At 49.8% G+C, this 40879-nt stretch carries 28 protein-coding genes and 7 pseudogenes; 23 read left to right on the top strand and 12 right to left on the bottom strand.

What is annotated here, in order from left to right; translation table 11 throughout:
- Positions 1 to 532 precede the first annotated feature (532 nt).
- The 9 genes from DZ54_RS0113345 to DZ54_RS25560 all read left to right on the top strand — a co-directional run bounded on the left by DZ54_RS0113345 (position 533) and on the right by DZ54_RS25560 (position 11459).
- The gene (locus DZ54_RS0113345; RefSeq protein WP_025674605.1) at positions 533 to 1327 is read left to right on the top strand and encodes an arylamine N-acetyltransferase family protein; all 795 of its coding nucleotides are present in this window, start codon (positions 533 to 535) and stop codon (positions 1325 to 1327) included.
- The gene (locus DZ54_RS0113340; protein ID WP_025674603.1) at positions 1324 to 1749 is read left to right on the top strand and encodes an N-acetyltransferase; all 426 of its coding nucleotides are present in this window, start codon (positions 1324 to 1326) and stop codon (positions 1747 to 1749) included. Before DZ54_RS0113345 ends, DZ54_RS0113340 begins: the two co-directional genes overlap by 4 nt.
- A 410-nt stretch (positions 1750 to 2159) precedes the next feature.
- On the top strand, positions 2160 to 2819 hold the full coding sequence (locus tag DZ54_RS0113330) for an NADPH-dependent FMN reductase (RefSeq protein ID WP_025674602.1): 660 nt from the start codon (positions 2160 to 2162) through the stop codon (positions 2817 to 2819).
- Positions 2820 to 2894: 75 nt separating this feature from the next.
- A complete protein-coding gene (locus tag DZ54_RS27540) occupies positions 2895 to 3098 on the top strand; it encodes a GNAT family N-acetyltransferase (protein ID WP_025674600.1) in 204 nt (67 codons plus the stop codon).
- Positions 3099 to 3441: 343 nt separating this feature from the next.
- Positions 3442 to 3756, top strand: coding sequence for a response regulator (locus DZ54_RS21750; protein ID WP_240474010.1), 315 nt, complete (start codon positions 3442 to 3444; stop codon positions 3754 to 3756).
- Positions 3749 to 5398 (top strand): diguanylate cyclase, encoded by a 1650-nt coding sequence (locus DZ54_RS0113315; protein ID WP_025674598.1) that lies wholly within the window; start codon positions 3749 to 3751, stop codon positions 5396 to 5398. Before DZ54_RS21750 ends, DZ54_RS0113315 begins: the two co-directional genes overlap by 8 nt.
- Before the next feature lie 24 nt (positions 5399 to 5422).
- Complete coding sequence (locus tag DZ54_RS0113310; RefSeq protein ID WP_025674597.1) at positions 5423 to 8281, top strand: PAS domain-containing protein; 2859 nt, start codon at positions 5423 to 5425, stop codon at positions 8279 to 8281.
- Positions 8278 to 10788, top strand: coding sequence for a HAMP domain-containing sensor histidine kinase (locus DZ54_RS21745; protein ID WP_205619405.1), 2511 nt, complete (start codon positions 8278 to 8280; stop codon positions 10786 to 10788). The genes DZ54_RS0113310 and DZ54_RS21745 overlap by 4 nt, the downstream gene beginning before the upstream one ends.
- A gap of 5 nt (positions 10789 to 10793) precedes the next feature.
- Positions 10794 to 11459 (top strand): response regulator, encoded by a 666-nt coding sequence (locus tag DZ54_RS25560; protein WP_205619404.1) that lies wholly within the window; start codon positions 10794 to 10796, stop codon positions 11457 to 11459.
- Between the two features lie 161 nt (positions 11460 to 11620).
- Here DZ54_RS25560 and DZ54_RS0113300 read toward each other — a convergent pair whose 3' ends face one another.
- A complete protein-coding gene (locus DZ54_RS0113300; RefSeq protein ID WP_025674596.1) occupies positions 11621 to 11887 on the bottom strand; it encodes a GrxA family glutaredoxin in 267 nt (88 codons plus the stop codon).
- Between the two features lie 248 nt (positions 11888 to 12135).
- Here DZ54_RS0113300 and nfsA point away from each other — a divergent pair, with 248 nt between their 5' ends.
- Both nfsA and DZ54_RS0113290 read left to right on the top strand, forming a co-directional pair.
- Positions 12136 to 12858: an oxygen-insensitive NADPH nitroreductase gene (nfsA, locus tag DZ54_RS0113295; protein WP_025674594.1), complete on the top strand. Its 723-nt coding sequence runs from the start codon at positions 12136 to 12138 to the stop codon at positions 12856 to 12858.
- Positions 12859 to 13113: 255 nt separating this feature from the next.
- The gene (locus DZ54_RS0113290; protein WP_025674592.1) at positions 13114 to 13716 is read left to right on the top strand and encodes an acetate uptake transporter; all 603 of its coding nucleotides are present in this window, start codon (positions 13114 to 13116) and stop codon (positions 13714 to 13716) included.
- A gap of 134 nt (positions 13717 to 13850) precedes the next feature.
- Here the strand turns inward: DZ54_RS0113290 and DZ54_RS21740 are convergent.
- The 5 genes and pseudogenes from DZ54_RS21740 to DZ54_RS26850 all read right to left on the bottom strand — a co-directional run bounded on the left by DZ54_RS21740 (position 13851) and on the right by DZ54_RS26850 (position 19165).
- A pseudogene (locus tag DZ54_RS21740) lies at positions 13851 to 15234 on the bottom strand (L-serine ammonia-lyase).
- A 225-nt stretch (positions 15235 to 15459) separates the two neighbouring features.
- Positions 15460 to 16727, bottom strand: a pseudogene (locus DZ54_RS21735) (serine/threonine transporter).
- 203 nt (positions 16728 to 16930) lie between these two features.
- The gene (locus DZ54_RS21730; RefSeq protein WP_025674591.1) at positions 16931 to 17752 is read right to left on the bottom strand and encodes an NUDIX hydrolase; all 822 of its coding nucleotides are present in this window, start codon (positions 17750 to 17752) and stop codon (positions 16931 to 16933) included.
- Between the two features lie 9 nt (positions 17753 to 17761).
- Positions 17762 to 18591, bottom strand: a pseudogene (gene pabB, locus DZ54_RS26855) (aminodeoxychorismate synthase component I).
- Positions 18592 to 18736: 145 nt separating this feature from the next.
- Positions 18737 to 19165: a hypothetical protein gene (locus DZ54_RS26850; protein WP_276202049.1), complete on the bottom strand. Its 429-nt coding sequence runs from the start codon at positions 19163 to 19165 to the stop codon at positions 18737 to 18739.
- A 257-nt stretch (positions 19166 to 19422) separates the two neighbouring features.
- Here DZ54_RS26850 and DZ54_RS21720 point away from each other — a divergent pair.
- Positions 19423 to 20943, top strand: a pseudogene (locus DZ54_RS21720) (fumarate hydratase).
- A 112-nt stretch (positions 20944 to 21055) separates the two neighbouring features.
- Here DZ54_RS21720 and DZ54_RS0113260 read toward each other — a convergent pair.
- Positions 21056 to 22690, bottom strand: a complete 1635-nt coding sequence (locus DZ54_RS0113260) for an ABC transporter ATP-binding protein (RefSeq protein WP_240474009.1) — start codon at positions 22688 to 22690, stop codon at positions 21056 to 21058.
- Positions 22691 to 23253: 563 nt separating this feature from the next.
- Positions 23254 to 24608: pseudogene (locus tag DZ54_RS21715) on the bottom strand (dihydroorotase).
- A gap of 201 nt (positions 24609 to 24809) precedes the next feature.
- Here DZ54_RS21715 and hinT point away from each other — a divergent pair.
- The 7 genes from hinT (at position 24810) to DZ54_RS0113220 (ending at position 31398) form a co-directional block, all read left to right on the top strand.
- The gene (hinT, locus tag DZ54_RS0113250; protein WP_025674589.1) at positions 24810 to 25160 is read left to right on the top strand and encodes a purine nucleoside phosphoramidase; all 351 of its coding nucleotides are present in this window, start codon (positions 24810 to 24812) and stop codon (positions 25158 to 25160) included.
- A 22-nt stretch (positions 25161 to 25182) separates the two neighbouring features.
- Complete coding sequence (locus DZ54_RS0113245; protein ID WP_164831597.1) at positions 25183 to 25776, top strand: hypothetical protein; 594 nt, start codon at positions 25183 to 25185, stop codon at positions 25774 to 25776.
- Positions 25763 to 26626, top strand: coding sequence for a phosphotransferase (locus DZ54_RS0113240; protein WP_025674586.1), 864 nt, complete (start codon positions 25763 to 25765; stop codon positions 26624 to 26626). The genes DZ54_RS0113245 and DZ54_RS0113240 overlap by 14 nt, the downstream gene beginning before the upstream one ends.
- A gap of 22 nt (positions 26627 to 26648) precedes the next feature.
- Positions 26649 to 27503 (top strand): DUF6279 family lipoprotein, encoded by an 855-nt coding sequence (locus DZ54_RS0113235; protein ID WP_025674585.1) that lies wholly within the window; start codon positions 26649 to 26651, stop codon positions 27501 to 27503.
- A 106-nt stretch (positions 27504 to 27609) separates the two neighbouring features.
- Complete coding sequence (gene ycfP, locus DZ54_RS0113230) at positions 27610 to 28152, top strand: alpha/beta hydrolase YcfP (RefSeq protein WP_025674583.1); 543 nt, start codon at positions 27610 to 27612, stop codon at positions 28150 to 28152.
- A gap of 349 nt (positions 28153 to 28501) precedes the next feature.
- Entirely contained in the window at positions 28502 to 29791 is a 1290-nt protein-coding gene (locus DZ54_RS0113225; RefSeq protein WP_025674581.1) for an NAD(P)/FAD-dependent oxidoreductase, read from the top strand.
- A gap of 257 nt (positions 29792 to 30048) precedes the next feature.
- Positions 30049 to 31398 carry a DEAD/DEAH box helicase gene (locus DZ54_RS0113220; RefSeq protein ID WP_025674579.1) on the top strand — a complete coding sequence of 450 codons (1350 nt, stop codon included), beginning with the start codon at positions 30049 to 30051 and terminating at the stop codon, positions 31396 to 31398.
- A gap of 120 nt (positions 31399 to 31518) precedes the next feature.
- Here the strand turns inward: DZ54_RS0113220 and DZ54_RS0113215 are convergent, their stop codons facing one another.
- The 3 genes and pseudogenes from DZ54_RS0113215 to DZ54_RS0113205 all read right to left on the bottom strand — a co-directional run bounded on the left by DZ54_RS0113215 (position 31519) and on the right by DZ54_RS0113205 (position 36515).
- Positions 31519 to 32382 carry a peptidoglycan binding protein CsiV gene (locus DZ54_RS0113215; protein WP_025674577.1) on the bottom strand — a complete coding sequence of 288 codons (864 nt, stop codon included), beginning with the start codon at positions 32380 to 32382 and terminating at the stop codon, positions 31519 to 31521.
- Positions 32383 to 32451: 69 nt separating this feature from the next.
- Positions 32452 to 35917, bottom strand: a pseudogene (mfd, locus tag DZ54_RS21710) (transcription-repair coupling factor).
- Between the two features lie 4 nt (positions 35918 to 35921).
- Complete coding sequence (locus DZ54_RS0113205; RefSeq protein ID WP_025674575.1) at positions 35922 to 36515, bottom strand: hypothetical protein; 594 nt, start codon at positions 36513 to 36515, stop codon at positions 35922 to 35924.
- Between the two features lie 194 nt (positions 36516 to 36709).
- On the opposite strand from DZ54_RS0113205, the pseudogene DZ54_RS21705 reads away from it, so the two are divergent.
- The 3 genes and pseudogenes from DZ54_RS21705 to lolE all read left to right on the top strand — a co-directional run bounded on the left by DZ54_RS21705 (position 36710) and on the right by lolE (position 39813).
- Positions 36710 to 37896 (top strand): annotated as a pseudogene (locus DZ54_RS21705) (lipoprotein-releasing ABC transporter permease subunit).
- On the top strand, positions 37889 to 38578 hold the full coding sequence (lolD, locus tag DZ54_RS0113195; RefSeq protein WP_025674574.1) for a lipoprotein-releasing ABC transporter ATP-binding protein LolD: 690 nt from the start codon (positions 37889 to 37891) through the stop codon (positions 38576 to 38578). Before DZ54_RS21705 ends, lolD begins: the two are co-directional and overlap by 8 nt.
- Positions 38572 to 39813 (top strand): lipoprotein-releasing ABC transporter permease subunit LolE, encoded by a 1242-nt coding sequence (lolE, locus tag DZ54_RS0113190; RefSeq protein WP_025674572.1) that lies wholly within the window; start codon positions 38572 to 38574, stop codon positions 39811 to 39813. Before lolD ends, lolE begins: the two co-directional genes overlap by 7 nt.
- 189 nt (positions 39814 to 40002) lie before the next feature.
- Here the strand turns inward: lolE and DZ54_RS0113185 are convergent, their stop codons facing one another.
- Positions 40003 to 40563, bottom strand: a complete 561-nt coding sequence (locus DZ54_RS0113185; RefSeq protein ID WP_025674570.1) for a DUF2062 domain-containing protein — start codon at positions 40561 to 40563, stop codon at positions 40003 to 40005.
- Positions 40564 to 40592: 29 nt separating this feature from the next.
- Here DZ54_RS0113185 and DZ54_RS21700 point away from each other — a divergent pair.
- On the top strand, positions 40593 to 40879 hold a 287-nt coding region (locus DZ54_RS21700; RefSeq protein WP_205619403.1), incomplete at its 3' end, for a hypothetical protein.

Raw genomic sequence — 40879 nt, 5'->3', positions numbered from 1 at the left:
GCTCGCCATCGATCGGCTGGTGCATCATGCGATCATTCTTCACTGTGAAGGATGAAAGCTACCGACGCAAAATGGCAATGAGAGAAGGTAGTTAGAAATCAGTATCAACCGGCCAGGATAATTGACGGAAAACCGGCCAAGATAATTGACGGAAAACCGGCCAAGATAATTGACGCTCTATAGCCTGGACTGATTACCATGATGATGGCTATTGAAGTTACTGTAACTAAGGCACTCAAATATTCCATAGTAGCTATCCGATTAATTATTTTTTGAAAGTAATGATGAGCTATCTGTTATCTGGTTATTCGTGAGGTTTTTCATCTTTGAAGTAATTTCTAGTTCCAATTCCATTTTGTTCTCCCTATTAAACTAGATGCGTACATTTCCACATCTACAACATTTTGTAAACAAAAATGAAACTTTAATACTTAAAAATAACAGGCGTTTAGCGAGGATTCTGGCTTTGCTCCGCTTTACCTCAACCTAACTTGAGGGGTTAATCTGGTGCCATTCACACAAGGAGTCGACGATGATATCAGCACCCATGATTGAACAGTATTTACATCACCTTGCGTTGAGTGAGGCGAAGGGCGTGGCACTGGCCACTGAACTTATTAAAAAGCACTTGGCGCGGTATGCGTTTTCTAGCCTTAATGCCATGGCGGGGCAGCCGCTTTCTTTGCAGACCGATGCCTTGTTTGAGCGGTTGGTGGTGAACCAACAAGGCGGTTATTGCTTTGAGCACAATAAAATCGCCTACCTCGCTTTGGAACATTTGGGGTTTGAGGTACGCAGTGTGCTGGCGCGGGTGATGCTCAATGGTAAACCCACTAATCCACGCACTCACCGCATGAATGTGCTTGAGCTCGATGGCGAGACGTATTTAGTCGATGTGGGTTTTGGCAATAAAACCCCGCGGGGCTTGCTCAATATAAACCAGAGTTCCTGCAACATCGGGCAGGATAACTATCAAATCACGCGCAATGGTGATGTGGTGACGGTGGTATTACACGAGTCCAACCAACCGCCATTGACGCTGTACGAGGTTGAGCTTTACGACGTGGTAGAAGCCGACTTTGAAGTGGCGCATTTCTATTCTCATCAACACCCCGATGCCATTTTCGTCAATAACCTTGTGGTGTCGTTGATCACTGCTTCACACCGCTATTTGATTCGCAATCAGCAGTTTTTGGTGTGGGACGCGGCAGGGCAACTGATCACTGATAAAAGCATCGATAGCGTCGATGAATTAACCCAGTTGGTTCACGAGGTATTTTTATTGCAACCGCCCAAAACGGTGTTGGAAAAGGTTTTTTATGAATAAAAAAGTACAACCCAAATGACGTAGATTCTGTGCTTGAAATCTGGCTTGAAGCGTCTGTTAAAGCACATGATTTCGTCTCGGCTGACTTCTGGGAATCTCAAGTTGAGAACATGCGTGAGATCTACATCCCAGCGTCAGAAGTGTACGTTTATGAAACTGAGTCAAAAGTCGTTGGATTTTATGCGCTGTATGAAAATAATTTGGCTGCCATCTTTGTGTCTCCTGCCTTTCAGGGCCAAGGTATTGGTAAGCACTTATTGAGTCATGCGAAGTCTCAAAGATCAGTGTTAAACTTGTCGGTATACAAGGAGAATCAGGCGAGTTATCGGTTTTACTTATCTCAAGGTTTTAGCGTGATAAGTGAACAGCAAGATGTGCATACGGGGCATCCTGAGTACACAATGAGTACGGGCATAACCTAACGTATGATAACAACGAAAAGATTAATACTTCGGCAATGGGATGACGCCGATAGACAACCCTTTGTGCAGATGGTCCGGGCGTTATTTCCCGGAGGAAGCAATCAATCCAGAGGGAATTTTTGTTTCTTCATCAACACGAAATTGAATTCTAGTGTCCATGACGTATTCCTTTGTTGGTGTGAGTACAAATGTTAGCACTCGCCTTTGAGATGGGCAACGAACAGACGAGTGTGTCGTCAATCATTAATTTTTGGCGAGGTTTTCATCCCATTACGCCGTCTCTGAGCATCGAATTTAAGATCACCACCATTTTATGAATACAGGTAATAATGGTGACTTTTTTCGGCTTTCCGGCGGCGAAATCTCAGTTGATTTCGGGCGCAGTCAACGGCCCACTTGATGGAGTTTTTATGAAATTGTTGGTTTTCCTGGGGACGGTGCGCGACAGTACGCCGCCTAAACCCGCTCGGCTTGGGGCGCGTGTAACGGACGCATTGCTGGAATGTCTGCACACGCGCTATCAAGCGCATGACATAGAGCTGATTGATGCGAAGGCTTACCCGCTTGAGCCTGTTTTTAAACCGCATTTTGCCTATCCGAAAAGTCAGGCGCCTTCAGCGCTCAGCGCGTTAGCTGAAAAAATAAAGGGTGCTGATGGGTATGTGATGATCAGTCCTGAATATAACCACACTATGAGCCCGGCGCTGGCTAACTTGTTAAACCATTTTGGTAGCTCTTTGTTTTCTTACAAACCAAGCGCCATCGTGACCTACTCTGCCGGCCAATGGGGCGGCATGCGCGCCGCTGTGGGCATGCGCACTTTTCTTTCAGAGCTCGGTTGTTTGCCGGTTTCTTCGATGATCCATGTTCCCAAGGCTCAAGAGGTCTTTACGGCGGACGGATCTATGCAGGAGGAGGAAGATAAAGACGCCTGGTTTGATTATTTTTCGCGAACACTGAACCAATTAATCTGGTGGGCCGAAGCGGCACAGGCGCATCGTGCACAAGTCGATCCGCATAAGCTGGTAAAAGATTTCAAACGCGATCCTGCTGAACGAAATGCACCTTAAGGCAACAAAGATAATAGGCTGAACAGTCACTCGATCAGCCGCGTTATTGCACGTAAGAAAGGCTTCACCTAACGTATGATAACAACGAAAAGATTGATACTTCGGCAATGGGATGACGCCGATCGACAACCCTTTGCGCAGATGAGCCGGGATAGCCGTGTTATGGCGCACTTCCCAGCGTGTCTGAGCCAGGAAGAAAGCGACAAAGTGGCAACAAAAATCCAGTCGTTAATCGCCGAGCGTGGTTGGGGATTCGGGGCCGYSGAGATCCCCGGCTAATTGAGCACCCCGATCTCGACCCTTCTGATCCGCTTAGCGAACATGTTTTATACAAAATCAGCAAAGCGCAGTGGGAAGTATTAAACTGCTAAATCGAATCATTTTTTCTCACGACACTTTAAGGAACACCACAATAGATTGGCAACATGTACTACGCTCAAAGAAAAAATCTACTAAAATTCAAAAACAAAACCTTAGTTAGTTGATAGAACTGAGCGGCTCGTCGTATTTGTTGTACACCGTTGGGCGAATGAGCAAGGAATGTATATGGCTGTTTTAAGTAAAGTTTTATATGTAGAGGACGATCCCGATATCCGTGAAATTGCTACTTTAGCACTTGAGGATGGTGGGGGGGCTCACCCTTCAAACCTGTGAATCGGGAGAGCGGGCCTTGCAGGAAGTGGAAGGGTTTAAGCCGCAGATCATACTGCTCGACGTTATGATGCCGAATATGGATGGCCCAGAAACACTCACCGCCATGCGGGAACGAGGGCTCGTTGATGACTCGATACTGATTATGTTTATGACCGCGAAAGTTCATCCGGAAGAATTGGAGCGCTATAAAGCCTTAGGGGTTAGTAATGTTATTTCTAAACCTTTCGATCCTATGACATTAGCTGATGACATTAGCGCGTTTTGGGATGAGTTCAATGGATGATAACAAAAAGACCAATGACACCGATAAGCGTCTGGAAAGGCTAAAGGAAGCGTACGCCAAACGGCTGACTTCCGAGTTTAAACGGCTTCATGACATCAATGATAAGTTGTTATCAGGCAATGATGACCAGGAAACGTTAAAAGCGTTGCATGCTGGGTTGCACACCATAGCCGGTGCGGCGGGGACATTTGGCTTTCCCAGTCTCGGCGAAGCGGCCCGTCAGTTTGAGCAACAGGTTGCCAAGCGCTTATCTCAAGCAGAACAGCCTACCAGTCTACCAACAGATTGGATGGAAGTGCTTGAGTCTGCGCACCACAAAGATAGCGAGTCAGCGACGCAAAGCACCACAACAATCCAGCAACCGGTCATGGAAGGGGCGCCCGTTATCGGGTTGGTCGAGCGCGATAATATCTTAGCTAAGTACGCCCAGTCCCAGTTTGCTCGTTTTGGTTTTCAGGTGTATTGGATAAAGGATGCGAGCCAACTAAAACAACTGACTAAACACGCACCTGACTTACTGCTTATTGACCATCATGCTATTCAGATCAACGCGTCTGATACTGACTTAGCGGCTTTGTGGCAGACCAAACTGCAGCACTTCCAATGTCCTGTCTTTTTTATTGGTGCTGAGGAAAGTTATAAAGCCAGACTGCAAACATTGCGCGCGGGAGGCGCGGGCTATTATCCCAAGCCGTTGGACATGGCCAAACTTGCCTCAAAGTTTGCATATATGCTCGGTAGCAAAGACGCGGAACCTGGTCGGGTTATGATGATTGATCAAGACCCAGCCCTCGTTTCTCAATGCCAATCTGTCTTGGAAGATGCAGACATGAAAGTCGCCATACTGGATAAGCCAGAACGACTTTTTGAGTGTATCAGCGAGTTTAATCCTGAAATCATCCTTGTCAGTGTCTGGTTACCGCAGGTGACGGGCGCTGAATTAGTGGCCTTGCTCGCGCAGACAGAGCATTGGTCACATTTGCCGATTATTTTCCTCTCTCGCGACCCTAACGCAGATTTGCGTCGCCAATCATTGTTGCTAGACGGTGATGCTATTCTTGAGGTGCCGGTGGATACGGATCTTTTGGTGCGACTGTGTCAAAGTAGAATACAACGGCTTCGGGCGTTCAACCGGACGCAACATCAAGACGGTCTTACCGGTTTATTGAAACACGCCAGCATCAAAGACGCATTACAAAAACAATGGCAGCTCACGCAGCGTCGGTCGCAAGTATTCAGCGTGGTCATGTTGGATATTGATCACTTTAAAGACGTGAACGACACTTATGGTCATGCGATTGGCGATCAGGTGATCGCGGCCATCGGTACGCTTTTACGTCAGCATTTTAGGAATACCGACAAGCTTGGCCGATACGGTGGAGAAGAGTTTGCGCTGGTATTGCCAGATTGTGAAGCACGTCAAGCCGAGCATTTGGTCAATCAGTTACGAGAAGATTTCGGAGCCATTACGTTCAAGGCGAGTGACGCCACGTTTTCTTGTACGCTTTCCGCCGGTATTGCCGATAATCAGCGCTTGCGATCCGAAACGGGTGAGTCCTTATTGGTGCAGGCTGATAAAGCCTTGTATCGCGCCAAGCATGACGGACGGAATTGTGTTGTACAAGCAGTGAACACCCCTTAATCGTGAATTATCCGGAGCCTTTGCATGCGAACGCCAGCTGTCCCTGATAACGAAATCCAGCGTCAACAGGCATTAGACGAAACAGAGCTGCTTAATAGTGGTGCCGACCCACGCTTTGATCGCATAACTCACTTGTGCCTTGACTTGTTTTCTGTGCCTATCGCGCTGGTGTCACTGGTCGATAGGGAACGGCAATACTTTAAATCTCGCCAGGGATTAGATGCCTCGGAAACCCCAAGGGATATTTCTTTTTGTGGGCATGCCATTCTCGATAGTGAGCCGCTGATTGTTGAAAACGCGTTAGAAGATACCCGTTTTTGTGACAATCCATTGGTTTGTGGTGCACCGGATATTCGATTTTATGCTGGTATACCGATCCATAACAGCGAGGGTTATCGGCTGGGCACGCTATGCCTGATTGATAACCAACCAAGGCCGTTTAGTGAAGAGAACGTAGCTCAACTAAAGAACCTCGCTAGCATGGTGGAGGATCTGATTTGGACCGATACCTATCAGCGACGTGAGTCAACAGCACTGCAACAACAATTGCAAACTAGCCACGATGAAATGACGTCGTTGATTAACAATATACCCGGCATAACGTTTCGTTGTTTGCCGGATAAAAACTGGACCATGCTCTACATCAGTAACCAAGTCGATACTATTAGTGGTTATGCCGCCGACGATCTAATTAACAGTAACCGTGTTTGTTATGCGGATCTTATTCACCCTGATGATGTTTCATTGGTTGATGAGGCCGTTGCCAACGCCATGGCCAACAATGAGGAATGGCATATTGAGTACCGTGTTCGGCATCGTACGCTGGGTTTTCGCTGGGTGGAAGAGCGAGGCAAGTGCATTAAAACAGACCCTAGGCATCCACAGGTACTTGAAGGGTTTATTATCGATATTACTCGAGAGCGCGATGCCTTGACGCAGCTGGAGCGCCATCATCAGGCGTTGATGGTGCTCACTGACATTGCCTTTTCCAGTCATAGTAGCTTGGATGAGAGAATTAATCATGCTCTGGAAGAAGCCAAGCATTATTTGCGGGCCGAACTGGCTATCGTCAGTGAAATAAAAGATGACGTGTATACGGTTAACTGGATAGCTGGGCCGCCAGACACCGCGATTGTTGCGGGGCAGCAGTTTGCATTAAAAGACACCTGGTGTCAGTTCCTGATGTCAGATAGCCCCAGTACCACCACTCAGGAACAGTTTATTGCCGATACCGAACGTCCGGAGTTCCAGCAACATCCGTGCTATCAAGCCGCACCGTTAGGCAGTTATGCTGGCGTTGTTATCGATGTCTATGACCGTCCTTGGGGCACGCTGAACGTATCGTCTTCTCGTGCGCGTTCTGATGATTATAACGATGGCGAAAAACTGTTTCTACGCCTTCTCGGCAACTGGTTATCCGATGTGTTGACCCAGAATCTGAGCCAGCAGCGGCTGACCAAGTTAGCGGCATTACTGCCGGGAACGCTGTATCAATTCCGTCTTTTTCCCGATGGTCGTATGGTGTTTCCTTATAGTTCCCCTCAAATAGAATCTTTGTACGGCATCACACCAGAACAGGCAGCAGAAGACGCCATACCCGCCTTTGAACGTATCCATCCTGGTGATATTGAGGCCATTCGCCAATCCATTGAGCATTCAGCCAACACGTTAGAATATTGGCAAGCGACCTACCAAAGCGATTGCCCTGGTAAAGGGTACCGTTGGATTTCTGGTGAGGCGAGGCCAGAAAAAATGATTGATGGCAGTATATTGTGGCACGGTTACTTACAGGATGTTCACGAACAACATCAGGCGCGCTTGGCCTTGGAGCAGAGCGAGGCAAGACTTCGTAGTCTGTTTGACTTTTCCCCCATCGGCATCGCCCTGAACGATTTTGCAACTGGGCAGTTTCTTGACCTAAACGATGCCTTGATAGCCCCCACCGGTTACACCCGCGAGGAGTTCGTTTCTCTTAGTTATTGGGATGTCACTCCCATAGAATATAAGCCAGAGGAGCAAAAAGCGCTGGCGAGTATGCAGAGCACAGGACGCTATGGTCCGTTTGAAAAAGAGTACATCCGTAAAGATGGCAGTCGTTATCCGGTCCGTCTGCAAGGCATGCTGAGTACGGAGTTGGATGGAAGAAAGGTGATCTGGTCGCTTGTCGAAGACATTACTGAGCGTAAAAAACTCGACAAAATGAAAGATGAATTTATTGCCACTGTCAGTCATGAACTGCGCACGCCATTAACGTCGATCAAAGGCGCGTTAGGGTTATTGAATGGCGGTGCAACGGGGGAATTACCGCCAAAGGCTAACAAGTTGCTCCATACTGCTGAGCGTAACGCAACACGTTTAACCTTGCTGATAAACGACTTGTTAGATATGGAAAAACTCGTGGCGGGAAAAATGCCAATTAACAAACAAAAACAAGATCTCGGCTCGCTGTTAGATGACGCGATAGAGTCTGTTAAGTCTTATCAGCATCAAAACCAGGTACAAATACACACCCCAAATGACTGGCCGACTGTGACGGTCAATATTGATGGACCAAGATTGATTCAAGCATTGACCAATCTTTTATCCAATGCGATCAAATTCTCCCCTGAAGAAGAGCAGGTGGACGTATCGGTCACTGAGTATGGAACGAAAGTTGAAGTTAGCATCCGAGATTATGGGCCGGGTGTCGCCAAGGAATTTCAAAACCGGCTTTTTCAGCGCTTTAGCCAAGCGGACAGCAGCGATAATCGCAAGGTTGCGGGGACGGGGCTAGGGCTTGCCATTACGCAGGAAATCTGCCAACAGATGGATGGCGATGTGGGTTATCGCGATGCTGAGGGCGGTGGGGCGTTATTTTTTATTCAGTTGCAGGTTGAACAATGAATGTAGTTGCTAAGCAGGCAATGGCAACGCTGTTACTGGCTGTTGTTGCCTTCGCCGGTAACATGATCAGCTTGCCGCTATTCTTTGGTGTGCATTTTATCTTTGGCTCGGTGGCTGTCATGCTGGCCGTAAATTTGCTCGGGTTAAGGTCAGCAGTGTGTGTGGCGTTGGTGGGCGGTGCCTACACTTGGGTACTTTGGGGCCACCCCTACGCGATGCTGACACTGACATTGGAAGCGTTTGCGGTCAGTTTATTATATCGCCGTGGCGTAAAAAACTTAGTACTTGCGGATCTTGCTTTTTGGTTAGTGATGGGCCCGGTGGCGCTGATACCACTCTACACAATGGTCATCGGCATGGATGGCAGCTCCTCCAGTATGATTGCCCTGAAGCAAGCCCTGAACGGTGTGTTTAACGCGCTCATTGCAGGGTTAATGGTAAAACTGCTGGTTTGGCGTTTTCAGAGTGGCGCCATAAATTGGTTGCCGCCAAAGATACGGCTCCAAGAGTTGCTTTTTGATGCGCTATTGTGCCTGACCCTTACCGCGGGCATGATACCGATTATTATTAACAACCAAAATAATATAATAAACAACGAGCAAAGGCTCGCTGACGAACTTAAGTTAGTTGTCGAAGAGGCCGTAGAGCGACTCAACCAGCAATCCGATCGTTCGCTTGATAGTCAAAAAGGAGCATTACTGCCGTCACTGTCTCAAAGTGCGTCTGGTGTGGCGATATTAAACCTTAACGGGACACCGACAGTGCAGGTAGGTGATTTACACTCTGTTTTACCAGGCGATATTCGGTCGCGGGCCAGTGCCGATAACCTGTCTATTTGGTTGCCGAAATCCGGGGATAATTTGGTTAACCGCTGGAAAGCGGGTTTTTATCAATATCTATTACCAATAGCAGACTGGCCTAACGTGTCTGCACTGCTCGTAGAGCGACCTGCGGCACCGCTGATAGAAAACATCGAAGGTGAGCGTAATCAAAGCTTTATTATGCTTTCAGGCATTGCGTTTGTCAGTATACTGGCCACCTTTTTGTTGAGCCGCATCCTGATTCAGCCTTTAACTAGATTGGATAAAGCAAGCCGTTACCTACCGGAAAAAATACGTTATCAAGTCAGTGTCGCGCTGCCTCAAAGCCGAGTGGCGGAATATGCTGTTATGTCCTCATCACTGCAAGATATGAGCTATGCGCTTAGCTATAATTTCCTTGAATTGGAAAATGCACGGGCAAACCTGAAGCAGGAGGTGCAGGATCGTACCCGTGAATTGGCAAGCACCTCCGATCTACTCAGTAATATATTGGCCGCCTCGACTGAGGTTGCGATTATCGCCACGGATATGCGAGGAGTGATTACCTTATTCAATACAGGCGCCGAGCGGCTGCTTGGTTACCATCCTGCTGAGGTCGTTGATGAACACAGCCCTGCCTTTTTCCATGTGCCTGACGAGGTGAAAGAAAGATCTCAGGCGCTATCCGATCAGTTTAATCGGACGATAACCGGGTTTGAGACCTTTGTGACGATTCCGATGTTAGAGGGCGCAGAAACACGTGAGTGGCACTATGTGAATAAACAAGGCCAGCCTATTCCTGTTACGTTGACGGTGACGGCGATATACGACGACAACCAAGTGATTACCGGTTTCCTCGGTATTGCCCAAGATATCACCGAACGAAAACGCCATGAGCAAATGAAGAATGAGTTTATTTCTACGGTCAGCCATGAATTACGTACGCCGCTCACCTCGGTGTCTGGCGCACTAAGTTTAGTATTAGGTGGACGCTTGGGTGATATCCCTGATAAAGCCCAAAAAATACTCAACACTGCGCACCGCAATAGCGAGCGGTTAGCGTTGTTGATCAACGATTTACTCGATATCGAAAAAATAGCAGCTGGTCAGTTATATTTTGATATGCAAGTTCAACCTATTGATCCCATCCTTGAGCAATGCTTAGACGAGAATAAAGCATACGGTGCAGAGCGGCACGTCGACATCGTCTTGAACAGTAAAACGGCTGATGCCGAGGTTCGAGTAGACAAACAAAGGCTGAAGCAAATATTGGCTAACCTGCTATCCAATGCGATCAAGTTTTCGCCTGATGGGGCAACGGTTACTGTTGAGACTAAGCTGGAAAAGGATCAAATTATTGTCAGTGTCATTGATCAAGGGTGTGGCATTTCTGAGGATTTCCACCCCAAAATTTTCCAGAAGTTTGCGCAAGCTGACAGCACGAATACCCGTCAAAAAGGCGGCACAGGGTTAGGGCTTGCGATTACTCGGGAATTAGTCGAGAAGATGAAGGGAACAATAGGCTTTAAATCGACCCAAGAGAAAGGATCGTGCTTTTACTTTCAGCTGCCGTTGCATGAAACGGTGAAGACGAAACCGATCGATCAGGATGAACCGACTGACTCGAACGTTGGTGACAAGCCAACTATTAATTCTTCATATAATATCCTGGTTGTAGAGGATGATCCGACGTGGCCAGCCTGTTGAGAATAATGCTAGAGGATGCCGGATACCGGGTCGATATCAGCCAAGATGGCAGGGCGGCGTTAAAAGCGTTACAAGCAGGGCATTATGATTTAATCAGTCTCGATTTAATGCTGCCCGATATCGGTGGGCTCGATATTATTCGCCGAATAAGGCTGCATGCTGACACGGCGGATATTCCCATCGTCGTGGTGTCGGCAAAGATGGAACAAGGGCGGTTAGAACTCAATGGTGACGTTGAAAACATTGAATGGTTGGTAAAACCCATCGATCACAAACAACTCATCAGCCTAGTAAAACAACAGTTGCTGAACGCTACACGTGCAAAAATTTTGCATGTTGAAGACGATATGGATTTACATCGAATCGTTCAGGCGATGGTCAGTGATTATATGACCCTCGATCATGCGCTCACACTGATCCAAGCTCAATCGTTATTAGCTCAATACAAGTATGATGCTGTCTTGCTGGATATTGGTTTACCCGACGGATCCGGTTGGCGTTTAATTCCAGTGATTCAAGAAACACAGCCAACGGCTGCGATTATCGTACTGACCGGTGAGGAAGTTAGCGCAGAACGATACGATACGGTTCACGGTGTGTTGATGAAAAGGCGACTGACCACTGACAGCCTAGTGGATATTATCGGCAAGCGTATTACGCGTCAGCGGTAACGCTTCTTCCGTTAGTCAAAGCGTTAGACGATAACGTTGACAGATAAATCAAAAGTAAAAGTCCACGGTATGTATACGCTAAAAAAAGCTAAAAACAAAAAAACCAGCCAATGTGCTGGTTTTTTATATCGGTTGCTCGGCAGATTAGTCTTGGACGCAAATTAGTCTTGGAAAAGGCCGAGGTTTTCTTTGGCGTAGGCTTCAAATTCGGTAAAGCCGCCAACATGCGTTTGGTCAACGAAAATCTGTGGTACCGTTTCAACCGGTTTGCCGACGGTTTTTTCCAAATCCGCTTTGCTGATGCCTTCCGCATGAATATCGACATAACGGTAGTTGAAGTCATCACGGTTGGTTTTAAGATCTTCCGCTAGGTCTTTGGCGCGAACACAAAAAGGACACCCTGGGCGACCAAAAATTACGACAAACATATTCATCTCCTTTAGCATTAATACCCTTACTATGCCTGATTGGCGATGGAGAAAAAAGACGATTCTCCCTTTTGCACTGATAGGCAAAACCGATTGCTTAGAACGGCTGCAGCGCAACGTGCGATCTACAAGGCTCTATGGCGGTAAAAGCGCAGTGTGTGGCTCTTGTGTTGATTGCGCGTCGGCTTATAAAGGTGTAAAAACAGCCCATCCCTCTTGTACGGCTCAACGTCTAATAAGGAAACAGAATGAACCCAACGATTGAGACACTGCTTTCTCACCGCTCTATTCGCAAATTTACCCAAGCCCCCATCTCGTCAGAGCAATTAACCCAGATTATTGATGCGGCGCGCTCGGCGTCGAGCTCTAGTTTTTTACAGTGCACCAGTATTATCCGCGTCACCGATAGCGACAAACGGCGCTTACTGGCTGAATACGCGGGCAACCAAGCCTATGTGGCTGATTGTGCCGAGTTCTTAGTGTGGTGTGCTGACTTTCATCGTCATGAGCAAATCAGTCCCAATGCCAAGTTGGGTTTTACCGAACAAACGTTAATTGGCGCGATTGACGGCGCTATCATGGCGCAAAATGCGATGGTCGCGGCTGAGTCGATGGGCTTTGGTGGCGTGTATATTGGTGGGTTACGTAATCAACCGAATAAAGTGGCCGAGTTGCTGGAGATGCCGAATCATGTGTTGCCATTATTTGGCATGTGCTTAGGTGTCCCTGCGCAAGATCCCGAAACCAAACCGAAACTACCGGCAAGTCTTATCGTTCACGAAAATAGCTATCAGGCGATCGATGAAGCGGTATTGAATGACTATGACAGCCAAGTACGCGAATACTATCAAACACGCACGGGTGGCAATAAAGACATGAGCTGGAGCGAGCAGGTGTCTGCCACATTAGAAAAAGAAGCGCGTCCGTTTATGAAAGACTTTCTGCATAGCAAAGGCTTTAGTACCCGCTAAGCGCTGCGATTGAACAGTTGAGCAAAAAATCAGCACCTCGCTGCTTTTTTATTATCAATAAACCGGGATTGCCCAATTTTGTTGGCTATTTTCTCCCCTCTTGTTTATGAAAACCACGCTAAGCGCTAAAAGTTATTTACATCTAGTCTGTAACCCGTAATATTGCCGCGTTTTTGCGCGTGATAATCACTTTTATCTGTGGTTTTGGGTGCTTATTTTGAATATTGACAGGTTTTTTTAATAAGTAGGGCTCTGATGGAAAACAAACTGGCAAATCCTGCCCCTTTAGGGCTGATGGGTTTTGGAATGACCACGGTATTATTGAACATTCATAATGCCGGATTTTTCCCGATTGATAGCATGATTTTGGCGATGGGGCTGTTTTATGGCGGCTTAGCGCAAGTGATTGTGGGTATCATGGAATTCAAAAAAGGCAATACATTTGGTACCACTGCGTTTACTTCCTATGGCTTGTTCTGGTTGACGCTTGTCGGCCTGATTGTGATGCCAAAAATGGGTCTGGCTAACGCAAGCCCTGCCGCCTTTATGGGTTGGTATTTGGTGCTGTGGGGTGTGTTCACTGGATTTATGTTTATTGGCTCATTGCGCTATTGCCGTGCCAAACAGTTTGTATTTGGTAGCCTGACTATCCTGTTTTTCTTGCTCGCTGCGCGCGACTTTACCGGCAGTACGCTCATTGGCACCATTGCCGGGTTTGAAGGGATTGTTTGTGGCTTAAGTGCGATGTACTTTGCGATGGCGCAGGTGCTTAACGAGGAATATGGCCGTACCGTGCTGCCAGTGGGTGAGCTAACGCGTGATGAGAAAAAGCCTGCGATGGCCACTCAAGCGGCCTAAATTAGACGCGTTGACAGCGTGAGGGCAGTGGATAAAAATGCTGTTTTGTTTGCGGTGTAAAGCAGATAACGAAAAGCCCGGCTACTTGATATAGCCGGGCTTTTTCATTTAGGTCTACCCGTTATGGTGCTTGATTAACACATCACAGTAACAGCTAGGCCGCCTTGTGATGTTTCACGGTATTTGGCGTTCATGTCTTTGCCGGTTTCCATCATCGTTTCAATCACTTTGTCTAACGAAACCCGTGGCTCAGACGAACGTTGCAATGCCATGCGTGAGGCATTGATCGCCTTCACCGCCGCAATCCCGTTGCGCTCAATACAAGGCACTTGGACTTGTCCAGCAACCGGATCGCAGGTGAGGCCCAAATTATGCTCCATCGCAATCTCTGCTGCCATACACACCTGGTGCGGATTACCGCCCATCAGCTCAGCCAAACCGGCCGCGGCCATTGAACACGCGACCCCGACTTCGCCTTGGCAACCCACTTCTGCCCCAGAAATAGACGCATTTTGCTTGTAAAGGCCACCAATCGCACCGGATGCAGCAAAATAGCGGGTGTAGGTTTGCTTATCGACCGGCTCAATAAATTTATCGTAGTAGGCGAGGACGGCAGGAATAATGCCACATGCCCCATTGGTTGGCGCGGTTACAACACGGCCCCCGGCGGCGTTTTCTTCGTTGACCGCAAAGGCAAACATATTGACCCAATCGACTACCGACATTGGGTCGATGTTGTATTTTTCGGTAGTTTTGAGTTGGTGGTGCAACGCCGCGGCGCGACGTGGGACACGCAATGGGCCGGGCAATACGGCTTTCCGTTTTCACGCCKGMCTCGGTACATACATGCTTGCATGGTTTTCCAAATATTGGCGAAATAGGTGTCGATGTCTTCTTGGGTATGCATGCTGCGCATGTTGGCCATCACCAAGCCACTGATCGAAAAACCGGTTTCTTGTGTCAGTGCGAGCAAGCCATCTGCGCTATTAAAGTCGTAAGGGACTTGCACCGCTTGCATGGCCGGTTGACCAAATTCGGCTTCTTCAACAATAAAGCCGCCACCAATCGAGTAGTAGGTTTTGCTCAGCACGCATTTATCGCCTTGCCAAGCGTGAATACGCATGCCGTTTTCATGCAAAGAGAGGTTGGTTTGGTGAAAGTTCATGCCGCCATCACGCGGGAAGGCGACGACGTGTTGCTGCTCGCCCAACGGCAATTGCTCGCCCAACGGCAATTGCTCGGTCTCTTCCACACGTTTAACAAAGCTAGGGATTGCGTCGATATTAACGGTTTCAGGGCTGTTGCCTGCTAAGCCCATAATGATGCGATGTCGGTGTGGTGGCCTTTGCCGGTTAAAGACAAAGAGCCATAAACGTCAACCGTCACGCGGTCGACGTCAGTCAGGCGTTGGTTAGCAACAAGCGCATCAACAAAACACTGGCCGGCTTTCATTGGGCCAACCGTATGTGAGCTGGACGGGCCAACGCCAATCTTGAAAATGTCAAAAACACTGATCATGTGTCTACCTCAGTCAATGCCCTAAGGGCAATGGATTTAGTGTTTACGCCATCCGTCCATGGTATTGACTGTGATGGCAATGCCGGTGGCTTGCCATAATGAAAGGAGCAGCGTTCACTGCTCCTGGTTACCCCGCAAACATCGATGAATACGGCTGGGATTGAGTCCCCAGTAACAGCAGTCCTATAACGCCTGCTGCGCGCGCTGCTTAACCGTGATGGTCAATTAAAAGAGCATGCCGTACATAATCGCTGAAATCGCGACCAAGCCCATGATAAGAACAAAGGCGTTGCTGATTGTACCTGAATACTTCTGCATTGCTGGCACGTTTTTCACGGCATACATTGGCATAATGAACAGGATGGTGGCAATGATCGGGCCGCCAAGTGATTCAATCATCCCCAAAATACTTGGGTTTAGGGTTGCCACCAACCAAATGGTGAGGATCATGAAGATCACGGTGAACACGTCAATTTTCTTACGGTTAATCGGTTTACCGGCACCGCGCAGCGTTTTCACTACCAGACCATTCAGGCCTTCACGCGCGCCCAGATAATGGCCGAAGAATGAAGACACGATCGCGACAAACGCAACCAAGGGGCCCAAGAAAGAGATAAATGGGCTCTCATGCTTGTTAGCAAGGTAAGACAGAACAGCAATGTTTTCTGCTTTTGCCGCTTCTAGATCCGCGGGCGTCAGCGAGAGTACGCAAGAGAATACAAACAGCATGACAAAGCCAACCAGCATCGCCGCGGCGCGCATGAGAATTTGGCAAGATTTTTGCTCTGCATTGTCACCATGATCGCGACGTTGTGCCAATGAGAAAGATGAAATCGCTGGGCTGTGGTTAAATGCAAATACCAGCACCGGAATCGAGATCCATAGGGTGATGGCAAAATCGCCGGCTGAAGGCACTTGAGAGAGGGCGGCGGTGTTCCACTCTGGGATCAGATAGAGCGACATAAATACCAAGATGGCAACCAGCGGATAAACCAAGAACTGGGTGACGCGCAACATCATTTTCTCGCCCAGTAGCATGATAGCCATCATCCCCAAAATCAGGGCCAGTGACAAAATCGCACGCGGTGGCGACGCCATACCAAGCTGGTTAACCAAGAATGAATCCACCGTGTTGGTGATGCCGACACCGTAAATCAGAACAATCGGGTAAATCGCGAAAAAGTACAGCAAGGTGATGATTTTACCCGCGCCAACGCCGAAGTGCTCTTCAACCACTTCAGTGATGTCGCTGCCTGCGGTTTTGGACGAGAGCACAAAACGTGACAAACCACGGTGAGCAAAAAAGGTCATCGGGCCAACTAATAAGGTCATTACAACCAGCGGCCAAAAACCACTCATCCCGGCATTAATCGGAAGAAAGAGGATACCGGCACCGACAGCGGTACCAAAAAGGGAAAGCGCCAGGTTGTATCTTGTTTGGTCCAGCGCGGGCGCGTGGTTGCGCGGGTACCAGTCGTCGAGGTTGTTTGCATAACAATACTACTCACATTGTAGGGAACAGGAATCAGGGAAGGCGAATTTTGGCGATTTCCACGCAGAAAACCAAGCGCTAGATCGCGATATGAAAAGGCGCGACCCGACTATTGCACCAAAATGTGACAACTATCAATAATAAAAGCGCTTTAGTGCGACTAAGTAGGCAGGTGTGTACGGTTTTGTGTTGGATAAATATGCATCAAATTGCGTTAAAATCCATAATCTTGGTAGGGTTTATGGTGCGATTAGCGGAGAAGTGAAATAGGGTGAGTTGGCTGATTAGCGCACGTAACAGCTGAGCAGTAGCTCCCCAAACAAGCCGATCGTGATGATAAAACGCACTCACAGGATGCCATTGCCCGTAGATTAAAAACGCTTGTTCTCGGATGTGGCCCGGGTAACACAGGGTATCTAAAGGCACTTCAAAGCACGCCGCCACTTCATTGGGATCCAGGCAAGGCTGATAATCGGGATCCACCCAGGCAAGCACCGGATGAATATAATAACCCGTCACTGTGGGCAGGGGACACAAGTGACCAATCACGGCGTCGCGTGAGACGTGAATTCCGGTTTCTTCCCACATTTCACGGGTGGCGGTGGCAATATTATCGTTATCGATAGACTCGCGTTTGCCACCCGGAAAGCTGACTTGTCCCGGGTGATGTTTAAGGTGATTGGCGCGTTGGGTTAACACCAAATGAATGCCTGATGGCCTAGGCACCAGCCCGATCAATACCGCGGCGGGTTGAAAATCTGCGCCACCGAGAATGCGCGGAGAAAGCCGTACGTGATTGAGAATGCGGCCGTCGTGGCGCGCTAAAGGAGTGATTGAAAATGCACGGATCACGTCGGTCGGTGATAGTCGCGTGGTCGCACCGCGATCAGCGAGCAAATACTCTCCCTCATAGCGCGGCCAAAATCCAGGGCGAGGTCCAAACCCCGATGCTGTCTGTGTTGCACTGCCCAGGGGGGAGGCATTTAGAGGTGAGAAATACGCATGGTCAGCCGCGAGTAACTGCATCCACTCTCCTTAATCCTGAATCGACACGCTTACTGTGTCATCGTCTGCCAGTACGGGTAAAATTCGGCTCACTTTATCGAGCGTCTCCTGGTATTCGGCGTCGGCTTGGCTGTCAGCCACTAATCCGCCGCCGGCCCAAACATGAAGCTGTCCTTGATGACCAACCAAAGTACGAATGGTAATGCTGGTATCCATACGTCCACAGCGGCTGATATAGGCAAAGCTGCCACAATAAATATGACGCCGATGGGGTTCGAGCTCTTCAATGATTTCCATCGCACGCACTTTCGGTGCCCCAGTTATTGACCCGCCAGGGAAAGCGGCGCGCAGTAAGTCGAGTGCTGTCTTGTCGTCGGGTAAGCGCGCTGTCACCGTACTCACCATATGGTGAACCGCCGGAAAACTTTCTATATCAAAGAGTTTAGGCACAGAGACGGAACCTGGCGAGGCAATACGGCCAATATCATTGCGTAACAAGTCTACAATCATCAAATTTTCAGCGCGATCTTTCTCGGCTGATTTCAGGGCTTGGGCATTTTGGGCGTCTTTTTTCGGGTCCGCGTCGCGTGGCCGGGTGCCTTTAATCGGTTTGGTTTCAATCTGTTTGTCGTGCACCGATAAGAACCGTTCTGGCGAGACCGACAAAATGGCGCTGTCTTGCAGGCGAATAAAGCCCGAAAACGGCGCGCGTTGTGGGTGGCGAGTTTGCGATATGCTTGCCACTCGTCACCCTGATAGGCGGCAGAAAAGCGTTGGGCTAGATTAATTTGATAGCAATCGCCAGACTGCAAATACGCTTGGACCGTGTCGAACTTTTCGCCATATTGTTGTGCGGTCATGTTGGCGTGCCAAGGCCCAGTCAGTGCGAAAGGAATCGGCGAGGCCGGCGCGTGTTGCTCGGTGAGCCACTGCCATCGTTGTTGGCTATCGGGTGCAATCACTGCCGCTTGATGCTGATGGTGATCGATCACCACCGCCCAGTCATCAGAGCCCGACCGCCATATCGGGCACTTCCAGCTCATCTTTCGCCAATGCCGGTAACACTTCAACGCATCGACCGAGATCATAGCCAAAGTAACCCAAGGCCCCACCAATAAATGGCCAAGGTGCAATCGGCTCAGCCGCGGGTAAGAGCTGTGCCTGAAGCTCGGCCACCCAGTGAAAAGGGTCTTGATCATGGGTGGTGGTTGTGCCATCTGCATAACAAGTTGTTACCTGATTGTGCCGCGCCGTAATGGTAGCAACCGGATCGGCGACCAAGATATCAAAACGGCTGTCTGGATGGGTTCGCGTGGCCGAGTGGAGCAGCATCGCCCAGGGCTGGTGGGCAATCTGATCAAACAGGGTCACCGCAAGATCTGGCGCGTAATCGATGGGCGTAATGGTCAATGTCATGGCGTTTTCTGGCTGCATTGTTCTTTTTGTGATCACGGTTGAAGCGCTGTGTGGCGCGCGAATAGCGCTAAGCGTATCATAGCTAGGCCTTTTCCGGCACGGGCCAACAAAAATAACCAAGCAACACTATTGCCATCATCAACTTCTATAATCCGATGAGGCAACCTGGCTGTATGCTATTCGAAAATATTGAGTGCCAATCGATAATAACGAGGGGAAAGCTCCCCAACACTGGATACCCGCTTTGGGTCCTGCAAATGACACCAGAGGCAATGATGACCACAATTAAACAGCAAGACGTGATCGAAAGTGTTGCAGATGCCCTGCAATATATCTCTTACTACCATCCCCTTGATTTTGTTCAAGCCCTTGAAAAAGCGTACCACAAGGAACAAAGCCAGGCGGCAAAAGACGCCATTGCGCAAATTCTGATTAACTCCCGCATGTCGGCGGAAGGTAAGCGCCCCATTTGCCAAGATACCGGCATTGTCACCTGCTTTGTCAAAGTGGGCATGGCGGTGCAGTGGGATCGGCATGATATGACGGTGCAAGAAATGGTGGACGAAGGGGTACGACGCGCCTACACCAACCCTGACAATCCGTTACGTGCCTCCGTGGTTGCCGATCCGCCGGTGAACGCCAAACCAACCCGCCGATAACAGCCCCGCGGTCGTGCACATTGATATGGTGCCGGGCGATGCGGTGGACATTCAAATTGCCGCCAAAGGCGGTGGCTCGGAAAATAAAACTAAGATGGTGATGCTGAACCCGTCTGACGATGTTGCTGAGTGGGTCGAGAAAACCCTGCCGACCATGGGCGCGGGTTGGTGTCCGCCAGGCATGTTAGGGATTGGGATTGGCGGTACGGCTGAGAAAGCGGCCGTACTGGCGAAAGAATCGCTGATGGAGCATATCGATATTCAAGCGCTGATTGAGCGTGGCCCAGACAATGCCGATGAAGCCCTGCGGTTAGATATTTTTGACCGAGTGAACAAGCTGGGGATCGGTGCTCAAGGCTTGGGCGGCCTGACCACGGTGGTGGATGTGAAAGTGAAAACCGCGCCCACCCATGCCGCTTCTAAGCCGGTATGCCTGATCCCAAACTGTGCCGCGACCCGTCATGTGCATTTTACTCTCGATGGCTCAGGCCCAGCCGAATTGGCCCCTCCTAAATTAGAGGAGTGGCCTCAAGTCACTTGGGAAGTGGGGGATAATGTCCGCCGTGTCAATCTCGATACGGTAACCAAAGAGGACGTGCAAAGCTGGAAAACCGGTGAAACTGTGTTGTTGTCAGGCAAAATCCTGACTGGGCGCGATGCCGCGCACAAACGCTTGCAAGAAATGTTGCGCAACGGTGAAGGCTTGCCCGAGGGCGTCGACTTTAATGGCCGCTTTATTTATTACGTTGGCCCTGTGGATGCGGTGGGTGATGAAGTGGTCGGTCCGGCCGGTCCAACCACCTCGACGCGCATGGACAAGTTTACCGATATGATGCTCGCCGAAACCGGACTCACCGGCATGATCGGTAAGGCTGAGCGCGGTCCTGCGGCGGTGGAATCGATTAAAACCATAAAGCGGTGTATTTGATGGCCGTTGGTGGTGCCGCTTACTTGGTATCAAAAGCGATCAAAAAAGCGCGCGTGGTTGCGTTTGAAGATCTCGGCATGGAGGCGATTTATGAATTTGACGTGGAAGACATGCCTGTGACGGTGGCGGTCGACGCACAAGGACAAAACGCGCACCAGATTGGCCCGGATACCTGGAAAGTGAAAATTGCGGAAATGGACAACGAGTAAGCGTGGAAGCTCGGTTTTGTTAACCCATAAAAAATGCGCCGATTGGCGCATTTTTTATGCCGACTTCACCAACCGAGAATCAGGGGAGTCGGCACATCAGACAGCAGCGTGTTTACGCCACTTCCTCTTTTTCGAGATCGAACGAAGCGGCAATCAGGTTACGTGTGTATTCGTGTTGCGGGTGATGGAAGATTTCTTCGGGCGTGCCCGCTTCCATGACTTTACCGTTTTGCATCACCATCACACGGTCTGACAGTGCACGTACCACACTCAAGTCATGACTGATAAACAGATAGCCAATGTTGTGGCGCTGTTGAATATCTTTCAACAAGTCAATCACGGTCAGTTGTACGGAACGGTCAAGCGCAGAGGTTGGCTCGTCGAGTAAGATAAACGCAGGATTCAAGATCAATGCGCGTGCAATCGCAATCCGCTGACGCTGACCGCCTGAGAACTCGTGCGGATAACGGTTAATCGCGGAGCTATCGAGACGCACTTCATACAGCGCATCTTTTACCCGATCGAGACGCTCTTTTTTGTCGAGCTCTGGGAAGTGAGTGCGCAAGCCCTCAGCAACGATCTCACCGACCGTCATGCGGGGTGACAGTGAGCCAAATGGGTCTTGGAACACCATCTGCATATCGCGGCATAGCGCTTTGTTCTCACTGTTTTTTATTTCGTGGATGTCGTGACCTCGAAAACAGACTCGACCTTCGGCAACGGGCAACAGGCGCATAATCGCACGGCCCAGGGTCGATTTACCCGAACCAGACTCACCCACGATGCCTAAGGTCTCGCCACGGCGTAGCGATAAACTAATGTCGCTCACGGCCTCAAAATAGCGCTTGTTGCCACCAAAGAAGTCAGCCCCAAGGAAATATTTGATGGTGACATTATCTACCGTCAGCAAGTTTTCTGAATCATCTTTTACCGCTGCTTTGCGACCACGCGGCACCGCGTCGATCAGCATTTTGGTGTAATCTTCTTGCGGGTTGTCGAACAAGGCTTTGGTGTCATTGGTTTCAACCGCTTCGCCTTTACACATCACCACCACGCGGTCGGCCAAGTGTTTCACCACGGCCAAGTCATGCGAGATAAACATGATTGCCATGCCCATCTTTTGTTGCAGCTCGCCAATCAGGTTCAATACCTCAGCTTGCACCGTCACATCCAAGGCCGTTGTTGGCTCATCAGCGATCAGCAAATCAGGCTCATTGACCAGCGCCATCGCAATCATGATGCGTTGCAATTGGCCGCCCGAAAATTCATGCGGGTATTTTTGCAAGGCGCTAGTAGGATTGGGAAGATGGACTAAATCGAGGAGATCGATAATCCGCTGCTTTGCCTTTTCTGACGTTGTGCGGTGGTGACACTGAATGGCTTCGGTCAGCTGCTCGCCAACGCGCATATACGGGTTCAGTGAGGTCATTGGCTCTTGGAAAATCATCGCCACACGATCACCGCGCATTTTCTGAATTTGCTTGGTCGACAAGGTCAAAACATTGGTATCGTTAAAGCTTACTTGCGAGTCAGGCTTGACCACAGCGTTATTGGGGAGTAGGCCCATCACGGCACTGCTGGAGACTGATTTGCCCGATCCTGATTCGCCAACGACAGCCACGGTTTCACCGGGCATGATGTCAAAGCTTACGTTTTTAACAGCATCGATCATGCCGTCGTTGGTGGTAAATGACACGCTCAAATTTTTGACACTGAGCAGTGGCTTAGAAGCAGATGAAGACATCATCACCTCACTGGTTGATTATTCGACGTCCCGAGCTTGCCGATGACCAGCATGCACTGCAATAACGCGCATGATATGGACGGCGGCGATGGCTCGATGATTTGGATTCCGTCTACTCGATTACTGAGCAAACGTGAGTCATTCATGTTGGGTCATCATTGCTCGCGATGGCTTTGCAATGCACGCCTGATGCGGATATCAGCCAGCTGGTGCCTTTGGAAGGCTTACGCCAGTGGAAGAGGTAGGATATGAGTGTCGCGATAACCGAAAGACGCTTAAGGTTACCTCTCCTTGCGAACACAGCTTTTCAACATCATCCGGTGTTGAAACCAAGCAGCGTGAATATCCATATATCAACAACACAATAAACGAATCGGATATAAAAGCAAATCGTTATTGTAAGCAAGGTTTGTGATGCGAGAGTTTGACCGTGCAGGCAAAATCACCCTTGTTGGCGTATTAAATAGTGGAATATCTGTCTTTTCTTGGGTAGGCAACGGAGACGAATAAACGCGCGGCGTATCTATCGGTGCCGCGCGCGTATCATCGAGTAAGCGTTATGTCGTTTAGCTGCGGTCGAATTCTAGTCGTGTCGAGTAGCGCGCTTCACTGTGCTGGCCGTGCTCAAAGGCGACGTCGCCATTGACGAGGGTCATCTCAATGCTCGATCCGAAGGTGTGGCCGTCAAAAGGTGACCACTGGCACTGATAAAAGAGATTGTCTTGGCTTACTGTCTGGGTTTGGTTCAGATCCACCAGCACTAAGTCGGCCCAGTACCCTTCACGAATGAAGCCGCGCTCTTGCACTTGATAGCGAACAGCAGGCGCATGAGCCACTTTTTGTACCACTAACGGCAAATCAAAAATCCCGCGATGATAAAATTCTAACGCCACTTGCAAGGCATGCTGCACCAAGGGCAGGCCGGCGGGCGCGTTAAAGTAAGTGTTTTGCTTTTCTTCGAAGGTGTGTGGTGCATGATCGGTGGCAATCACGTCAATCACACCGTCTTTCACCGCTTGAATGAGCGCTTGCTGATGGTGCGCTTCTTTGATGGCGGGATTACATTTGATCAGTGTGCCTTTGCTGTCGTAGTCGTCGCGATTAAAAAACAGGTGATGAACGCAGGCTTCGGCAGTGATTTGCTTTTGCTGCAAGGCCTCTAGGGTTTTAGCTGGCTCAAACTGGTACAGTTCGTCTTCGGTGGTCAGGTGCAATACATGTAAGCGCGTCCCGTGTTTTTGGCCAAATTCACCGCCAGCTGTGACGATTTTAAACACGCTTCTTTGGAACGAATATGGGCGTGTGCGTCAATCGGAACGTCGTCACCATATTTTTCCCGATAAATGCTTTCCAATTCATTAATCATTGGCGTGTCTTCACAATGGGTCGCGATCAGGGTTGGGCAGTCGGCAAAAATCGCGTCCAGCGTATCAGGATCGTTGACCAGCATGTTCCCGGTTGACGCACCCATAAATACCTTCACGCCACACGCAGCGTTGGGGTCAAGGCGACGGATCTCATCGATATTGTCGTTAGTGGCGCCAAGATAAAAGGCGTAATTGGCATGGCTGGATTGTGATGCGCGTTGATACTTTTCTTCCAGCGCGTCTAACGTCGTGGTCGGCGGGTTAACGTTGGGCATTTCCATGTAGGTGGTGATGCCGCCAGCCACCGCGGCTTTCGATTCAGTGGCAATGGTGCCTTTTTTTGGGAAGCCTGGCTCACGAAAGTGAACTTGGTCATCAATCATTCCGGGTAACAAGTGTTTACCGGTTGCATCAATCACGCGACAATTCGCGGCCGCAGGGGCACTGATGTCGCGAGCAATCTGGCTGATACGGCCATTTTCGATCAGTACATCGGTCTCAACAACGTGTCCTTCGTTGACGACAGAAGCGTTTTTGAAAAGCAGGGTGGTCATGGTGTGATCCTTACATGTCAATGCATCGACGCTATGGTAACGCAATCGATTACTTGATTCAGCCCTTGTTTTTGCGGGGGATAGTCTGAGATTTAACCGAACATTGACCGAATTGTTGCACATTCGCACCGCTAGCATATTGCCCTTCATTGGGGGCTGCCGCATACTTGGCCGGTATACAACCATAAAAGGGAATCGACCATGGCGGAAGAAACTATTTTCAGCAAAATCATTCGCAAAGAAATCCCCGCGGATGTTGTCTATCAGGATGAACTTGTCACTGCTTTCCGTGATATTAATCCGCGCGCGCCGGTTCATGTGCTTATTGTGCCCAATAAATTGATCCCAACCACCAATGATGTGGAGCCAGATGATGAGCTTGCGCTCGGACGTATGATTACCGTGGCCAAGAAAATTGCAGCGGATGAAGGGATTGCCGAAAACGGCTATCGCTTGATCATGAACTGTAATCAGCATGGTGGCCAAGAGGTTTATCATATCCACATGCATTTAGTGGGTGGGCGAGCACTCGGGCCGATGGTGGTGGGTTAACACGTTAAAGATGAACGAAACCATGAAAACCGTGAACGTTCAGTGGCCACGCCAATGGACGATAAAATGGAAAAAGTTGCGCTTGCCGCCACTACTGATGGGCGCGCTGGTCCTGCTACTGGTGGGGTGTGCACCACGCTATCAGCCTGGCACTTCACCGTCAGGGACCAACAGCCCGGCTGGTTCATCAAGCGCGAAGACGATGTACAACGGCATTGATGGTGCCATGCGAGCCGCGGTGGAATCTTTGTTGGCGAGCGAGCCGTTGCAGACAGCGCCGGTGACCTTGGTCCAACCGATCCAAAATAGCAGTGGCGATTATTTTCCTACCCCAAGGTACTCAACGCAGTTGCAAGCGGGCTTAATCGAATCCGGTCGGATAACCCTTGTTCCTGAAGCGAGAGTGCAGGCGGTCCGCGCCTCGTTAGGGTTGGCGACGAATCAGGTGCTGGTGGATCCCGCGACCATTGTGCAATACGGGCGAATGTTAGGCGCACAGTATCAGCTCAGTGGCAAAATCACCGGTCAGGCGCCTTATCAGCTGAGTTTGCAGTTAATGGACTTACAGTCAGGGGTGATCGCTTGGCAGGATGTGGAACGCTTTGTCAGCCGCTGAATGGTCACCAACACTGGTGCAGACCTTATCCACTGCACTGACGCGCTATTATTGTGTCCCCACGGAGATTACCGGTGCCGAGCCGCTGGCAGCGGGCCTGACAAATCGCTGTTTACGACTCACCGACTCACAGGGGGGCCGCAGTGTTTGGCGCCCTCATGGTCGAGCGGCGAATGCCTTTGCCATTGACCGTTCGCGTGAAGCTCAGGCGCAATCTTTGGCCGCTGAGCATGGGCTTGCACGTCAACCCATTGTCCACAACGGCGAAGGATTATTAGTGCCCTGGGTGGACGGCGAACCGCTTTGTGACCTAAAAACAGACCACGCATCGATCCTTATTCCCCTCTTAGCGCGTATTCATGAACTACCAACGGATCTAGAAACAGCCTCCGTCGAGGCACAATGCGCCCATTATGAAAAGCAATTGCCTGATGATGTGGTATCGCGATTACACCGGCTCAAGCATAAGGTGCTCGCACATAATCCGTCATCAATGCATGAGTCATCGGTGGTATGTCATATGGATTTAGGTGCCTACAACGTGGTGATAGGGCTAGATGGCAATCCGTGTGTGCTTGATTGGGAGTACGCTCGCGCAGGAGATCCTTATCTTGATATTGCGCTGTTTTGTCGCGCCAATGGCTGGTCTCCAGACCCTGTGGTAGCGCAGTACTGTGCCCTTCGGTCAGTAAAAACGGTGAGTCGCACATTGGCGCGCGTCAACGCTTGGCTGCCTTTTACCGACTATTTAGCGCTATGCTGGTATGAAGTGGGCGCGAGTCTGTATGCGCTACCTGCTTATAAAGAAGCGGCAGAGGCGCTGTATAAACAGCTCTTAACTGACGGGTAGGCGCACAAGAACGGGAGATAATATGGTCAGGGATTTTTGGCTGCGGTGTCGATCAGGCTGTCTTGCGGGCTGTCTTTTGGTGCTCGTCGGGTGTAGCACGGAGCTTGCGTACAATACGTTACCGTTTTGGATTCATTATTATATTGACGATATCGTTGACCTAACGGCTACGCAATCGCAGCAGGTTAAAGCGGACCTTGATACGGTTCAGCAATGGCACCGCGCGGAGGAGCTGCCTCGCTTAGCGGACCGCCTCACGCTGATCGCCGCGCAAAGCTCGGAGCGACAAACGTGGGATCAATTGCGCGATCACCAAGCCGCATTCAAAGCCCGGATGCAAGCCATACTCCATGAACTGGTCCCGACGACGACGCGTTTATTGCAAAGCCTTGATGACCGTCAGGCTGAGCGCTTGACCCAGTTTTTAAAAGATGAAATCGCCGAGGCACAGGCGCGCCGTGACAAACGATCATCGCAAGAATGGTTATCTGAGCAACAAGAAGAGCTGGAAGAACGGACTGAACGTTGGGTTGGGCATACCAAAGACAGTCAAGCGCCATTCTATGCCGAGATGGCAGAGTATCAGCAGCGCGCGATGCCGACCTTCATTGCCGTGCGTGAACAATTGCAAGCGCGCTTGTTCAACCTGATTGAGGTGCGCCAACGAGATGACTTGGACGAGCAATTGTATCAATGGGTCGATGATTTAGTCGCGTGGCGTGGTGGCACTGATACTCAGACGGATATGGCGATATATCGCTCTCGGCGTCTCGATTGGCTACTCCGATTCGAAAAAAGTTTGGATGATGACCAACGTACGCACCTGAGAGAAGAACTTGTGCAATGGGCGTCGCGTTTGCGAAGAATGGCAGAGTAAACATACCCTGATTATCGCGAGGGTGATCTTGCTCATTTTTGCGTGTAAGCAGCTATGCTATTGATAAAGGGCATTACCTTCTTAGCGCAATCAGCAAGGACCGCTTATGATCATCTATCTGCATGGCTTTGATGCCACCAGCCCAGGCAACCACGAAAAGGTGCTTCAACTTCAATTTGTTGACGACGATGTCCGCACCATTAATTACAGCACCATGCATCCCAAACATGATATGCAGCACTTACTTAAACAGGTGCAAACGCAGATTGATGCTAGCCAGGATCCCAACCCGCTAATATGTGGTGTCGGGTTAGGTGGGTATTGGTCAGAGCGCATTGGATTTTTGTGTGGGGTAAAGCAGGTTATGATCAACCCCAACCTGCATCCGCAGGAAAATATGCAGGGCAAGATCGATCGTCCCGAAGAGTACGAGGATATTATGACGAAATGCGTGGCGGATTTTCGTCAGCGTAATCAACAGCGGGCGATGGTGATCCTATCACGTGAAGATGGCGTGCTAGACAGCCAGCGTAGCTATCATCTTCTGTCACCTTTTTATCCTGTGCGTTGGGATGAAGTACAAACCCACAAATTTAAAAACCTGTCGACGCACCTACAAGCGGTTGCACACTTTAAACAGTCGACTTAAAACAGTCTATCTAACGATGACTTTCTCCATGGCGAGCGCATGGTAAGTTCTTTGCGATGCGCTTCTGGTGTAATATTCCTACATTTATTCCGTTAATAAAGCACAGACAAGGGTCGAAGTGACCGCCATTTTACGGCAAAATAGGCGGGCGTGTTGACGAACTACACAGCAAAAAAACACACGCACTCACTCACATAGATTATGTTGTTATTCGCTAACGAATAGAAAGTGTCACTAACGAATAGAAAGTGCCACTAACAAATAGAGAAAGTAACGAACAAAGACCGATTTTAGCTAGTGGCACGCGTGCGGCTAGCGAGTGTTTTTTAATTAAGGTAAGGATGTAGAAGTGACCAAAATTATCGTTGTCGGCGGTGGTGCAGGCGGGCTTGAGCTTGCTACCAAGCTAGGCCGCACGTTAGGCCGCAAACGCCGTGCTGAGATCACCCTAGTAGATAAAAACAGTAGCCATTTATGGAAACCCTTGCTGCACGAAGTGGCAACAGGCTCGATGGATGAAGGTGTAGATGCGCTAAGCTACCGTGCTCATGCTAAAAATCATGGGTTTGATTTTCAGATGGGCACATTATGGGACATTGATCGCGAACGTAAAGTGATCACCCTGGCACCCATGTATGACGAGAATAACGAGCTACTAATGCCCGAGCGTGAGCTTGAATATGACACCTTAGTAATGGCGATTGGCTCGACCTCTAACGATTTCAACACCCCGGGGGTACGTGATAATTGTATCTTCCTGGATAACCCGAAACAGGCACACCGTTTTCGCCGTGAAATGAATAACGAGTTTATGCGCCTGCACGCAAAACACGGTGATGGCAGTGTAGATATTGCCATTGTGGGGGCTGGAGCGACAGGCGTTGAATTGTCGGCGGAACTGCATAACGCGATCAAAGAACTGCGCAACTATGGCTTCCGTGACCTGGAGAACTCTAAACTTAATGTGACTTTGGTTGAAGCGGGCGAGAGAATCCTGCCAGCGTTACCGCCGCGAATTTCTAGCGCCGCGCACCAAGAGTTACTAAAGCTAGGCGTGACAGTGAAAACCAATACCTTTGTAGTAAAAGCCGATGAAGACGGTTTAGAAACCAAATCGGGTGAGCGTATCCATGCCGATATTATGGTCTGGGCGGCGGGGATTAAAGCGCCTGACTTCCTGAAAGATATTGCAGGCTTAGAAACGAACCGTATCAATCAGCTAGAGGTGAAAAACACTCTACAGACGACCCGAGATGACGATGTTTTCGTGATCGGTGATTGCGCGGCGTGCACGCAAGAAGATGGCAGTAAAGTGCCACCGCGCGCGCAGTCCGCGCACCAAATGGCGAGTCTGTGTTTTAGCAATATTGTGGCGAAAATCAACGGGCGTGAATTAAAACCTTATGTGTTTAAAGATCATGGCTCGTTGGTGTCACTCAGCCGGTTTTCAACCGTGGGCAGCTTGATGGGTAACCTGACCAAAGGTTCGATGATGATTGAGGGCCGTATTGCTCGTATGGTCTATATCTCTCTGTACCGGATGCATCAAATTGCCCTGCATGGTTATGTGAAAACAGGGTTGATGATGTTGGTCGGCCGCATTAACCGTGTGTTACGTCCAAGCCTGAAGCTGCACTAAGAGACGATAGCGCGTCATATCGAAGCCGGGGCCTGTCCCTGGTTTTCTTTTTGAAGACAGCGCGAATGCGATAATGGTTGCTCAATAGGGCGAAAGTCGTCACAATAGCACCGCAATCGAGATTATTGATATCACTTCTAGAGCAACCCTCCTGAACGCCGAGTTTTCCTCATACAACGATATTGATATTCATGCCCTTAAGCGACGGGTAGGGTGTCTACACGTGGCGACATTTTTTTATTTATTGAGATCAATTGATGAGTTTCTCCTCTTTAGGACTATCTGCACCACTATTAAAAGCCGTGCAAGAGCAAGGCTATACCACCCCATCACCGATTCAGGCTAAAGCGATTCCGGCGGTGATTAAAGGCCAAGATGTCATGGCCGCAGCTCAAACGGGAACGGGTAAGACAGCGGGTTTTACGTTACCGATTTTAGAACGTTTGCAGGCGGGTAAACGGGCACGTCCAAACCACGTTCGTACCCTGATTTTAACGCCAACGCGTGAATTAGCTGCACAAGTACATAAAAACGTTGAACAATATAGTCAGTACACGCCACTGACCTCACTGGTAGTGTATGGCGGGGTGAAGATAAACCCGCAAATGATGAAACTGCGTAAAGGGGCGGACGTCCTCGTTGCCACGCCGGGTCGTTTATTGGATCTATATAACCAGAATGCCGTGAACTTTTCACAGCTTGAAGTGTTAGTGCTGGATGAAGCCGATCGCATGCTGGATATGGGCTTTATTCGTGATATCCGTAAGATTTTGGCTGCCTTGCCTGCTAAACGTCAGAATTTATTGTTCTCAGCGACCTTCTCGGATGAAATCCGTCAGCTGGCCAAAGGCATGGTCAACAACCCGGTAGAGATTTCGGTCAACCCGGCGAACCAAGCCGCGACCAGTGTCGAACAGTGCATTTACCCTGTCGATAAAAAGCAAAAAGCGCCGATGCTTTTATCGTTAATTGCCGACAACAACTGGCAACAAGTGTTGGTCTTTAGCAAAACCAAGCACGGTGCCAATCGCCTATCGCGTTATTTAGATGATTATGGTGTCAGTGCTGCCGCGATTCACGGTAATAAAAGCCAAGGCGCGCGCACCAAAGCGTTAGAGCAATTCAAAACCGGCGATGTGCGTGTGCTTGTTGCGACCGATATTGCCGCGCGCGGTATCGATATTGCCCAGCTCCCGCAAGTGGTTAACTTTGATTTGCCTCATGTCGCGGAAGATTATGTCCACCGTATTGGCCGTACTGGACGGGCCGGATCCGTGGGGCATGCAATTTCGTTAGTCTGTGCCGATGAAGCCAAAGATCTGTTTGCGATTGAGCGACTCACCAAACAAGTGTTGCCGCGTCTTAGCTTAGAAGGATTCCCAATGGCTAACCCACTGCCGGAGTCACGATTAGATACGCGCCCACTAACGCCGAAAAAACCGAAGAAGCCACAACAATATCAAGATGGCCAGCGTTCGGGCGAAAAAGCCCGAGGGCATAAACCGATGGGTAAAAACCGTCGCCATACGGGTAAACCGGGTGCCAGTCAGTCAGGCCAACCTCAAACACGTGGCGCGAAATCTTTGTCATCGAAACCAATGTCATAGAAACCAATGTCATCATAGCCTGATTGCAGGGTGTGAAAGTAAAAATAAAAAAGCCGGCTTGATGTGCCGGCTTTTTAATGCGTTTTTTTCGATGAACTGCTTTCAATGAGCGACTGTCGATTAACCGTTATTGACTTTGCGTACCTGAATAATCATTCCCATCATTGGGTTATCGAGATAGTGTGTTTCACCGCTGCGCATACGGCGTTTGTGGGTAAAAGCAAACGGCTGCAAGTAACGTTCAACATGGTATTGTTTTTCTACTTTCTGCAGCCCCGCCACTTGCACATCGTTATTTTGATTCGCGCTAGCGTTGGATCGTTGCAATGGCATATCAATAATGTCTTCAACTAAGGCGCGACGTTCAGTCGGCTCGCGTAACACCATATTTGCTTCAACATACAAATAATGCTGGACGTAGACACGTAGCGTTCCGTCAAGCTCATATAATCGGTGTCGCGCCGCTGGTTCGGAAAAGCTTTGCTCGTCCCAGTTCTTGTTGGTTAAGCCATTGGTAGTGTCGTCTGGCTTGGGTGATGCTTGGATTGGCGTGCCGTCCGAGTTAAAACTCGCGCGATAGTCTTTTCCAGCCATTACCCGTAGCAAAGGAAGCGCCGCTCGGCCGCTATCATCTTGGCGCCATGCCACATGGACCATCGGGGTAAAGCCAGCATGATTTTCTAACTTTCTGTATGCGTCGTTAAGTTGCCATTGGTTGCGTGATAATGGCGTTAACCCGGCCGCTTTCAACGCGCGCTGATTGGTGATGGGCACGCCGCGGGTTACCGTGTTCTCGCTGTCTTGCGATGGCCAATTTTCCTGTACGCTTGCGGAATCTTGGTTGCGCTTGAAAACGATTAATTCGACATCATAAAGCCGCTTGGCCCAGACCGGTTGGCTTAATGACAACAGTAATAACACCACAAGTCCTTTTAGGCCTGTGGCTGAGCGCCAATCTTTAGCGGGACGTTGATGATTTCTCACTGGTTACTCCATTTATCATGAAGGGCGACGAGTATTACTCAGCCGCCTTTCATTGGGTTTTTTAACGCGCTAGGCGACTAACTGATGGCTTGCAAACTGAGTCAACAGCTCATCAATAAAGTTCATCCGCTCCCGTCGGTCGGTGAGGGTTTCCACAAACTTTATCTTGGTTGGCCCGTCGAATTTGTATTTATCTGGGCGCGATTGTAACAGCCCCACTAAAAATCCGGGATCAATTTGCGCGTTTTCATGAAACTCCACTAAGCCGCCACGTTCACTGGCCTCGATCTTTTTCACTCCTAAGATCGCGGCACGTATTTTCAGTTGCTGAATGTGGAGTAGGTTTTTCGCCGCATCTGGCAGTAATCCAAAGCGGTCAATCAGCTCGACTTGCAGCTCATTAATGTCGTCGTTGGATTTGGCGCTGGCAATGCGTTTGTACATCGATAGGCGCATATTAATGTCCGGGATGTAGTCATCAGGTAACAACGCAGGTAATCGCAATTCAATATCGGTCTGCTCATTGAGCAGAGCATCAAGACTCGGCTCTTTGCCTTCTTTCAAAGCTTCAACCGCTTGTTCTAACATATCCATGTAGAGGGTAAAGCCAATCGATTGAATTTGCCCACTTTGCTCATCGCCCAATAACTCGCCTGCACCTCGAATTTCCAAATCTTGCGTCGCGAGGGTAAAACCTGCCCCCAAATCTTCCAGCGCGGCGATCGCATCGAGTCGTTTGACCGCATCTTTGGTCATGCGTTTGGGATGTGGCGTCAGCAGATAGGCATAGGCTTGGTGGTGTGAGCGTCCAACGCGTCCACGCAACTGATGAAGCTGCGCCAAACCAAAGTGATCGGCGCGATCAATAATAATGGTGTTGGCAGAGGGAATGTCGATACCCGTTTCGATAATCGTCGTGCACACCAGCACATTGTATTTCTGGTGATAGAAATCGCCCATGATTTTTTCCAGTTCGCGCTCGCGCATTTGTCCATGCGCCACTGAAACCCGAGCTTCGGGGATCATATCACTGATTTCATTCGCCGTTTTTTCTATGGTTTCGATATCATTGTGCAAAAAGTACACTTGACCTCCACGCATGATTTCGCGCAGTAGCGATTCTTTGATCAAGTTGTCTTCACGCTCACGGACAAAGGTTTTCACGGCTAAGCGTCGTGAAGGTGGGGTGGCAATAATCGACAGATCACGCATGCCACTCATCGCCATGTTGAGGGTCCGTGGAATAGGCGTCGCGGTGAGCGTGAGAATATCCACATTGGCACGCATGGCTTTGATCTTTTCTTTTTGACGCACGCCAAAACGGTGTTCTTCGTCAACAATCAGTAGGCCTAAGTCCCGTATTTTGACATCTGATTGCAGTAGCTTGTGGGTGCCGATGAGTATGTCGACTTTCCCCGCTTCGCAATCGGCCAAAATCGCTTTTTGCTCTTTGGCGGATTTAAAGCGCGATAGCACTTCCACCCGTACTGGCAAGTTAGCGAATCGGTCGCGGAAGTTTTCAAAGTGCTGTTGCGCAAGCAGGGTGGTCGGGACTAACACGGCAACTTGTTTACTATTATTAATGGCGAGGAAGGTCGCCCGCATCGCCACTTCCGTTTTACCAAAGCCAACGTCACCGCAGACCAAGCGATCCATGGCGATAGGGCGGGACATGTCGGATAACACCGCATTGATAGCTTGAGACTGATCCGCGGTTTCTTCAAACGGGAAGGTGGCCCGAAATGTTTGATAAGCCTCTTTGTCATGAGTAAAAGCAAAACCTGGCTTAGTTTCGCGTTTAGCATAGACATCCAGCAGCTCCGCCGCGACATCACGCTACTTTTTCTGCCGCACGGCGACGGGCTTTCTCCCACGCTTCGCCGCCCAGCTTATGGATAGGTGCGGTTTCTTCGGCCCCGCCAGAATACCGGCTAATTAAATGCAGTGCCCCAACGGGAACATATAGCTTGGCCCCTTGCTGGTATTCGAGTGTCATGTATTCGGTTTTTAAGCCACCCGCTTCTAGGGTTTGTAAGCCTTGGTAGCGGCCAATGCCGTGTTCGAGGTGAACCACCGCTTGTCCCGGTTTTAGCTCTGCCAAACTGCGGATCACCGCATCATTACTGACGGTTTGTTTCCGTTTCTCGCGTCGACGTTGTTGCACGGCGCGTTCGCCAAACATGTCGCTTTCACAGATCAGGGCAAATTGGCGCGGGTTATCGATAAAGCCTTGGTCTACCGGACCGATGATTAAACCAAAACGACCGGGCTGCGATAGGGCTTCGGGCAAACCATCCGCGACCATAGGGCGGATTTTGGCTCGGCTCAGTAAATCCAGTAAGGCTTCTCGTCGGCCCTCTGATTCGACAGAGAAAATGATTTTACCAGTAAACGTTTCACTGAATTGGCGCAATGCAGCCAGTGGCTCTTTCGCTTGGTGATTGACGGTCAGTGACGGCAATGACGAGATATCTAGGTTTTCTCGTCCGGCCTTTTCTGTGACGCTGTCACTTTCAAGCTTCAGCCGTGGATACTGCTTTAGCGTTGCAAACAGGGTGTCCTTGCTCAGCCACAACGCGTCTGGGGGAAGCAATGGACGAAGAGGGTCAATACGGCGTTGATCATAACGGTTAGCGATATCCGCTTGAAAGTGACTGATCGCCGCATCGATATCACCAACCGACAAGACCAGTGTGTTCTCAGGCAAATAATCGAACAAGGTTTCGGTCTGCTCGAAAAACAGCGGTAGCCAATACTCAATCCCCGCTGGCCAGGTTTTTTTGCTGACTTGCTGATAAATTGACTCAGGCTCTCGGCGCGCATCAAAGTGTTCCCGGAAACGGCCGCGAAAGTATTCGACGGCGGCATCATCAGTTGGAAACTCATGAGCTGGCAGCAATTGGATCTGGGTCAGTTCGCCGGTTGAGCGCTGGTTTTCCGGATCAAATTGACGAATGGTATCGACTTCATCATCAAAAAAGTCAATGCGATAGGGTTCGTCGCTGCCCATTGGGAATAAATCAAGAATGGAGCCGCGGCTGGCGAATTCACCATGTTCCATCACTTGATCAACATGGCGGTAGCCGGCATCGGTGAGTTGATCGCGCAACTTTTCAAGCGAAAGAATATCGCCTTGTTTCACCATTAATGCATGTTGGTGTAAAAACTGTCTCGGCGTGACGCGTTGCAGGGCGGTACTGGCCGGCGCGATTAATACCCCGGTTTGCTGATGTGGCAGTTGATACAGGCAAGATAGGCGCGCTGAGATAATGTCTTGATGAGGGGAGAAACTGTCGTAAGGCAGTGTTTCCCAATCAGGAAAGAGATCACACTCGCCTTGAGTAAACTGGCGAATGGCTGGTTGTAACCGGACGGCGGTTTGGTTATCCGGAACCAATAGAAACACGGGGCCAGCGTGCTGTTGGGTTAAGGTTGCAATCGCCAGCGGAAGCGCAGCCCCAGATAAGTTACCCAGGTGTTTAACGTCGCCGGGCCCTGTGGGTAGAGTGAAAGCGTAGAGCGGTTGTTGGGTCATGAGTTTAACTGCTTGATTGTTTTCGGTCTCGTGCGCGTTTTCTTAAGAGTTTTTGCTGATGATACAACGCGGCACGAATGAGAGTGTCTTGGTCTTCTTCCAATAACCGTGTGTACTGGATTTGGATCAAATAATGAGGTTGATTGTTCTCGTCGTCATCGTGACGTTCGCAATCAGTCACCACGCCGTAGCAATAAATGGCGGTGGGTGGATGGTCAAGAAAAAGCTTTACACGTGCGTGTACCCCATGCTCTAGGGGAGATGGACTCAGGTACGAAAAACGACTGGCTCCAAACGTATGGGTAATAAAGCGATGTTCGGGCTGATCTTCATGACTGAGCATGTAGCCCATCATCAACGTGAGTTTTTCGTTTTGTGTCTGCAAAATGCGGAACAAGGCTGATGCGTCATCAGGATCCACTGATTGTAAATCCTTTTCCACGTCGGTATCGAGCTGACCGCATTGGCTCGCCAAGCGAAACGGAGCGGGGATCTCAGCCATAAAGCCATCCGCGTCCGGTTGCGGTTGGTTGTCAGCGAGGGGCTCCACATTAATCCGCATGGCCGCTCGCACAGAAAAGTACTCGTCTTGGCTCATCACTGTGCCTTTACATTGCTGTTGTATTCATGATTATCACGCACCCTTACCGAGAGGTAAAGGTTAGCGAGACTTTCTCGATCTCAAGGCATGGGTTTAGATGGTCAGAATAAGGTTAATGCGGCGGTTAACTTGGCGATCCTGACTGGGACAGGTATGCTTGCAGCGAATCAAAACAGTGAGCTAGGTGTGCTATGTATCAACCTTTGTCGGTGTTTATTGGCTTGCGCTATTTGCGTGGCCGTTCAGCCGACCGCTTTGGGCGTTTTGTCTCGTCGATGTCTACCGCGGGGATCGCGATCGGTGTATTGGCGTTGATTACGGTGTCATCGGTGATGAATGGATTTGAAGCTCAACTGAAAGGACGTATCTTAGGGGTGTTGCCCCATGTGATTATCGCCAATGGCCAATCAGGAGCAATATCGTCGACCATAGAGCAGTGGCCACATGTGGTCGATACTGCGCCGATAAAAACCACCGATGCGGTGATTCAAAGCCGTAAAGGCCTCAGTGCAGGCTTGCTAGAAGGCATCGATCCGGCGGCGACAGAGCCGCTTGCGTCCCACCTTTTGCAAGGTGATATTTCGGCACTGCGTCCGGGGCGTTATCAAGTGATGATAGGGCGCGCCATGGCGTCTGAGCTGCAATTACGGGTCGGAGATTCGGTCCGAGTCATGGTCACCAGTGCCAGCCGTTTTACCCCCATCGGTCGGATCCCGGCACAACGTTTATTTACCGTGGGCGGGATTTTTCATACTGGCACCGATGTTGATAGTCAGTTGATGCTGGCCAACATTGAAGATGTCGCCAAATTGAGTGGTATTGCCCCGAACCAAGCGAACGACTTACGCTTGTTTTTAGATGATCCGTTTGCGATTACCCAGCTTAAACCCAAGGCCGATCCTGCCACCTGGACCGATTGGCGACGCTGGCGCGGTGAGCTCTTTCAAGCGGTAAAAATGGAAAAAAATATGATGAGTTTGATGCTGAGTCTGATCATTGTGGTGGCAGCATTTAACATCATCTCCGCGCTGATTATGGTGGTGATGGAGAAACAATCCGAGGTCGCGATTTTAAAAACCCTAGGCATGAAAGATAGAGACATTGTGGTCGTCTTTATCGCCCAAGGTAGTTTAAGTGGCCTAGTCGCGCTGCCATTGGGGGAGTGCTTGGTGTATTGATTGCGTCATATATCAACGAAATCATGGCGATATTCGGCGTGAGTCTATTGGGTAACGGTTTAGCGTTGCCTGTGGTTGTTAATCCGTTTCAAGTTGCCATGATACTCGGCTTAGCGGTTGTGCTAAGTGTGTTGGCAACCTTATTCCCTGCATTTAAAGCGGCATCTGTTCACCCTGCTGAGGCACTGCGTTATGAGTAAATCTTTGTTGTCCTGTCACCGTGTCAGTAAAACCTATCAAGAAGGTGGGCAGTCAACCTGTGTGTTAAACCAGGTGTCAATGACGATAGCGTCGGGCGAGCTGGTGGCGATTGTGGGTTCATCCGGCTCGGGAAAAAGTACGCTATTGCACACGCTTGGCACGCTGGATGCGCCGAGCGAGGGGGATGTCTGGATTGAGGATGCATTGGTGAGTGCGATGTCGGCGTCACAACAAGCGACACTGCGTAATCAAACCTTGGGATTTGTTTATCAGTTTCATCATTTGTTAGCGGATTTCACCGCGCTCGAAAACGTGATGATGCCTTTGCTGATCAACAAAACCCGTCATAAAGCCGCAGCCAAACAAGCGACTGCGATCTTGGATGCGGTGGGAGTCGGGCATCGACTCAGTCATCGTCCGTCGGAATTGTCTGGTGGCGAGCGCCAACGTGTGGCGATTGCGCGCGCCTTGGTTAATGAGCCGAAGTTGGTATTGGCCGACGAACCGACAGGTAACTTGGATCACGCCACGGCGTTAGAGATCTACGATTTGATGCGTCAGCTGAATGCCAAACAGGGGACGGCGTTTTTAGTGGTCACCCATGATAGTGAACTGGCCGCGAAATTGGATCGCCAATTGATGATGCAAGATGGCCACTTGGTTGTGCAGGAGGCATCATGAGACCGCTATCCTTGGCGATAGGCCGGCGCTTTAGTCGTGCTCGGCAGCGTAATCGCTTGGTCTCCTTTATTTCGCTTTCGTCGGTCATTGGCATCGCGGTGGGCGTAATGGTGATCATTGTGGGGTTATCGGCCATGAACGGGTTTGAGCGAGAGTTGAATCAACGCGTGCTGTCGGTGGTGCCTCATGGGCAGGTGTTTGGAGTCAATGGTCCGATTGAAAACTGGCAGCAGGTGCAAGCGCAAAGTAAGCGGCATCCAAACGTGGAAGCGGCGGCGCCGTATGTAGAGCTCACGGTGCTGATGGAACATGGCACTGCGTTACAGCCTGCGCAAATTCGTGCCGTGGATCCCACGTCAGAGCGCACGGTTAGCCGTATTGGTGATTATATTGATGGCGGTTGGGAAAGTTTGCAACCGGGTCAATCGCGCATTGTCTTGGGACAAGGTATTGCTTCTCAGCTTGGAGTCAGTCAGGGCGATTGGCTCACGGTGATGGTGCCGTCGACAGATAGCAGCCTTAGCCTGCGTGCGCCGAAACGAGTACGAATGCAGGTCGCAGGGCTATTACAGCTAGGCGGACAGATCGACCATTCACTGGCATTAATGCGGCTCCAAGACGCTCAAGCCTTGATGGGAATGGATCAGGCGGTGACTGGTGTCTCGTTGAAAGTCTCTCCAGTATTACAAGCGCGACAAATCGTACAAGAAGTGGGGCAAACCTTATCCACGTATGTGTATTTAAAGGACTGGACGGGCGAGTTCGGTTATTTATATCGCGATATCCAGTTAGTCCGAGCCATTATGTATTTGGTGATGGTGCTGGTGATTGGCGTGGCCTGTTTTAATGTGGTGTCAACCTTGATGATGTCGGTAAAAGATAGAGCCGCTGACATTGCTATTTTGCGTACAATGGGTGCCGATGATCGCCTGATTCGACGCATATTTATCTGGTACGGCTTGTTCTCTGGGGCGTTAGGCAGCGCGATTGGCAGTGTATTGGGCGTGGCGCTTGGCAGTCATCTTACCGCGATCTTGTCTCAGGTCGAGACCTGGGTCGGTCATCGTTTTTTGTCTGGTGATGTGTATTTCGTCAACTTTCTCCCCAGTGAATTACATGCCACAGACGTGGTGCTGGTCAGTATAACGGCGATACTTCTGAGCTTGCTGGCGGCCTGGTACCCGGCACGTCGCGCTTGTCAGCTCCAGCCTGCTGCAGTGCTCAGTGCAAAATAGCATCACGTGTCATCGCTGTAATACGCAATAGCCATAAAAAAGAGCTCGCTTTCAACGGGCTCTTTTTTGATTCTGTCTCGCTCAAGCGCGTTAACGATTGTATAAGGATCAACGGCTATTCCATCTCACTCGCACCTTCTTGGCCTCACGCTTGCGTAGCATCGCACCCAGCGCTACTCTACATGCGCATTAGGATGATGGTTTGTTCGGTTTGGGAAGTGCTTGTTTGATCTTTTTAGGCAAGCGAAGTTTGCGTTTTTGCCAGCTTCTTACCACCGAATAGCGCCAAATACCGCGCACACTGAAATAACCAATCATCGCGAAGACGAGCCCACTGGTGATACACCCTAATAAAAAAGGTGGGCCAATATGGCTCATTTGCTCGGCAAGATAGTGCCATGAAAGCTCAAAGTGAAAGGGAATGGGCGCTGTGTTTAGCATCCAAGTCCCCAGCTTGTAGGCGAGATAAAACAACACTGGCATGGTGATAGGGTTGCTCACCCATACCAAGGCAACGGCCAGTGGCAGGTTCACGCCGAACATAATGGCCAGGCCTGCGGCCATGATCATCTGGCTAGGAAGCGGGACAAACGCCATAAACAGCCCCACCGCAAAGGCACCCGATGCCGAGCGCCGATTCAGACACCACAGGTTGGGATCATGCAACAGGCTACCAAATACGCGCAGCGCCTTATTGTCGCGCAATGCCTCCCGCTTTGGCATATAGCGTTGAAAAAACTTCTTGGGCATACCTGTTTATATTACCTGGAAATTACGCGATGAAGCTAACCTTTACGATTACCGCGGCACTGACTTTGCTGTCATTACCATGGTGGCCGAGTTTATCGCCCGTTTGGGTCTGCTTCATTACCTGTATTGTCTTTTTTTTCGGGATGAAAACACGTTGGTGGTGGCTTGCAGGGAGCGCGCTGGGGCTCACTTGGCTGTATTATCCGCAAACCTGTATCAAGCAACGTGATCCATATCATTTCAAACCCAAAGGATACTACAATCACCGGCACTGTGGGCACCCTTTTTACTGCGAATTCGGGCGCGCAAGCGATTA

The organism is Salinivibrio socompensis S35 (genome assembly GCF_000513715.1).
Classification (GTDB): Bacteria; Pseudomonadota; Gammaproteobacteria; order Enterobacterales; family Vibrionaceae; genus Salinivibrio; species Salinivibrio socompensis.
Note: the sequence above shows the minus strand (reverse complement) of the source record. Positions and strands in the feature narration are given on the sequence as shown.

Bases quoted from the DNA above. Each gene is read 5' to 3' on its own strand.
- DZ54_RS0113345 (WP_025674605.1), top strand. From the start codon at position 533: ATGATATCAGCACCCATGATTGAACAGTATTTACATCACCTTGCGTTG.
- DZ54_RS0113330 (WP_025674602.1), top strand. From the start codon at position 2,160: ATGAAATTGTTGGTTTTCCTGGGGACGGTGCGCGACAGTACGCCGCCT.
- DZ54_RS21750 (WP_240474010.1), top strand. From the start codon at position 3,442: ATGGTGGGGGGGCTCACCCTTCAAACCTGTGAATCGGGAGAGCGGGCC.
- DZ54_RS0113315 (WP_025674598.1), top strand. From the start codon at position 3,749: ATGGATGATAACAAAAAGACCAATGACACCGATAAGCGTCTGGAAAGG.
- DZ54_RS0113310 (WP_025674597.1), top strand. From the start codon at position 5,423: ATGCGAACGCCAGCTGTCCCTGATAACGAAATCCAGCGTCAACAGGCA.
- DZ54_RS21745 (WP_205619405.1), top strand. From the start codon at position 8,278: ATGAATGTAGTTGCTAAGCAGGCAATGGCAACGCTGTTACTGGCTGTT.
- DZ54_RS25560 (WP_205619404.1), top strand. From the start codon at position 10,794: ATGCTAGAGGATGCCGGATACCGGGTCGATATCAGCCAAGATGGCAGG.
- DZ54_RS0113300 (WP_025674596.1), bottom strand. From the start codon at position 11,887: ATGTTTGTCGTAATTTTTGGTCGCCCAGGGTGTCCTTTTTGTGTTCGC.
- nfsA (WP_025674594.1), top strand. From the start codon at position 12,136: ATGAACCCAACGATTGAGACACTGCTTTCTCACCGCTCTATTCGCAAA.
- DZ54_RS0113290 (WP_025674592.1), top strand. From the start codon at position 13,114: ATGGAAAACAAACTGGCAAATCCTGCCCCTTTAGGGCTGATGGGTTTT.
- DZ54_RS21730 (WP_025674591.1), bottom strand. From the start codon at position 17,752: ATGCAGTTACTCGCGGCTGACCATGCGTATTTCTCACCTCTAAATGCC.
- DZ54_RS26850 (WP_276202049.1), bottom strand. From the start codon at position 19,165: ATGCAGCCAGAAAACGCCATGACATTGACCATTACGCCCATCGATTAC.
- DZ54_RS0113260 (WP_240474009.1), bottom strand. From the start codon at position 22,690: ATGATGTCTTCATCTGCTTCTAAGCCACTGCTCAGTGTCAAAAATTTG.
- hinT (WP_025674589.1), top strand. From the start codon at position 24,810: ATGGCGGAAGAAACTATTTTCAGCAAAATCATTCGCAAAGAAATCCCC.
- DZ54_RS0113245 (WP_164831597.1), top strand. From the start codon at position 25,183: ATGAAAACCGTGAACGTTCAGTGGCCACGCCAATGGACGATAAAATGG.
- DZ54_RS0113235 (WP_025674585.1), top strand. From the start codon at position 26,649: ATGGTCAGGGATTTTTGGCTGCGGTGTCGATCAGGCTGTCTTGCGGGC.
- ycfP (WP_025674583.1), top strand. From the start codon at position 27,610: ATGATCATCTATCTGCATGGCTTTGATGCCACCAGCCCAGGCAACCAC.
- DZ54_RS0113220 (WP_025674579.1), top strand. From the start codon at position 30,049: ATGAGTTTCTCCTCTTTAGGACTATCTGCACCACTATTAAAAGCCGTG.
- DZ54_RS0113205 (WP_025674575.1), bottom strand. From the start codon at position 36,515: ATGAGCCAAGACGAGTACTTTTCTGTGCGAGCGGCCATGCGGATTAAT.
- lolD (WP_025674574.1), top strand. From the start codon at position 37,889: ATGAGTAAATCTTTGTTGTCCTGTCACCGTGTCAGTAAAACCTATCAA.
- DZ54_RS0113185 (WP_025674570.1), bottom strand. From the start codon at position 40,563: ATGCCCAAGAAGTTTTTTCAACGCTATATGCCAAAGCGGGAGGCATTG.